Genomic DNA, 57,027 nt, shown 5'->3' with positions numbered 1-57,027 from the left:
ATCATCATCTGCAATAGATTGCCGTTATATGCAAATTAAAATTCAGACAAAAAGCCATAAATTTGTCAGGCGCTCACATGCAGGTTGTGCTATTGATATGCGCTATTATTTGCTCCCTGGTGAGGTCTGCGAGTTCGATGTCGATCGACAAAGTTGCCCTGTTAGCTGGCGTGTCTAAGGCCACGGTATCCCGCGTGCTTAACGCTCACCCAGGTGTGAAGGCGGATACGCGTCAGAAAGTGCTGGATGCCATTTCCACAAGCGGCTATCAACCCAACCTGTTAGCCCGTCAACTGCGTACCTCGCAAAGCCATATGTTGCTGGTACTGATTTCAGATATCACCAATCCCTTTTGCGCCCGGGTGGTGCAAGGCATTGAAGCGGAAGCAGAAATGCACGGCTACCACATCCTGCTGTGTAATTCTGCCTCACAGTTTAAACGTGAGGCTGCTTACCTGACGCTGTTAACGGGCAAAGTGGTTGATGGCGTCATTACGATGGACGCGGCGGCCGGCCTGCAAAGCCTTATTGATATCATCGGCGATTCGCCCTGGATTCAGTGCTGTGAGTTTGATCCACAGATTGCGGCCTCCTCGGTCTCCATTGATCATCTTGAAGCCGCCCGTGACACCATACATTACCTTGCCGCCAGGGGCCGCAAGCGCATCGCGCTGGTGAATGGCGACCTGCGTTATCTGTATTCCCAGTATCGTGAGCAGGGCTATCGCCAGGCCATCGAACAGTCGGATTTGGGCTGGGCAGAGGTGGTGTATACCGAAGGCATTTCCTGTGAGGAAGGCAGCCGGGCGTTACAGGAGATGTTACGCCTGCCAGAACGACCGGACGCCGTCTTTGCCGTTTCCGATGTGCTGGCAGTTGGCGTGGTCCATGCGGCGCTGGAAGCTGGCTTGCGCGTACCGGACGATCTCGCCGTGGTCGGTTTTGACGGTATCCCGTTTACCAGTAGCCTGAATCCGCCGTTGACCACCATAGAGCAACCGATGTATCAGCTGGGTGCACGCAGCGTACAGTTGCTCCTGAAGAAAATTCGCCAGCCGCACGCGCCGGTTGTCAGGGAAGTGTTACCCTGGAAACGCCTGGAGCGTGCGTCCAGTTAGGATCAGTGCCAGATCAGCAGTACGCACGCCGCCGTTAACAGCCCCATGCTGAGGTTAAATATTTTCCACGCGCGCGGACTGCGTAAAATGCGGCCGATCATGGCGCCAAAGCCCATCCAGATAATGCCCGCCACCAGATTGACCATAAACATCCCCCCGCTGATTAACAGTACAGAGTGATGATAACCGGCACCGGCCAGGCTAAAGCTCGCTATCGCCCCCAGGGCCATTAACCAGGCTTTGGGATTGATCAGCTGCAACAATCCTCCCTGCCAGAAAGGCATGGGCGCGACCGGCACCGCATCGGTCTCGAGCTTTTCATAGGCCGCGGTGGCGATTTTCCATGCCAGCCACAGCAAATAGAGGCTACCGGCCACTTTCAGAATCAGGTGCAATGAGGGATAGAGCAGAATCAATCCCCCTACGCCAAACGCCACCATGAGGAGCATCAGCTGCATACCAATCATGATGCCAACCATCAACGGAATGGTGCGAATAAAACCAAAGTTGGCACCTGAGGCGGTGAGTAACATATTATTAGGTCCGGGTGTTATCGCCGCGACCCAGAGAAACCCTAACAGTGATAAAAAAAGACTGAGTTCCATTTAACCGGGTTCTCCCTCCATTATGTAAAAACTTATCGAAGCTAACAGTGTGATATGGAACAGACAAGCCTTTACAACATGAAATTTTCGGGCCCGGATGGCGCGGCGTTTATCCCTGTGCGCGGCCTGGCGAATCCTCATCTGCAAACCCTGCTGCCGCGCCTCCTCCGCCGCACGATAAGAGTCACGCCTCACTGGCAACGGCTTGATTTACCCGATGGTGATTTTGTCGACCTGGCCTGGAGTGAAGATCCGCAGTTTGCACAGCATAAACCGCGCGTAGTGTTGTTTCATGGTCTGGAAGGCAGTTTCCACAGTCCCTATATCCACGGCCTGATGCAGGTTTGCAAGCAACGTGGCTGGCTGGCCGTAGTGATGCATTTTCGCGGCTGCAGCGGCGAGCCGAATCGTCTGAACCGGATTTATCACTCAGGAGAAACCGAGGATGCACGCTTTTTCCTGAACTGGCTGACGACGCGCTGGGGCCGCGTTCCGACCGCCGCGGTGGGGTTTTCGCTGGGCGGGAACATGCTGGGTTGCCTGCTGGGGCAACAGGGAAATGATGCCGTCATTGATGCCGGCGTTATTGTTTCTGCGCCGCTGCTGCTTGAGCCCTGTAGCGCCCGACTGGAACGTGGATTTTCCCAGGTTTATCAGCGTTACCTGCTGAGCCAGCTTAAAAAAAATGCTCAGCGCAAACTGCACGCATGGCCTGACACTTTACCGATAGATCTTAAACAGCTCAGCGCGCTGCGCCGCCTGCGAGACTTTGATGACGCGATCACCGCCCGCGCTCATGGCTTTGCCGATGCCACGGATTATTATCACCGCGCCAGCGCTATGCCGCTGCTTCGCTCGGTGGCAAAACCGTTGCTGATCATCCATGCGAAAGACGACCCGTTTATGAGTGATGAGGTGATCCCGCAGAATGACCAATTATCTGCCACTATTACCTATCAACTGACGCGCCATGGCGGTCATGTTGGCTTTGTTGGTGGCACCTTGCGTCAGCCTCAGTTGTGGCTCGAACAGCGCGTGCCACAGTGGATTTCCCCTTACCTGGATAGCTAACCCTGTGATGATTCCCTGGCAACAGGTTTCCCCCGAAACCCTCGAAAATTTAATTGAAGCCTTTGTCCTGCGAGAAGGCACCGACTACGGTGAACAGGAGCTCAGCCTGACGGAAAAAGTCGCCGATGTGCGACGTCAGCTGCAGCAAGGTGAGGTGGTTCTGGTCTGGTCTGAGCTTCACGAATCGGTAAACATCATGCGCAAAAGCGAGTTTCGCGGCTGATGCACAGAATGAAAAATCGTGCTAACAATGCTCATCGCCCGACTTCACAGGGAGTTTTACTATGTCTGCACGCCATCCGATCATAGCGGTAACGGGTTCCAGTGGCGCGGGAACCACCACCACCAGCCTGGCATTCCGTAAAATTTTTCAGCAACTCAATTTGCACGCGGCCGAGCTGGAAGGTGACAGCTTTCACCGTTTTACCCGGCCAGAAATGGATATGGCGATTCGTAAAGCACGCGATCTGGGTCGCCATATCAGCTATTTTGGCCCGGAAGCGAATGACTTTGGCCTGCTGGAACAAACCTTTATTGAATATGGTGAGCACGGCAAAGGCCAGTCACGGAAATACCTGCACACCTACGACGAAGCCGTGCCCTGGAATCAGGTGCCGGGCACCTTTACGCCGTGGCAGCCGCTGCCTCCGGATACGGACGTGCTTTTTTATGAAGGACTGCACGGCGGGGTGATGACGGCTCAGCATAACGTCGCTGAAAAGGTGGATTTACTGGTCGGCGTGGTGCCGATTGTCAACCTGGAGTGGATTCAGAAGCTGGTCCGCGATACCGGTGAACGCGGTCATTCCCGTGAGGCCGTCATGGATTCAGTTGTGCGCTCGATGGAAGATTACATCAACTTCATAACGCCACAATTCTCACGCACCCATATCAACTTTCAGCGCGTCCCTACCGTGGATACCTCCAACCCGTTTGCGGCCCGCACCATTCCTTCGCTGGATGAGAGTTTTGTCGTCATTCACTTTCAGTGTCTGGAAGATATTGATTTCCCTTATCTGCTGGCCATGCTGCAGGGATCGTTCATTTCCAATATCAATACGCTGGTGGTACCGGGCGGAAAAATGGGACTGGCGATGGAGTTGATTATGGCGCCGTTGGTGAAACGGCTCATGGAAGGCAAACGCATTGAATAAAATCAGAGGCCGCGCGGGCCTCTGAGAGATCACAGCTCGATAACCTCGTAGCTGTGGGTGATCGCGACCCCTTTGCCTAACATAATGGCAACCGAGCAATATTTTTCCGCCGACAGGTCGACCGCACGCGCCACGGCTTTATCTGAAAGTGCTTTTCCACTCACGATAAAATGCAGGTTGATACGGGTAAAGATGCGAGGGGCTTCTTCCCGACGCTCTGATTCGAGTTTTACTTCGCAATCAGCCACATCGTTGCGGCCTTTTTGCAAAATTGAAACCACATCAATTGCGCTGCATCCACCAGCCGCCATCAGCACCATTTCCATAGGACTGGGCGCTTTATCACCGGAATTACCATCCATTAAGACCTGATGGCCGGATGATGATTCGCCGAGGAATGTTAACCCTTCAACCCATTTGACTCTTGCCTGCATAATTTCGCCCCCAGAATACCCTGTTTTTGCGCCAGAGTACGCTTTTGCCTGGTAAACAGCAATCCAGAGAAATCAGCCTCATTGCTGAAGCGAGACAACACAAGACAGTCGGCGAAAGCTGTGCTACAAACAGTGCTGAAAATATTTTTTCGTCATCCGAAGATGAAGCCGGGAAGAATTATGCGCTCTGCGCCGAATGCAGCCCGAATAATTTCCTGAATGGAAACACGCTTAACGCTTTCATCGCCTGGCAGGGAAACAGAGCCCTGTATTTTGGGCACGATTACAATAGAGGATAATAGCGAATGGTTCTCGGCAAACCGCAAACAGACCCTACACTTGAATGGTTCCTGTCCCATTGCCATATTCACAAGTATCCATCCAAAAGTACGCTGATTCATCAAGGTGAAAAAGCCGAAACGCTTTACTACATCGTGAAAGGTTCCGTCGCGGTACTGATTAAGGATGAAGAAGGCAAGGAGATGATTCTTTCTTACCTGAATCAAGGCGATTTTATTGGTGAGCTTGGCCTGTTTGAAGAAGGTCAGGAACGCAGCGCCTGGGTACGTGCGAAAACGGCGTGCGAAGTAGCAGAAATTTCCTACAAGAAATTCCGTCAGCTCATCCAGGTTAACCCGGATATTCTGATGCGTCTTTCTTCACAGATGGCGCGCCGTCTCCAGGTGACGTCAGAAAAAGTGGGAAATCTCGCGTTCCTGGATGTCACCGGACGCATTGCACAGACGTTGCTTAACCTGGCTAAACAGCCTGACGCCATGACGCATCCTGACGGCATGCAAATTAAAATTACTCGTCAGGAAATTGGCCAAATCGTTGGTTGTTCACGTGAAACCGTGGGCCGTATCTTGAAGATGCTGGAAGATCAGAATCTGATCTCCGCACACGGCAAAACCATCGTTGTTTACGGCACCCGCTAAGCCTTATTATTCACGGCGTGATGGCAACATTATGCCGTGAATATCTTGTGTTGAGCCCATGTGGCGAAGAATAATTTATCACCCCGAAGTTAACTATGCGCTGCGCCAGACTCTGGTGTTGTGCCTTCCGGTCGCGCTCGGCTGGCTGTTTGGCGATCTGCAAAAAGGGTTGCTGTTCTCATTAGTTCCCGCCTGCTGCAATATTGCTGGCCTGGATACACCGCACAAACGTTTCTTTAAGCGCCTGATTATTGGCGGCAGCCTGTTTGCCTTTGGCAGTTTGCTGATGCAGTGGCTACTGCTCAAAGACGTCCCTCTGCCGTTGATTCTGTTTGCGATGCCGTTACTCCTTGGCGTCACCGGTGAAATCAGCCCGCTGCACGCCCGACTGCTGCCCGGTACGCTGATTGCCGCGATTTTTACCATCAGCCTGATTGGTCGTATGCCCATTTACGTGCCCCCGCTGCTGTATATCGGCGGTACGCTCTGGTACGGATTATTCAACTGGTTTTGGTTCTGGCTGTGGAAAGAGCAGCCGATGCGCGAAAGCCTGAGTTTAATCTACCGTGAGCTGGCAAATTACTGTGACGCAAAGTACAGCTTGCTGACGCAGCTTACCGATCCTGAAAAAGCCCTGCCGCCCCTGCTGGTGCGTCAGCAAAAAGCGGTCGACCTGATTAACACCTGCTACCAGCAGATGCATATGTTGTCCGCAAGCCGCGATCACAGCCATAAACGTCTGACCCGGGCATTTCAGGTGGCGCTGGATTTACAGGAACATATCTCCGTCAGCCTGCATCAGCCGGAAGAAGTCCAGAAGCTGGTGGAACAAAGCCATGCGGAAGCCGTCATCCGCTGGAATGCCAGGACGATTTCAGCCCGACTGCGCGAGCTGGCCGACGATATTCTGTATCACCAACTCTCCAGCCGTTTTGATATGGACAAGCAGCTGGGTGCGCTGGAAAAAATCGCCCGCCAGCATCCGGACAATCCGGTGGGTAACTTCTGCCTCTATCATTTCAGCCGCATCGCCCGGGTACTTCGTACCCAAAAGCCGCTTTATCAACGTGACCTGATGGCCGATCGCCAGCGTCGTTTGCCGCTGCTGCCCGCGCTGCGAAGCTATCTGTCGTTGCGTTCTTCCGCGCTGCGCACCGCCGGTCGTTTTGCCGTCATGCTGATGCTGGGCAGCGCCCTGGCGGTGTTTTTCTCGATTCCAAAGCCCTACTGGATTTTGATGACAATCATGTTTGTCAGCCAGAGCAACTACAGTGCAACCCGGGTTCGTATCCAGCACCGGGCCCTGGGCACCTTTGCCGGGTTGGTCATTGCGGCAGCCTCGCTGCGCCTGGATGTGCCAGAACCGCTGGTGTTGAGTATCATGCTGGCCATTACCTTTATCAGCTATCGCTTTACCCGACAGTTTTACGGCTGGTCGATGGTAGGATTTACGGTCACGGCCGTTTATACGCTGCAACTGCTCTCCCTTAACGGGGCACAGTTTTTATTGCCCCGCCTGTTGGATACGCTGATGGGTTGCCTGATCGCCTTTGGTGGCATGTTATGGCTGTGGCCGCAGTGGCAGAGCGCGTTGTTGCGTCAGAATGCGCATGATGCACTGGAGGCCTGTCAGGACGCACTGCGGATGTTACTCGGCCCGGAGCAGTCTCCAGATAAGCTGGCTTACCAGCGGATTAAGGTCAACCAGGCCCATAACGCGGTGTTTAATTCCCTGAATCAGGCGATGCAGGAGCCGGGATTTAACTCACGCTACCTGCAGGATATGCGCTTATGGGTCACGCACTGCCAGTTTATTGTTGAACACATCAATGCCATGACAATTCTGGCGCGCGAACACACCATGCTGCCACCCACGCTGGCCGAGCACTATCTGCAATGGTGCGAGATTGCACTGCAACGTTGCCAGCAACGACTGGAATATGATGGGGAAAGTTCGCAGACGGATCTGCTGCAGGGCGTTGAAGATATTAACGAGGGGCCCGTTACGGTGCTGGAGCAGCACGTCCGGCGCATTCTTGATCATCTGAAAGTGATGCACACGATCTCATCTTTGGCCTGGAACCAGCGGCCTCATCATGGCCGCTGGCTGATGCGCAGTCTGCGCCGGAAATAACTCAGGCCGACAGCACCTTCTCTACCGCGTTGGCAAAGCGCGTCATGCCCTCTTCTATATCGGCAGGCTCGATAATCAGCGATGGCGCAAAGCGCATCACATCGGTCCCGGCCACCAGCACCATCACGCCTTCTGCGGCTGACGCATTCAGGATATCGCGCGCCTTGCCCGCATGCTGCGGTTTCAGGGCTGCACCAATCAGTAAACCTTTACCCCGGATATCGCTGAACAGATCGTGACGCGCATCAATCGCCTTAAGGGCCTCCACAAACTGCTGACGACGGATTTCCACGCCATTCAACACCTCTGGTGTATTGATGATATCCAGCGCGGTTTCTGCAATCGCACAGGCCAGCGGGTTTCCGCCATAGGTGGTGCCATGAACGCCAGGTGCCATGGTTGAGGCCACCTCATTCGTGGTCAGCATCGCACTGACCGGAAAACCACCGCCCAGCGCCTTCGCCGAGGTCAGAATGTCTGGCGTCACGCCATAGTGCTCATAGGCAAACAATTTACCGCTACGGCCCATGCCGCTTTGTACTTCATCCAGTACCAGCAGCGCCTGGTGTTTGTCGCACAGTTCACGTAAGCCCTGCAGAAACGCTGGCGTGGCCGGCATCACACCGCCCTCGCCCTGAATCGGCTCCACCACAATCGCGCAGGTATGATCGTCAATGACGGCTTTTACCGCATCCAGGTCGTTGAAAGGCACGTGAACGATATCGGCGGGTTTCGGACCAAAACCATCGGAATACTTTGGCTGTCCGCCCACCGTGACGGTGAACAGCGTCCGGCCGTGAAAGGCATTATGAAAGGCGATAATTTTACTTTTAAACGGGCTGTGGCGTTTGCAGGCATAATAGCGAGCCAGCTTAAAGGCGGCTTCATTGGCTTCCGCACCGGAATTAGCAAAAAAGACGCGCTCCGCAAAGGTCGCGTTGATGAGTTTACTGGCCAGCCGCAGCGCAGGTTCATTGGTGAACACATTGCTGGTATGCCACAAGGTTTCACCCTGTTTCTTCAGGGTTTCAACCAGCGCCGGGTGACAGTGGCCCAGTGCGGTGACGGCAATCCCGCCAGAGAAGTCGATATACTCTTTGCCCTGCTGATCCCAGACCCGGCTCCCTTTGCCTTTTACCGGTACAAACTGTGCAGGTGCATAAACAGGCAAAATAACCTGATCGAACGTCTCCCGCGTTACCGCCATATTTTCCGCTGCCATTGACAACCTCGTTAACTGGTTCGTTGAGTCAAGATGAAATAATAATCATGAAATATGCATAAAAAATCACTTAAAGGCAAACACAACTTCACTGATTCAGGAAATTAGCTAACAGCAGGTGCCCCTGCTCACTGAGGATGCTCTCGGGGTGAAACTGCACGCCTTCCAGCGCCAGGGTTTTATGGCGAATCCCCATAATCTCATCCGGCTGACCATCGCGCAGGCTCCAGGCCGTGACATCAAATTCATCAGGCAGCGTATCCGCTTTAACGATAAGAGAGTGGTAGCGCGTCACGGTCAACGGCTGATTAAGGCCACGGAACACACCACCACCATTGTGCTGTATCGCCGAGGTTTTACCATGCATCACATTGCGGGCACGCACGATCTGCGCACCGAAAACCTGAGCGATGGCCTGATGACCCAGGCAAACACCTAACACCGGAAGACGACCGGCGAAGTGGCGAATGGCCTGCAACGAAATACCGCTCTGATCGGGCGTGCAGGGGCCGGGCGAGATCACCAAATGGCTCAGCGGCAGGGCGCACATCTCATCAAGAGTGATGGCATCATTTCTCACTACCCGTACGTTGGCTCCCAGTTGGCAAAAATACTGGTAGAGGTTCCAGGTAAACGAGTCGTAGTTATCAATAAGCAGCATCATGGTTATGGTTTCAGGCAGACCGGAAGGATGCGCGAATCGCTCGGCATCCAGAGTGATGTCAGAGCGGCATCTTACCATGCTGTTCAGGGTGAGTGTGATGCGGGGAAGCAGGAAAGCCCATGTCGCACAGGGAGGCACACTGCTGGCGTCTCCCTTATGCTGCAACGGTTCAGATAGCTTTGGCTTCACTGACGATGCTGGCGAAAGCCTTTTCAAGCAGTTGCACATCACCGGACGCTCCGGCCTGATTTGCCGCAACCCATGCTTCCGCGCTCAGACTGTCCCATGCCAGCAGGTAGCCGGCATGCAGAGCCAACTGCTCGAAGAAAACACGCTGCGCCCTGCCGTTACCTTCGCGGAAGGGATGCAGCATATTGATTTCACAGTAGTACCAGGCAATCCGCTTCGCGAAATCAGCCAGAGGGAGATCGGCCAGGCCCTTCTCGTCTTCCAGTGCTGCCAGTAGCGCATTCCCCTCTTTTTCGATGTACTCAAAATGGCAGAAAGGGGTTTCGTCGCGCCAGATGTCGAGCGTACGCAGTTCGCCAGCCCAGCTGTAAACGTCCTGAAACAACGTACGGTGAATATGGCAAAGATAGGGTAATCCGGCGTTGCGCGGGCCCAGTTCAAGCGTGGCGAGTCGTGCGGCACTGAAGCTTAACTCGGCTTTACGTAGCTGCGTCGCATCGTGAATACCAAGACGGTTTTTCAACACAGTGTCGTTTTGCCACAGGTAGGGGTCCTGAGTAACGGCAGTATTAGCAGCCATATTGCCTCCTCAGTGAGGCCAGGCGCTCTTCTGCATCTTCACCCTTGATTTCAGGTTCTGTCAGGGTAAAGCCTTCGAGTCGGCAACTTGCCCGATAGCTGGCATGTCGCCGCTGTTGCCAGAGCACTGCTTTTTGTTTATCTGTGAGTGTGTTTGCCATACCGCCTCCTGCTCAGGTTTGCCCTAAGTATAAGAGCAAATTTCCCCTTTGCCGGAGACGAGATGGCATTACACCGAATTAGGGTAAAACTTTAGCCGACAGAATGACCACGGGCTTGATAGGGACATTCTGATAGGGACCCACGTCTTTGGTCGGCACCTGAGAGATTTTGTCCACGACGTCCTGGCCTTTTACAATCTTACCAAACACGGCATAACCGAAATCGCGTTGACCATGATCCAGGAAAGCGTTGTCAGTAACGTTCAGGAAGAACTGGCTGGTTGCGCTGTCTTTATCGGCGGTACGCGCCATAGAGATAGTGCCACGCAGATTGCGTAAACCGTTATCCGCTTCGTTTTTGATCGGCGCGTTGGTCTGCTTTTGCTGCATTTCACTGGTGAAGCCACCACCCTGGATCATAAAGCCAGGAATCACGCGATGAAAAATCGTGTTGTTGTAAAAGCCGTTGTTCACATAGTCCACGAAGTTTTTAACGGAAACCGGCGCTTTTTGATTATTCAGTTCGAGTTCGATATTGCCGGCAGAGGTGTTAAGCAGGACATGCGTATCACCTTTAGCCGCTAAAGCTGAGACGGAAACAGAAGAGAGCGCTAACAGGGCAACTGCCGCTGTCAAAGTACGTTTAAACATGAGTAATTCCTTACTTTGGAGAGCTAGCTCAAAAACGATATTGATTGTAAAGAGCATGTAATACAAGAGCCAGCGTTTTACCTATATTTACGCTAACAATGCGCACTATAGCTGGAATAAAGCGGCTTCCGCTTCGTGACTAAAATCACAGTATTGATGAAATGAATGACATCTGTTTTCACTGTTAGTTTATTAAGATCACGGTTACGTTTACAATTTCTGACGCTTCAGGCCCTCCGGCTTCTCAACAGGTTCAGAACATGACAAATCGTAATCGTATCGGCCTTACCTGGATTAGCTTTCTCTCGTACGCGCTTACCGGCGCACTGGTGATTGTCACCGGCATGGTAATGGGCGATATTGCGAAAGATTTCCAGATTCCTATCGACAGTATGGGTAACACCTTCACCTTCCTGAACAGCGGCATTCTGGCTGCGGTTTTCCTTAATGCCTGGTTGATGGTGATTGTACCGCTCAAACGGCAACTGATTTTTGGCTTTGTACTCATGGTATTAGCCGTTATCGGCTTAATGACCAGCCGTGATCTGTCGGTATTTTCACTGTGCATGTTCGTACTTGGCGTGGTCAGCGGCATTACCATGTCGATTGGGACATTCCTGATTACCCACATGTATGAAGGCCGTCAGCGCGGTTCACGCCTGCTGTTCACGGATTCGTTCTTCAGCATGGCAGGCACCATTTTCCCAGTGCTTGCCGGTATTCTGCTGGCGCGCCATCTGCCGTGGTACTGGGTTTACGTCTGCATTGGTGTGATTTACGTCGGCATTTTCATCATGACGCTGTTTGTTGAGTTTCCCGTGCTGCGTAAGCCAGAGAACAGCCCGACCGTCGAGAAAGAAAAATGGGGCGTTGGCGTGCTGCTGCTGGCTATCGCGGCGCTATGCTACATCCTGGGTCAGTTAGGCTTTATTTCCTGGGTGCCCGAGTACGCGACGAAGGTCATGGGCATGAACATCGACGATGCCGGCCAACTGGTGGGAAGTTTCTGGACTGCCTATATGGTGGGCATGTGGGCGTTCAGCTTCCTGCTGCGCTTCTTCGATCTGCAACGTATTCTGATGGTTCTGGCTGGCCTGGCGACGGTGTTGATGTACTGGTTCGTGAGCAGCCACGACGCGGGCATGCTGAGGTGGATCATCTTAACGCTGGGCTTTAGCTCTAGTGCGATTTACACCACGATTATTACCCTGGGCTCGCTGCAAACCAAAGTCGCCTCACCCAAGCTGGTTAACTTTATCCTGACCTGTGGCACGGTCGGCACCATGCTGACCTTTATTGTCACGTCACCAATTGTGAAAAACAGCGGCGTTCACAGCGCGCTGTTAACCGCAAATGGCCTGTACGCGGTCGTGTTTATTATGTGCGTACTGTTAGGTCTGGTAACTAAACACCGTACCCACGGTCACAACACGCATTAATCCCGTCGGGCGGCGTTACCACGCCGCCCACGTGTTTTAGCGTTTAAAGGTCACGTCTTCCCACTGTTCTAAACAGATGGCGCTGTTGGCAGGCTGTGTCGCGGCGATAACGTTTCCGCGACGAAGCGAATAACGCACCGGCACTTGCCTTCTTACCGCGTCGAAACCATTCTCCGCTGGCAGAATAATCAAGCTGGCATCATGACCGCGCTGAATGCCATATCCTGAAAGATTCATCGTTCTGGCACTGTTGTGGGTGATCAGATCGAGCCCGGCATTGATTTGTTCATAGCCCATCAACTGACACACGTGTAATCCCATATGTAGCACCTGGAGCATATTTCCCGTACCCAGCGGATACCAGGGATCGAACACATCATCGTGACCAAAGCAGACGTTGATGTCGGCCTCCAGCAGCTCTTTGACGCGGGTAATGCCACGGCGTTTGGGATAACTGTCGAAGCGGCCCTGTAAATGAATATTGACCAGCGGATTGGCGACAAAGTTAATGCCGGAGAGCTTCAGTAGCCGAAACAGACGCGATGTGTAAGCCCCGTTATAGGAGTGCATCGCCGTCGTATGGCTCGCGGTCACCCGCGCGCCCATGCCGTCGCGGTGTGCCAGCGCAGCCACGGTTTCGACAAAACGCGACTGCTCATCGTCAATTTCGTCACAGTGCACATCCACCAGCCTGTCGTAACGGTTAGCCAATGCAAAGGTTTTATGCAGGGACTCCACGCCGTATTCCCGGGTGAACTCAAAATGGGGAATGGCCCCAACGACATCGGCACCGAGTCGAAGCGCCTCTTCAAGCAATGCTTCGCCATTGGGATAAGACAGGATGCCTTCCTGTGGAAACGCCACAATTTGAAGAGTAATCCAGGGCGCCATCTCGGCCTTAAGTTCCAGCATCGCCTTGAGTGCCGTTAAGGTAGGATCGGACACATCGACATGGGTGCGAACACACTGTATGCCGTTGGCTATTTGCCACTTCAGCGTCTGCATCGCCCGCCGTTTGACATCTTCATGACTCAGCAAGGCTTTGCGCTCTGCCCAGCGTTCAATGCCCTCAAACAGCGTACCAGACTGATTCCAGGCAGGCTCTCCCGCAGTTTGCGTCGTATCCAGGTGAATATGGGGTTCAATAAAGGGCGCGAGGGCCAGGCCGCCTTCCGCATCCAGCGCTGCGCCGTCGGCGGCTATCTGCTGAGGCTGTGCCGAAATACGGGCGATTTTTCCTTCATCAATTTCTATCTGCCACAGGCCGTCACGCGTGGGCAAACGCAGATTATTGATCCAGCGAAGTGGTGCGGTTGTCATACCTGGCTCCTGATGAGTTAAGCGCTACTGATTAAAGCTAACACGTTAGCGCTGCCCTGCTCCAGATGACTTTGTGAACTGAACGCGCAGGACGCTGAATCGTGACACTCACCCTGAAGAGGTATATCGCATTACGATTGATGTACATCAATAAGCGCCAGACAAGCCGCGCTATTGTAGCCGCAGATATCGCAAATTTGAGGCAAAAATGAGCAATCACAGTGTCGTCATTATCGGTAACGGCATGGTCGGTCACCGCTTCATCGAAGAACTCATGGATAAAGCCGCGCCTGGTCAGTTTTCCTTAACGGTTTTTTGTGAAGAACCCCGTGTCGCCTACGATCGCGTTCACCTCTCCGCTTACTTCGCTCACCATACCGCTGAAAAACTTTCCCTTGTCCGGGAAGGCTACTACGAAAAACATCAGGTCAATCTGCTGCTGGGCGAGCGTGCCATGACCATTAACCGTGATGAAAAGCGGGTTCACTCCAGCACCGGGCGCGCCGTGCATTATGACACGCTGGTCTTTGCGACCGGTTCCGTCCCGTGGATTCCGCCTGTTGCGGGCGCAGAGGGCAGTGGTTGCTTTGTCTACCGTACGATTGAAGATCTGAATGCCATTGAAGCCTGTTCGCGTCGTAGCCAGCGCGGTGCGGTAATCGGTGGTGGCCTGCTTGGCCTTGAAGCGGCAGGCGCGCTGAAAAATCTGGGCGTCGAAACCCACGTGATTGAATTCGCCCCCGTGTTAATGGCTGAGCAAGTAGACCAACAGGGCGGTGAGCTGTTACGTCATAAGATCGAGCAGATGGGCGTGCAGGTTCACACCGGCAAAAATACCCAGCAGATTGTGCATCATGATAACGGCGGCAAGACATTGCTGTTCGCTGATGGCAGCCATCTCGATGTCGACTTTATCGTGTTCTCCACCGGTATCCGCCCACAGGATAAGCTGGCCAAACAGTGTGGTCTGACGCTGGGTACGCGCGGCGGTATCGCCATCAACGACCAGTGCCAGACCAGCGATCCGTCTATCTACGCCATCGGTGAGTGCGCCGCCTGGCACAATCGTGCCTATGGACTGGTGGCGCCAGGTTATAAAATGGCGCAGGTGGCCAGCGATGTACTGTTGGGGCGCACTAATGCGTTTGCCGGTGCCGATATGAGTGCCAAACTGAAACTGCTGGGCGTTGACGTGGGCGGTATTGGTGACACCCGCGCCTGCACGCCGGATGCCCGCAGCATTGTCTGGCTGGACGAGGCGAAATCCATCTACAAACGACTGATTGTGAGTCAGGACCACAAAACGCTGCTGGGCGCGGTGTTAGTGGGCGATACCGCCGATTACGGTAATCTGCTGCAGTTGGTGCTGAATGCCATTCCGCTTCCGGCCAACCCGGAAACGCTGATCTTACCCGCAGGCAGCGGTGAAAAAGCCTCAATTGGAGTGGACGCGCTGCCTGCCAGTGCGCAAATCTGCTCCTGCTTTGATGTCAGTAAAGGCGATATCGTTAACGCCGTGAAAGGCGGTTGTCACACTGTCGCCGCGCTCAAGGCCGAAACCCGAGCCGGCACCGGTTGTGGCGGCTGTATTCCCCTGATCACCCAGGTCCTGAACAGTGAGCTGAGTCATCAGGGCATTGAAGTGAGTAATCATATATGTGAGCACTTCCCCTACTCTCGTCAGGCGTTGTATCACCTGATTAAGGTAGAAGGGATTAAAACCTTTGATGCGCTACTGACGAAGCACGGCCATGGCTATGGCTGTGAAATCTGTAAACCGACTGTTGGCTCGCTGTTGGCGTCCTGCTGGAACGAGTACATTCTGAAACCCGAGCACGCCTCTCTGCAGGACAGCAACGACAACTTCCTGGGCAATATCCAGAAAGATGGCACCTATTCTGTCATTCCACGTTCACCGGGCGGGGAGATAACGCCACAGGGACTTAAGGTCATTGGCGACATCGCACAGCAGTATCACCTCTACACCAAAATCACCGGCTCCCAGCGTATTGGCCTGTTTGGTGCGCAAAAAGATGATTTACCCGCCATCTGGTCGCAGTTAATCGCCGCCGGATTTGAAACCGGTCAGGCCTATGCCAAAGCGCTCCGTATGGCAAAAACCTGTGTAGGCAGCAGCTGGTGTCGCTATGGCGTGGGTGACAGCCTTGGCTTCGGCATCATGCTGGAGAACCGCTATAAAGGCATTCGCACGCCGCATAAAATGAAGTTCGGCGTGTCGGGTTGCACCCGTGAATGCGCCGAAGCCCAGGGCAAAGATGTTGGGGTTATCGCGACGGAAAAAGGCTGGAACCTGTATGTGTGCGGTAATGGCGGCATGAAACCGCGTCATGGCGATCTGCTGGCGGCAGACCTTGATGACGCGACGCTGATTGCTTATCTGGACCGCTTTATGATGTTTTATATCCGCACCGCCGATCGGTTACAGCGGACCTCCCTGTGGCTGGAGAGCCTTGAAGGTGGTATCGACTACCTGCGCAGCGTCATCGTTGATGACAGCTTAGGGCTTAACCCGCAGCTCGAACAGGATCTGAGCATTCTGCGCGCCAGCGCCGAATGTGAGTGGCAAACGGCGCTGCAGGACCCGCAAGGCCTGGTGCGTTTTGCCCATTTCATCAATACACCTCAGCGCGATCCCAACGTTCAGGTCGTTGCCGAACGCCTTCAGCATCGTCCGGCGCGCCCGGATGAGCGTATCGCCGTCACGCTAATCGAGGAGAACACACTATGAGTGAATGGACCCGCGTCTGCCCGTTAGCGCAGATCCTGCCTGCCACCGGCGTCTGTGCTTGGGTCAGTGGTCATCAGATTGCCGTCTTCCGCCCCAGCGCTGACGATCGCGTATTTGCTCTCAGTAACCTTGACCCTTTTGCAGACGCCAGCGTTCTGTCTCGCGGGATTATCGGTGAACATCAGGGCGAACTGTGGGTCGCCAGCCCGTTGAAAAAACAGCGTTTCCGCCTGCGTGATGGATACTGCATGGAGGATGCATCACGCTCTGTGCCGGTGTATCCGGTCCGCGTCAATGCAGGCCAGGTTGAGGTTAAGGCACTGCCCGCGCGGATTTAGCGCCACCTGTTCCCCAAAACGATTATCATCGTTTATCCCTCTCAAGCCAGCCCGTGAATACGGGCTTTTAGCAGGACTGGCTATGGACTATTTTCCCCTTTTTTGTCGCCTGCAAGGCAAACGCTGCCTGTTGGTGGGTGCCGGCGACGTCGCCGAGCGTAAAGCCCGGCTGCTGCTGGCCGCCGGGGCCAGCCTCAGCGTGGGCGCACTGACCTTTTCTTCTGCGTTTCAGCACTGGGCGCAAGCGGGAGAGCTGACCTTGATACACGGTGAATTTCACCCGGACTGGCTGGCGGGCTGTTGGCTGGTCGTCGCGGCCACCAACGATGAGGGGATTAATCAACAGGTCGCCGACGTGGCTGAAACGCAGCAAATCTTTTGTAATCTGGTCGATGCACCCGAGCAGGCCAGTGCCATCATGCCCTCCATTATTGACCGCTCGCCGCTGATGATTGCCGTGTCCTCCGGTGGTCGGGCCCCCGTGCTGGCAAGGCTTCTGCGTGAAAAGCTGGAGGCGATGTTGCCGCAGCACCTGGGAAAACTGGCCCAGCGAGCCGGAACCTTGCGCAGCAGGGTGAAAAAGCAGTTCACCGCGATGGCGCAACGTCGCCACTTCTGGGAACGTTTTTTTAGCAGCGACAGGCTGGCGCAAAGCCTGGCGAATGGCGACAACACACGGGCAGATGAACTAACCGAAACCCTGTTCGCAGAGGATCGGCGAACACAAGGTGAAGTGGTGCTGGTCGGTGCAGGGCCGGGCGATGCGGGGTTACTGACGCTCAAAGGTTTACAGCAGATCCAGCAGGCGGATGTGATCGTTTACGACAGGCTGGTTTCCGATGCCGTTCTCGATCTCGTGCGTCGTGATGCGGAACGCGTCTTTGTGGGTAAACGTGCAGGTCACCACTGCGTGCCCCAGGATGACATCAACCAGCTGTTGCTCCAGCAGGCCCAGCGCGGTAAACGGGTCGTACGTTTGAAAGGTGGCGATCCCTTTATCTTTGGCCGGGGCGGTGAAGAGCTGGAGATTCTGGCACAGCATCAGATCCCCTTTAGCGTGGTGCCCGGCATTACGGCAGCATCGGGCTGTGCCGCCTACAGCGGTATTCCCCTCACCCATCGCGACCATGCGCAAAGCGTACGGCTGGTCACTGGCCATCTGCAAAAGCAGGGCTCACTGGCCTGGCAGACGCTGGCGGCAGAACAGCAAACGTTGGTGTTTTATATGGGCCTCACGCAGGCAGCAGAAATTCAGCAACAGCTTATTCATCACGGCATGCGCGCCGATATGCCCGTAGCCCTGGTGGAGAAAGGCACCAGCACAGACCAACGCGTTATCACCGGTACGCTGCAAGCGCTCAGCGATTTAGCGCAACAGGTTACCAGCCCCAGTCTGATTATCGTGGGTAGCGTGGTCAGCCTGCGCGAAACATTACGTTGGTTTTAAAACAATAACGGCGAGCTTTCGCTCGCCGTTGAGGTTATGCCAGCACTGACTAAGGCTGAGAAACAAAACCCACGGCGGCATACACCTTTTTCAGGGTTTCCTGCGCCTGAGCACGGGCTTTTTGTGCACCCTCACGCATCACCTGCTCCAGCAACGCTTCATCGTTACGGAAGCGATGATAACGTTCCTGCAGATCAGTCAGCATGCCAGATACCGCATCCGCGACCGCGCCTTTCAGGTGCCCGTACATTTTGCCTTCAAATTCTTGCTCCAGCTCCGCTACCGGCTTGCCGGTCACGCCGGACAGGATGTCCAGCAGGTTTGACACGCCCGCCTTCTCTTTAACGTCATAGCGAATGACCGGTGGCTCTTCAGAGTCAGTCATCGCACGCTTGATTTTTTTAACCACGGATTTGGGATCTTCCAGCAGGCCGATAACGTTATTGCGGTTATCGTCCGACTTAGACATCTTTTTCGTCGGTTCCAGCAGGGACATTACGCGTGCGCCAGATTTAGGAATGAACGGCTCAGGCACTTTAAAGACATCGCCATACAGGGCATTAAACCGGCTGGCAATGTCGCGACTCAGTTCAAGATGCTGTTTCTGATCTTCACCCACCGGCACCTGCGTCGTCTGATAAAGCAAAATATCTGCGGCCATCAGCACCGGATAGCTGAACAATCCCGCGTTAATGTTTTCTTCATAGCGCGAGGATTTGTCTTTGAACTGCGTCATACGGTTCAGCTCACCAAAATAGGTGTAGCAGTTCAGAATCCAGCTCAGCTGCGTGTGCTCTGGCACATGAGACTGAACGAAGATAGTGCTTTTCTTTGGATCAATACCGCAGGCCAGGTACAACGCCAGCGTATCTAAGGTGGCTTTACGCAGTGCTGTCGGGTCCTGGCGAACGGTGATCGCGTGCAGGTCGACGATACAGTAAATGCAGTGGAAATCGTCCTGCATCTGCACCCACTGACGCAGCGCACCCATATAGTTGCCAATGGTCAGTTCGCCGGACGGCTGTGCGCCGCTGAAAACGATGGGTTTGCTCATACTTATGTCCTGATAAATTACCGCCCGATAGCGGGCAAAAGGTCGTCAAAAGAGTCAAGGGTGAGATCGGGCTGGCTGGTGGCAATAGGTTCGCCATAGTTATAGCCAAAAGTCATACCGATATTGGGTACACCAGCCGACTGCGCAGCCAGAATATCATTGCGCGAATCGCCAACAAACAGCAGTTGGTCAGGCAACAGGCCAAATTTACCCAGCACCAGAAAAATAGCAGCAGGATGGGGTTTTTTAACCACCACGTCGTCACCGCCAATAATCAGTGAAAACGCGCCATCGATCCCCAGGGAGGCCAGCAAAGGCGCAACGAATGGCGTGGGCTTATTGGTGACAATCGCCATCGGGATGTTCAGCGCCTGAAGTTTTGCCAGCGTTTCTTTAACCTGAGGAAACAGCGTACTGCCGGCGTCCACCGTATTGGCGTAATGTTTGTCAAATAATACCCGGGCATCGCGCTGCTCATCCTGCTGAGGCTCGCGTCCCAGTGCCCAGGTCAGTGCGCGCGACATCATGATATCCGCACCGTTACCAATCCAGGTGGACACGCGCCCGACGCCAGCGGCAGGCAAACGCAGGTCCGCAAGCGTCAGATCGATAGCATCAGCCAGGCCCGGCGCGCTGTCGACCAGCGTGCCATCAAGGTCGAACGCCAGCGCGTGAATATCAGTGAAATGAGCCATTCGCTTTCTCCAGCTCGTTCCGCATGTCGTCGATCACTTTTTTATAGTCCGGATGCCCAAAGATGGCTGAACCGGCCACAAACATATCCGCACCCGCGGCGGCGATTTGGCCAATGTTATCAATCTTCACACCACCATCCACTTCCAGACGAATGCTGTAGCCGCTCTGATCGATACGTTTACGCGCTTCACGAAGTTTATCCAGGGTGCCCGGAATAAATGACTGACCACCGAAACCGGGATTCACCGACATCAGCAGAATGATATCCAGCTTATCCATCACGTAGTCGAGGTAGCTGAGCGGCGTGGCGGGGTTAAACACCAGACCGGCTTTGCAACCGTGCTCTTTAATCAGCTGCAGCGTACGGTCAACATGCTCGCTGGCTTCCGGGTGGAAGGTGATATAGGTGGCGCCGGCTTTGGCAAACTCGGGAATTAACGCGTCCACGGGCTTCACCATTAAATGCACATCGATCGGGGCCGTAATACCGTAGTCACGCAGTGCTTTCAGTACCATCGGTCCCATCGTCAGATTAGGAACATAGTGGTTGTCCATAACGTCGAAGTGAACCACGTCGCCTCCAGCCGCCAGTGCTTTCGCAGTGTCTTCACCCAGGCGGGCAAAGTCTGCCGAAAGGATTGAAGGGGCCAGCAAATATTGTTTCATCCGATTCTCCACTGTTGTGCGCCAGCATCACTGCTGGCGAAATACCCTGGCCGCGGACGAAACAGACTAGCGATAAAGTGCCAGCAGTTCGTCGACCTTGGTGCGGCCGGTTATGCTTCGGCTAATAGAACGCCGGACTTTGACCACATGTAACACGGCATCCTGATACCAGCAACGCGTCAGTTCAGTATCATGGTTAGAAATCAGCACCGGGATTTGACTCTCCGACGCCAGCTTCGCAGCCAGTTGCGCCAGATGTTGCTGCTCATTCAGACTGAAACTATTCGTATGGTAAGCCGTAAAGTTAGCCGTCGCGGACAGTGGCGCGTACGGCGGATCACAATATACCACAGAGCCTTTCTGGGCATTGTTCAGGGTAACATCGTATGATTCGCAGACAAACGTCGCTTTTTGCGCGCGTTCAGCAAACCAGAGCAGCTCGGCTTCCGGAAAGTAAGGTTTGCGGTAGCGACCAAAAGGCACATTGAACTCGCCGCGCAAATTGTAACGACACAGGCCGTTGTAACAATGGCGATTGAGATAGAGGAATAACAGCGCACGCTGATAAGCGTCTTTGCTGAGATTAAATTCAGTACGGAGCTGATAATAGCAGGCTTCGTTATTGCCTTCAGGCGTGAACAGCAAACGCGCATCGCGAATAAAATCCGCCGTACGCGTTTTCACGATGTTGTAGAGATTGATGAGATCGTTGTTGATGTCGGCCAGGTGATAGCGATCAAAATCGGAGTTGAGAAACACTGAGCCAGCGCCGACAAAGGGTTCGATCAGGCAATCACCTTGCGGCAAATAACGGTGGATCTCTTCGACTAAGGGAAATTTTCCCCCCGCCCATTTTAAAAAAGCGCGATTTTTTTTCATGCTGTCGTGGTATTTACATCTTATTGTGAGGCTGTGGTTGAACCGACAGCAGATCTGCGCTTAAAACGGGACCAGCAGCTGCCGGCCCCATATCATTTATTGGCTGGCTTCTTTCCTGACCTGACTAACCGGTTTCACCCATGGATTCTGTGCACGCACTTCAGCAGGCAACGCAGCTACGGCACGTTTCGCGTCTGCCGGTGTTGCATATGCACCACTTACCAGCACATACCAGGGCTGGCCGTTACGCGTTGTTTTATACACGTGATACGCGCTCAGATTTTGTTTCTTCGCCCAGGCATTCAGGCTCTCTGCCTTCGACGCACCGCTCAGCTGCAGCGTATAATTACCGCCAGGCAGGGATTTACTCGCCGTTGCACCGTTTCCAGCGGCTTTAGCAGGCGCATTATTCACTGCGGTGTGCGCTGGCGTGGTGTGGGTTTTATGTTCACTGGCCGTCGGCTTAGCGGCGGTTTTCGCCGGCTGCTCACGCGTATGGCGTGGCGTCAATGCGGCCTGGCCTGCGTTGGTACGGCCTGCTGCGGGCGTATTGGCGGCGGCGGAACCGGCTTTGCCACTAACCGTTGCGGGAGCCGTAGGCAGTGAGCTGCTGTTTTCTGCCCCCTGAGCCGCGCCATCAACCTGCTGCTGTTGATTCGTCAGGGCGGTGCTCAGATCGCCAGGTAAAGTAACACGCTGCTGATTCGCCGGGGTTTCAACAGGCGCGGCCTGCGTCGGCGTAGACGCAACTGGCGGCATGGAAATGTCGCGTGGCGCATTCGTCGCCTCTGGAGAAGATGCCGTGCCAGGTGCATTCGGCGTTGTCGCAGACGGTGATGGCGTCCCGGCGGCATTCTGTCCACCGCTCATGGCGGTTGAGCCACTCAGGTCAATATTTTTTTCGCTGCCAGAACCTGTCGAGCCACTGGCAGGCGCGCTCTTGCTGCCATTGGCCGAAGAAGACTTACTGTCGTCAGAACCATTCAGCGCAGAGCCAATTCCCAGCACTACCAGCAGTAATACCAGAATACCAACGCCCATCATGACATGCTGACGCGATACCGGTGCTTTCGTCGCAGAAGACGATTTACGTGGGCGCGAGGGACGGCGGTCGCTGGCGTCAGGTTTTAACTCATCATCCGGTTTGAATTCATCATCCGGTTTGAACTCATCCATTCTGCCTCCTCCGTAAAGCGGCATCCCGCACTGCGCACCCGCGCGCCGCGTCACCACTTACCTGCTTAATATCAAGATTTCTGGCAATCATTAATTGCAGCCATCACCATATCATGAGCTACGCCACCGCGCACTTCAGCACGTCCAATCGACAGCGGCAGTATCAGACGCAATTCACCAGCCAGAACCTTTTTGTCACGCATCATATGCGGCAAATAGTCTTCTGCCTGCATCTCTACCGGCCCGTTCACCGGTAAACCGGCACGTTGCAGTAAAGCAATGACGCGATCGCAGTCCTGTGCGCTGAACTGGCCCAGACGTTGCGCCGTGCGCGCCGCCATCACCATCCCAGCGGCAATCGCCTCACCGTGTAACCAGTTGCCATAGCCCATATGGGCTTCAATAGCATGACCAAAAGTATGACCAAGATTAAGTAATGCGCGCTGGCCGTGCTCGCGCTCATCTGCGGCGACGACCTCAGCCTTTAACTCACAGCAACGGCGGATACACCAGGCCAGTGCGGATTCATCCAGCGCCAGAAGACGATCAAGATTCTGCTCAAGCCACTGAAAGAATTCACCGTCCAGAATAATGCCGTACTTGATGACCTCCGCCAGACCGGAAGCCAGCTCACGCGGCGGCAGTGAGCGAAGACACTCGGTGTCGATCACGACAGACGCGGGCTGATAAAACGCGCCAATCATGTTTTTGCCAAGAGGATGATTAACGGCCGTTTTGCCGCCAACCGAGGAGTCAACCTGGGACAGCAGCGTTGTCGGCACCTGAATAAAACGCACGCCACGCTGATAGCTTGCCGCCGCAAAACCCGTAAGATCGCCAATAACACCACCGCCAAGCGCCACCAGAGTGGTATCACGACCATGGGGTTTTTGCAGTAGTGCAGTAAAGACCTGATCCATCACGGCAAGCGTTTTAAATTGCTCACCGTCGGGCAAAATCACCTGATCCGTTTTCACCCCCGCCGCCTTCAGCAGAGCCGATACCTTATCAAGGTAGAGCGGTGCCAGCGTCTGGTTAGTCACCAGCATGGCATTATCACCCGCTTTTAACGGCCAAAAAGAAGCCGGATCGTTAAACAGTCCGGCGGCGATAGTGATGGGGTAACTACGTTCCCCCAGTGAAACGGTGATCTTCTCCATGGTGCTCGATACCTGTCAAAGAGCCTTCAAACGTTGGATCAACTTTTTTCCAACATGTTGATAATCTGATTCGCCACCACTTTTGCACTTTGATCGTCAGTGCGGATGGTAACATCGGCGATCTCTTCATAAAGCGGGTTGCGTTCATCTGCCAGCGCTTCAAGCACTTCACGTGGCGGCGACTCTACCTGCAGTAAGGGGCGTTTTTTATCACGCTGTGTACGTGCCAGTTGTTTCTCAATAGTGGTTTCAAGATAAACCACGACGCCGCGGGCGGAGAGACGATTACGTGTTTCCCGGGATTTTACGGAGCCGCCACCGGTCGCCAGGACGATGCCCTGCTTCTCGGTCAGTTCATTGATGATTTTTTCTTCACGATCGCGGAAGCCAGCTTCGCCTTCAACGTCAAAAACCCAGCCCACATCCGCTCCGGTGCGTCGCTCAATTTCCTGATCGGAATCGAAGAACTCCATATTGAGTTGCTGAGCCAACTGACGGCCAATAGTGCTTTTGCCGGCACCCATCGGCCCAACCAGAAAGATATTGCGTTTCTCTGCCATTTTGTCGGTATTACTAAGAATTCGTTAATGATACCCCGCTTTCAGCATTTTGCTGGCGGGACAGGAACTGAGACCTCATGAGCGTTAGCAAGAGTCAGACGAAAAATTATCTCAACACTCAAGGCTGTTTGGCAACCGATTATATTGCTAACAGCACATCCATTTCTGAATTGGCCCGTCGTTCGCGAAACTGTAATGCGTCAGTACAGCGTTGTGACATCACTGCTTACAGAGGAATTCTCTCATCTGTTTGCCTGGTTTTTCCAACACAGACGCTTACAACGTGTTAAAAATCGCTAAACCTTGTAAGCTAATTCCAGCCCTGCGTCAACGCAGTTGGACTTTATGGGCACATTTTCCGTTTTATCGTGCCATAAGCGCTGATTCCCTGACCAATCGCGGCGTCATAAAAATAACCAACTCACGTTTCTTATGTTCTTCGGACTGCTGTCGAAACAGGTTGCCCACAGCGGGAAGATGACCAAGCAGTGGAACCTGGCGCTGCCCGCGCGTGCGCTGCTGATGGAAAATCCCGCCCAATGCCAGGGTTTGCCCGTCGTTGACTGTCACCTGGGTTTCAATTTCCTGCTTATCGATAGACAGGACCTGTGAATCACCGGTCTGAATCGCGCGCCCCGGTACGTTCTGGCTGATACGAATTTTTAGCTGAATGCGGCCATTGCCTAAAACGGTTGGCGTCACTTCCATGCCCAGCACCGCCTCTTTAAACTCGATACTGGTCGCCCCGCTGTTGCCCGCGGAGACTTCATAAGGGATTTCTGTTCCCTGTTTGATGGTGGCGGTTTGTTGATGCGAGGTAAACAGGCGTGGGCTGGCGATAATTTCGACCTGATTCTCCTGCTCCAGGGCGCTGAGTTCTAAATCCAGGAGTTTACCCCCAATTCGCGACAGTGTGACGCCAACCGAGACGGCGGGCGAATTCAGTCCTAACGGGATATCAAGCAGAGGATGACGCAACGCACGGTCAACGACGTCGCCCGCATTGTACAGCCGCCAGTTAACGCCCAGCTCATGCAGGTGATCTTCGCTGATAGTGACGATATGTGCCGCCAGTTCCACCTGCTCCAGCGGTATATCAAGTGCGCGCACCCAGCGCTCGGTTTCTTTCAGGGCCGCCGCGCTGTCGCGCAGCAGCACGCTGTTCGTCCGGCTGTCGACCGTGGCGCTTCCTCTTGCTGTCATCAGCGACTGACGTTCGCCCTGCAGGCTGCGATGAACCTCACTGGCACTGGCATAGTGCAGGCTTATCCTGCGCTGTTGTAGGGGCTGTTGCTGCAACACCTCTGCTTGCTGCGCCTGTTCTGCCTCGCGCCGCTGCTGTTGCCAGTGCTCTGGATAAACCAGCAGAACGTTGTCCTCTTCCAGCAAGGTCAGCCGCGCCATGCGGGCGACCAGCGACAGCGCCTGCTGCCAGGGCACGTTATCCAGCCGCAGTGAGAGCGTCCCCTGAACCTCGGGGGAAATCATCAGGTTGATCTGTTGATAATCGGCCAGTGCCTGTAAAACCCGCTCAATGGGCGCATCGTCAAAGGCCAGGCTCAAGCCCTCATCATGGCTGGCGCGGGCGGACGTCAGGCAGATCAGCAGAAACGTCAGAATCGATATCCTTATCATGCGGGCTTCCTTTGAGATGAAAGGTGAAATATTGAGACGAACAGCTACCGGGCACCAACAGCCTGAGTGTGCGCGACGTAAACTGGTCTGTTTGCCAGGGAAGCAGGGGAAAGGGTTGGTCGCTGAGCACTTTCACGGCGTTACCCTGCGGGGTCAGGAGCCAGCCCTGGAACCTCGGCGCACGACCGATAATTCCCTGTAAGCGCCATTCGCTGAGGGGTTCAACTTCTGCCACACAAGCCACGCCGGTAAGAGGACGAAACGGATCGCGCGCCTGCGCAACGCCGCAGCAGAGCAGGAGCAGCATGACGCTAAAAGGTTTCATCAGCGTCCAGCCAGAGCTGCGCCACCAGGTGCGCCGGGTGTGCGGTGAGTTGAAAACGGCCAGGGAAAGCCGTCGCGGATTGGGACAGCGCTGTAAAAAGGGGCTGAAACTGCGACCATTCCAGGTGGAGCGTCAGCGCCCGCGGCTGTTCATCGCTAAGCCACGCCTCCAGTTGTGCGCCTCGCTCTGCGATAATGGCCTCCAGCGTCAGTTGCGCTGCGGGTTGCCTCGCCGCCGCCTGCGCCAGCGCAGCCTGTAACGCGTCAATGTCAGGATGCCGGGCCAGTTGCACCTGCTGCTGGTGCAGGCGTTGCTGCTGTTGCGCCAGCTGGTGCACGGCAGCGTCTGACGCTTGACGCTGTGGTGCTAACACCGTCCACCAGGCAACAAAGAACAGGCCGGAAGCAGCCGCCAGCAGGCTACCATAGCGAAGCGGCACGGCTAACTGTAGCCAGAACTGAAACCCGTTACTCACTGCTCTCCTCCTTCAGCCTGATGCGCAACGTGAAGTGGTAATCCCCTTCTGACTGGCGCTGCACATTGCCCTGTCTAATCTGTGAAAAAAGCGCCACGCCCGTTAAACGCTGGCGAAAATGGCGGATATCCTGCATCTGCTGCGCCTTGCCCTCCAGAAGCAAATCCGTATTGCGCTTCTCCAGCCGGGTTAACCACAGCCCGTCGGGCAGCAAGCCGGGCAAGTCCAGCCAAAGCTGTTGCCAGACGCTAAACTGCCTGGCCTGCTGACGCAGCCAGCTGCGGCGTTGCTGTACCTCGGCCAGCTGTTGCAGCAGCAGTTTTTGCTGTTCCACGCGCTGCACAAGCGTCTCAAGGGCACGCGTAAGCCGGATATGCTGAAGCTCAACCTGAATGAGCGCCTGATGCCCTTGCCAGAACCGCAGTGCGACCGCTGACACTAAAATCAGTAACGTTATGGCCAGCGCAACAAGGCCCTGGCGTCGTTGGCGTTGCCAGCGCCAGCGACGCCAGGGTAAAAGGTTAACCGCGACCATTAGCGATCCTCTTGTCGCAGCGCCAGGCCGGTCGCCAGTACAAATGCAGCGGGGTTGTCAGGCAAAGGCGGCGAGGGACAGCGCAACAGCTGCAAAGGTGAAAAAGGAACCGTACCGGCGGGGGATGAAACGCTATCAGCATCACAATAAAAAACGCGGCTTGCCTGAGGAAAAGCCTGCTTATGCAGCGCCGCCAGCCCGCCCTCATCGGCAAAAGATGCGGCGTTGATGCCGTCACTCCACAGGTAGCGTGCATCCTGTCGTAAAACCACTACACTTCCCGCAGTTAATTGCGCCTGTTCAGTAACGATATTGAGCGCCTGGGTGGCAAGTTCAAATACGCTGGGTTTCAGTCCTGCCTGTGCCAGCGGAGCGTGCCACTGTTTAACCACATCCAGCCGGGCGGCCGTGACACACAGTTGCCCATGCGCGGGATCGAGACGGTAATCCAGCGCCAGTTCGCGCGGATCAACGGGAAAAAGACGTTGGGCAGCCGCCCGGACAAAACGGCTTAATGCCGGTTCTTTTAACGGCGGTTCGGGAAGCGAAAGCGGCTGCTGCAGTACCAACTGGGCAGGAAGCCCTACACGCAGTGAGTAGCGCTGGGGTAAGCACTTTCGCCAGCGGTCTAACACTGACAGCAATTCAGGGGAAGATTGCAGCACGCCGTTTCTTAACGTATCTTGCGCCAGCCGCTGCTGCCACCAGTGGCATAATTGCCAACCCTGGCGGCGACGCAGGATGGCAAGGGCACAGCACTGCCTGTTCTGGATATCCAGCCCAATTTGCCAGGTGTGAAAAGCCATGCGCGCGATCTCCTTATCGTCCGGAAAAATGGACATATCAAAGCGTCTGGCTTGCCTTTATACTACTGCGCGGTTGCTTATAAACTGCCCAAACGACAACAGATGGGAAATCTCAGGTGAAGTTCGTAAAGTATTTATTAATCCTTGCAGTGTGTTGCATCTTGCTGGGAGCTGGCTCGATTTATGGTTTGTACAAATATATTGAGCCACAGTTACCCGACGTTAACACGCTGAAAGATGTGCGTTTGCAAACCCCTATGCAGGTTTACAGCGCTGAGGGCGACCTTATCGCCCAGTACGGTGAAATGCGCCGTATACCGCTTAGCCTGCAACAGGTTCCGCCTGAGATGGTTAAAGCATTTATTGCAACGGAAGACAGCCGCTTTTATGAGCATCACGGTGTAGATCCCATCGGGATTTTCCGTGCTGCCAGTGTTGCGCTGGTGTCAGGCCATGCTTCGCAGGGGGCCAGTACGATTACCCAGCAGCTGGCACGTAACTTCTTTCTTAGCCCAGAACGCTCCCTGATGCGAAAAATCAAGGAAGCCTTTCTGGCGATTCGCATCGAGCAGTTGCTGAATAAAGACGAGATTCTTGAGCTTTACCTGAACAAAATCTACCTCGGCTACCGGGCTTACGGTGTGGGTGCCGCCTCACAGGTTTATTTTGGTAAGCCCGTTAATGAGCTGTCATTGAGCGAAATGGCGACCATCGCCGGTCTGCCTAAAGCCCCGTCGACCTTTAACCCGCTTTATTCACACAGCCGCGCCGTCGCACGTCGCAATGTCGTCCTGGCCCGTATGCTGGATCAGCATTACATCACCCAGCAACAGTACGATGAGGCGCGTAACACACCGTTAGTCGCCACCTATCATGGCCCTAAAATCGTCTTCTCTGCGCCTTATCTCAGTGAGATGGCACGCCAGGAGATGGTAAAACGCTATGGTAATAATGCTTACACCGATGGCTACAAGGTTTACACCACCGTCACGCGACGTCTGCAGCAGTCTGCGCAGGAAGCCGTGCAGAACAACGTAATGGCTTATGATATGCGTCATGGCTACCGTGGCCCGACCAGCGTGCTGTGGAAAGTCGGTGAACCTGCATGGGGACAGGCGCAGATTGTTAAAGCGTTAAAAAATCTTCCTCTGTACGGTCCCCTTCATCCGGCCGTTGTTACCCATGCGCAGAGCGATGAAGCCACCGTCATGATGAAAGATGGTAGCAACGTGTCACTGACCATGGCTGGTGTTCGCTGGGCGCGTGCCTTTAAGTCTGACACGGTGCAAGGGCCAACCCCTAAAAGCCTGACTCAGGTTCTGCAGCCAGGCCAGCAGGTTTGGGTACGCCAGGTCGGCGATACATGGTGGCTGGGCCAGGTCCCGGACGTGAACTCGGCACTGGTTTCGTTAGATCCGACCAACGGTGCCGTGCGCGCACTGGTGGGCGGTTTTGACTTTAACCAAAGCATGTTCAACCGCGCTACTCAGGCACTGCGCCAGGTGGGCTCGAACATTAAGCCGTTCCTGTACACGGCCGCGATGGATCGGGGTTTAACGCTGGCATCCATTCTTAACGACGTGCCTATTTCCCGCTGGGATGCAGGTGCCGGTGCGGACTGGCGTCCGAAGAACTCACCGCCTACCTACGATGGCCCGATTCGTCTGCGCCAGGGGCTGGGTCAGTCGAAAAACGTTGTGATGGTTCGCGCGATGCGTGCGATGGGCGTGGATTACGCGGCCGAGTACTTACAGCGCTTTGGCTTCCCGGCGCAGAACATTGTGCATACTGAATCACTGGCCCTTGGGGCAGCCTCGTTTACCCCTCTGCAGGTGGTGCGCGGTTATTCCGTCATGGCGAATGGCGGCTTCCTGATTGATCCTTACTTCATTAGCAAGATTGAAAATGAACAGGGACAAACCGTTTTTGAAGAAAAACCGAGAATTGCCTGCCCTCAGTGCAACTTACCGGTGATTTACGGTGAAACCAAAAAAGCGCTGGCGCTGAACGCCGAGAGCGTTGAGAACGTTGCGCCTTCGGCTCAGCAGCAAAACCAGACGGTGCCGCAGCCTGAGCTGGAGCAGGTACCGGCACAGCCGCAGCCGGGTGGTGAACAGCAGTATGCGCCGCACGTGATTAATACGCCGCTGTCATTCCTGATCAAAAGTGCGCTGAACAGTAATATTTTTGGTGAACCGGGCTGGATGGGCACGGGCTGGCGGGCCGGGCGCGACCTGAAGCGTAACGATATTGGTGGAAAAACGGGCACAACCAACAGTTCCAAAGATGCCTGGTTCTCGGGCTACGGCCCCGGCGTCGTCACCTCGGTGTGGATCGGCTTTGACGATGCGCGTCGCGATCTGGGTCGCAGTACCCTTTCTGGCGCAATCCCCGATCAAATATCGGGTTATGAAGGCGGCGCGAAGAGTGCACAGCCTGCCTGGGATGACTTTATGAAGGTCGCTCTGGATGGCGTGCCGGTTCAGCCGCTCACGCCACCGGATGGCATCGTGACCGTCACCATCGATCGGAGTACGGGCAAACTGGCAAACGGCAGTGGTAATACGCGCCAGGAGTACTTTATCAACGGGACGCAGCCAACCGAGTATTCGGTGCATGATGCCGGCACCACCATCATGGACAATGGCGAGAGCCACGAACTGTTCTGATAATCCTCAGGGGCGGCGCGAGTCGCCCCTGGTTATCCGGCCTGTCTTGCGCGGATGTTAATAGCTGATACGTCCTTGCTTAACCAGCCACTCACGTACCATAAACAGTGCACTGACGTTGCGCGCTTCGCGAAAATCAGGCTCCTGCAATAATGCCAGCATGTTGCTTAACGGCCAGTGATGCACCACCAGCGGCTCAGGCTCATCGCCTTCCAGCTTCTCCTGATAAAGCCCTTCTGCCACGACAATATTCATCTTGCTGGAAAAGTACGACGGCGCCATGGTCAGCTTGCCCAGGGTAGTCAGCTGGCCCGCACCGAATCCCGCCTCCTCTTTGAGTTCACGGTCCGCAGCCTGGTTTACGGTTTCACCCGGATCGATCAAGCCTTTAGGGAAGCCCAGTTCGTAGGTCTCCAGACCCACCGCGTACTCTTCAATCAGCACCAGGTGATCATCGATAATCGGCACGATCATCACTGCTTCACGTTCCGAGGGCTTCATGCGCTCGTAAATACGCCGTGCGCCATTACTGAAGGCCAGGTCTACCGCTTCAACAGTAAACAATCGTGACCTTGCCACGGTTTCTACATTGAGGATGTCAGGTTTTTTTAACGACTTTTTCATATCAGCCTCAAACTTGCTGCGCCAGCACTCAGGAGCGAATTAGCATACCTAACGATCCGCCTTTGTGCGACTCTCCAACCGCACGCAGCGCGTATGCCGCTTTTTTCTACGATAACACTGGTTTCCTGAGTACAAAAAATTTGTGTTAGTCAATATCTCGCTTCAAAATTCAGATAATGCCGATACAATAACGGGTGCACTGTCGTTACTATTCTGGCAGTGTGTGATGTCATAACGCCTAATTAAATGATTTACAGAACTATTTCGTTTATTGTTAAACGTGTAAGAGTTGTTTAACCTCCCATAAATCGTCTTGCATCGTGGGCGAATCTGGGGATGTAAGTTTAAAGTGAAGGCAGTATTTTGGCTGAATTGAGCAAAGCATGAGCACAATAATTATTATATTGGCCGTAGTGCTAACCTGTTCAATTCTGGCAGGTATTGGATTTTGGTACGCTATGCGGCGCAGGCCCCCGTTGGCGAAACCGCTGCCATTCATTAGCCCGCCCTGCCGTAAGCTGTCTGAACGGGAGCGCAAGGCGGTTGAACAGTACCTTGCTGCCCTTGAAAAACAGCCCCGTATCCTCAGTCCCGGTGAATCCCGCCGTCAACATGACAAGCTGGTGCTGACTGCGCAAAGCAATAATGTTTATCCTGTCACGCGGGCGATTACCCGTTATGGCCTCTCCACCGACGATCCCCATAAGTGGCGCTACTATCTGGATGAAGTCGAAGTCCATTTGCCGCCGCTGTGGGAACAGTACATCACGGATGAAAACTACGTTGAGCTCATCCGCACCCAGTCCGTTCCATTAATCATCTCTTTGAATGGACACTCGCTGGTGGATTACGCTGTTGATCAGCAGTCGCTACCCAGCCTGATACGTCCGGCTTCCACCAACGCATCGATCCGCAAAGCGGAAAGTGAAAACGTGGAATTAGTGCGGGTGCGCAAAGAAACGCTGGAAGAGTACCGGCTGTCTCGCCCTGACGGCACGCGGGAAGCGGTCATTATTTCTTTTGCCTTGATGTTGTTTTTTATCGGCTTGCTGTTGCCAGCCAGCCTGATGATCTGGCTGTCGGTGATTGCCGGCGTCATGATCGTCGCCAGTCTGTGGCTGATGTATCGTGTGCCTGGTGAGAATGGCCTGCGTGAAATTCACTGTCTGCGCGGCGCGCCCAAGCGCTGGGGCTTATTTGGTGAATCAAATCAGGAACAGAGCAACATTACGCTGGGGATTATCGATCTGGCTTATCCCGCGCACTGGCAGCCCTACGTTGCTCACGATCTGGGTCAGGTGACGGACGTCGATATTTATCTGAATCGCCAGGTGGTGCGCCAGGGGCGCTTTCTTTCACTGCAGGATGAGGTCAGAAATTTTCCGCTGCAACGCTGGCGTAAAAATGTCGTGCTGGCTTGCGGCTCGCTGATTGTTCTGGCTTTATTAATCACCTGGATTCCGCTCAGCATGCCCATCAAGCTGAGTCTGGCCTGGGCTAAAGGCACCGACAGCCTGGATGTCAGCAGCGTTAACCAACTGAGTAGCGTGGATCTTAAAGTCGGCGACAGCCTGAAGGTCACAGGGACCGGCATGTGTGCGGTGCCGGACAACTACCAAAGCAATCGCACCTATACCTATATGCCGTTCGATTGCTCACAAATTTACTGGAATAACGCAACGCCCCTGCCGCTGCCCCACTCAGATATTATTGAGAAAGCCTCGGCGTTGCTGGATACCACGACGAAACAGCTGCATCCCGAAACCAACACCGATCCCAAACTGAATCCTCAGTTAGCCTCGGCAATCCAGAAATCGGGCATGATTCTGCTGGATGACTTTTCAGACCTGGTGCTGAAAACGCAGGCGCTCTGCAGCCAGGCACAGGACTGTATGCGCCTTAAAAATGCCCTGGTGAACCTGGGTAATGCCAAAGACTGGGACACCTTAGTCAGCCGCGCCGATTCCGGTCAGCTTAACGGGATGAATGTCCTGCTGCGTCCGGTCAGTGCTGAAGCGCTGGAAAACCTGGTGCACACCGCGACCTCCACCTTCTTCTTCCGTGAAACGCGTCGCGCCGCTGAGAACCTTAACAGCCCACCGCCGGGCGGATTCGTTATCGCCAGCGATGAAGGGCACCAGCTCGTCAATCAGCCCCAGCCTGCTGTTCCGCTGTTTGATCTGGAGGCGTCGTCACAGTGGCAAGAGCTGCAACGTCTGTCCTCACTGTTGCTGCATACGCCGTTCAGCGCCACCGGCATCATTACCAATATCTATACCGATGCAAACGGCACACGCCACATCGCCCTGCACAATGAGCCTGATGCCATGGCAAAATGGCGCTATCTGGGTGCCGCGCTGTTGCTAATGGTGCTGCTGGCCTGCGGCATCGTGAACGGCCTGCTGGCATTGCGGCGCATTCATCTGAATCGTCAGCGTATGCATGCTATCCAGCAATATTACGATAAATGCTTTAATCCTACGCTGAGCACTATACAGGGCGTGCGCTCCATATTTTGAGCCCCCTGCAACTGTGCTACCCTGTTGCGCTAACTGGCAACGGGTAAATTCACCATGATGTTCAACCGGTCTGACTTTGACACCGTGCTGCTCGATATGGACGGCACGTTGCTCGATCTGGCGTTTGACCGCTTTTTCTGGCTGGAGCTTGTCCCTGACACCCTGCGTACCCAACGCGGTATTTCTGCTGCTCAGGCGCGTCAGATTATTGAAGAAAAATATCAGGCCGTGGCGCATACGCTAAACTGGTATTGTCTGGATTACTGGTCGCAGGCGCTGCAGTTAGACATTCATGCCATGACCTGGGAACAGCGCCATCGCGTCAGCTTGCGTGTTGATACGCTGCCTTTTTTACAGGCTTTACGTCAGGCGGGTAAACGCACCATCCTGCTCACCAATGCGCATCCCTGGAATCTGGACGTTAAACTGAAACAAACAGGTTTAGCATCACACCTTGATTTATTACTTTCCACCCATACCTTTGGCTATCCGAAAGAAGATCAACGTTTGTGGCAGGCGGTTGAGCAGCACACTGGCTTTGATGCATCACGGACAGTTTTCATCGATGACAACGAAACCATTCTTGATGCCGCCAAATCATGGGGAATCGGCTGGTGCCTGGGCGTCAGTAATCCTGACTCCGGTCGTCCTGAACAACACTTTCAGCGTCACGGTGCAATAAGCGACTACCGCACACTGATTCAGGCCTGGGAGCAGAAATGAAAGAAAAACCAAGCGAAGGCGTTCGTCTTGATAAATGGCTTTGGGCGGCGCGTTTCTACAAAACCCGTTCTATCGCACGCGAGATGATTGAAGGTGGCAAGGTTCATTACAACGGCCAGCGCAGTAAACCCAGCAAGCTTGTCGAGCGGGATGCTGAGTTAACCCTACGTCAGGGTAATGATGAGCGCACCGTAGTGATCGCCGACATCAGCGAGCAGCGCCGTTCTGCCAGTGAAGCACAGCTGCTTTACCGCGAGACGGAAGCCAGTATTGAAAAACGTGAAAAAGTAGCCCTGGCGCGCAAGATGAATGCGCTGACCATGCCCCATCCCGATCGTCGGCCCGACAAGAAAGAACGCCGCGATTTGATGAAATTTAAGTTATCGGGTGATGAATAAGCAGGTTACTGAACCTATCACCGCCCGCCAAAAGAGAGAAAATTATGTCTGAGCACGATCAACTGCGTCGTTATCTGTTTGAAAATGCGTCCGTTCGCGGCGAACTGGTCAATGTTTCAAACACCTGGCAAGCCATCCTGAAAAATCACGACTATCCGCCTGCGGTACAAACCCTGCTGGGCGAATTGCTGGTGGCGACCAGCCTGCTTACCGCAACGCTAAAATTTGATGGTGAAATTACCGTTCAGCTCCAGGGCGATGGTCCCCTGACGTTAGCCGTGATTAATGGCAACAATCAGCAGGAGTTACGCGGTATCGCACGGATGAAAGGTGACATTCCTGACGACAGCACACTGAAGAGCATGGTGGGCAATGGCTATTTGGTCATTACCATCACGCCTGAAAAAGGCGAGCGCTATCAGGGCGTGGTCGGTCTGGAAGGCGACACGCTAAGTGAATGTCTGGAAGACTATTTTATGCGCTCCGAACAGTTGCCGACTCGTCTGTTTATTCGCACCAGCAACGCAGGCGCAGCCGGGATTCTGTTGCAGGTTTTACCGGCTCAGGACACCGATAAAGAAGACTTTGCGCATCTGGCTACGCTGACCGAGACGATTAAAACGGAAGAGCTGATCGATTTGCCCGCGACCGATGTGCTGTGGCGTCTTTACCATCAGGAAGAAGTGACCGTTTACGACCCGCAGCCGGTTGTCTACAAATGCACCTGTTCGCGCGAACGTTGCAGCGAGGTACTGAGAACGCTGCCGCAGGAAGAAGTCGACGAGATTATTGCTGAAGATGGCAAAATCGATATGAACTGCGACTACTGCGGATCACATTACGTGTTCGATGCGGTAGACATTGCCGGGATTCGTAGCCACTCCCTTGAGAACAGCAATCGCCTTCACTGATCGGACCAGGGCGGTCAGGCCGCCCTGCCTGCCCCATCGCTATGCCCTTAATTTACTTAGCAAATTATCTTTTTTTACTTTCTTAACATCTTAAAAACGTTCGAAACATACCCTTAACGCGCCCTGAGTCTCATTTTTAACGAACAAGCCTTTCTCGCCTGACACAGTAGCGTAAACTGCGCGCGATCGTGTTTCCGCACCTGGCCGTGCGGCATGTTACAGACGCGATCCCACACTCTCTTTGCCCTACAGAACAGACACCGATTTAAGGAGCAGTAAAATGCGCGTTAACGGCCTGACCTCGAAAGCCCTTGCCGATCTGGGCATCACCGATACCACTGACGTGGTTCATAACCCTGATTACGATACGTTGTTTCAGGAAGAGATGCGCCCGGAGCTCGAAGGTTTTGAGCGCGGCACCCTGACGCAAAGCGGCGCCATCGCAGTGGATACCGGGATTTTTACCGGGCGCTCGCCTAAGGATAAATATATTGTTCGTGATGACACCACGCGCGATACGCTGTGGTGGAACGATCAAGGCACCGGCAAGAACGATAACCAACCGCTGTCCCAGGAAACCTGGCAGGCGCTGAAAAAATGCGTCACCCAGCAGCTCTCCGGGAAACGCCTGTTTGTTATTGATGCCTTCTGCGGTGCCAACCCGGATTCACGTCTGAGCGTACGCTTTGTGACTGAAGTTGCCTGGCAGGCGCATTTCGTTAAAAACATGTTCATTCAGCCGAGCGCAGCCGAACTGGATAACTTCACGCCTGATTTTGTGGTGATGAATGGCGCAAAATGCACCAATCCTGACTGGCAGGCCCAGGGGCTGCATTCTGAGAACTTCGTCGCCTTTAATCTGACCGAACGTATGCAGTTGATTGGTGGCACGTGGTACGGCGGAGAAATGAAAAAAGGGCTGTTCGCGGTGATGAACTACCTGTTGCCGCTGAAGGGCATTGCCTCCATGCACTGCTCCGCTAACGTGGGTAAAGCAGGCGACGTCGCGGTGTTTTTTGGGCTTTCCGGTACGGGTAAAACCACGCTGTCTACCGATCCGGATCGCCAGTTAATCGGCGATGATGAACACGGCTGGGATGACGATGGCGTGTTTAACTTCGAAGGCGGCTGCTACGCCAAGACGATTAACCTCTCCGAACAGGCTGAGCCAGAAATCTATCGTGCTATTCGTCGTAATGCCCTGCTGGAAAACGTGGTGGTGCGTGAAGACGGGAGCATTGATTTTGCGGATGGCAGCAAAACCGAAAATACCCGCGTATCTTATCCGATTAACCACATCGACAATATCGTGCAGCCGGTTTCCAAAGCAGGCCATGCGAAGAAAGTCATTTTCCTGACTGCCGATGCCTTTGGCGTGCTACCGCCGGTCTCCAGGCTGACGCCAGAGCAGACCCAGTATCATTTCCTGTCTGGATTTACCGCGAAGCTGGCCGGCACGGAACGAGGTGTGACCGCACCAACCCCGACCTTCTCAGCCTGTTTTGGCGCAGCCTTCCTGACGCTGCATCCCACACAGTATGCAGAAGTGTTGGTGAAACGCATGGAAGCGGCGGGCGCGCAGGCTTATCTGGTTAATACGGGCTGGAACGGCAGTGGCAAGCGTATCTCATTGAAGAATACCCGCGCTATCATCAACGCCATTCTCGCAGGTGAACTGGACGATGCGCCAACGGAGACCCTGCCGGTGTTCAACCTGCAGGTGCCAAAAACCCTGGGCGATTTGGATGCCGAAACGCTCGACCCGCGTCGTACATGGGAAAGCGAAGAGAAGTGGCACGCTGCCGCAGATGATTTAGCACAGCGTTTTATCACCAACTTTGAAAAGTATACCGATAATGCGGCCGGTGCCGCGTTGGTAAAAGCAGGTCCACAGCGCTAATAACAACGGCGCGGCTTAACCGGCCGCGCCGTTGTTGCTCAACTCAGCGTCAGGTTGCCGCTATGTGGAACCACTTCGGGATTTTCCGCTAAGGGTAACCAGGCACGGATACGTAATCCGCCTCGTTCACTGTCACCTATCTCCAGCGACCCTTGATGCGCATCGATGATGCGTTGCACTATCGCCAGCCCCAGGCCCGTGCCGCTGGTGCTTCGTGCGCTGTCACCGCGTACAAAAGGCTGAAACAGATGGGCCAGCTGGTCAGGCTTAATGCCGGGACCGTCATCTTCAACCTGGAACCAGGCCCGGTGCAGTTCCCGTCCACTGCTGACCTTAATCCAGCCGTTGCCGTAGCGCGCGGCGTTCACCACCAGGTTAGCCAGGGCACGCTTGATCGAGAGCGGATTGATCTCCAGCATAAGCTCTTCCGCCATGACCGCATTTTCAATTTCCCGTTCGTAACCGCTTTCTGCTGCCACCACCTCACCCAGCACGCTATTAAGATCGGCCAGCTCAGTCTGCATCTCCTGCCCGGTGCGCAGGTAATCAATAAATTGCTCAATGATGGCGTTACACTCTTCGATGTCTTTGTTAATCGACTCGGCCAGGTAGCCATCCTGCTCATTCATCATTTCGGTCGCAAGGCGAATACGGGTTAACGGCGTACGTAAATCATGACTGACGCCCGCCATCAGCAGCGTTCTGTCATCGGCAAGCTGCTTGACGCCCGCCGCCATTTGGTTAAAGGCTCGCGTGACCGATCGCACTTCCGACGCGCCGTATTCACGTAACGGTGGCGGAATGATGCCTTTACCCACCTGAAGTGCGGCATGCTCTAAATCGACCAGCGGGCGGTTTTGAATTCGGATAAAAAGCCAGGCACCGCCTATCGCCAGCAACATAATCGCCAGGGTATAGCGGAACAGCGGGGAGAAGTCACCCTGATGGATTTCGGTTAACGGCACCCGTACCCAGATATCAGGCGATAGCCAGGTCTTTAACCAGACAACGGGGGAGTTTTTGTTTACCTCGACGCGAACGTCCGTGGGGCCGCCAAGCTGCTGGCCCATCTGATCGCTAAGAAACTTATAGTGCTGCGCCCAGCGCAGTCCGCTCTCCTCTGCTGCCGCATTGGTATAGAGCGAAATACCCAGTTCACGATAAATTTCGCGGCGAAAAGCGGGCGGCACTTCAAGCTGCGTGCCATCTTCCAGCTGTAAACGGTCTGTCATCAGCATACGCACTTCGTACGCGAGGACTTTATTAAACTGTTGCAGGCTGGGAAGAATGGCAAAGTTCAGCACCACCAGGTAGGTCGTTACCAGGCTGACAAACAGCAAGGTAACGATCAACAACAGGGTGCGGGCAAACGAACTTCGTGGCGAGAAGCGCAGCCGCCTCATGCTTTACTGCCGTCCGGAACAAACACATAACCCAGGCCCCAAACGGTCTGGATATAGCGTGGGTGAGCAGGATCTTCTTCCACCATACGGCGCAGACGAGAAATCTGAACGTCGATAGAACGTTCCATGGCGCTGTATTCACGACCACGGGCCAGGTTCATCAGTTTGTCGCGCGACAGCGGCTCACGTGGGTGGCTGACCAGCGCCTTGAGCACGGCGAATTCACCGCTGGTCAATGGCATAGGTTCATCTTCACGGAACATCTCGCGCGTGCCCAGGTTGAGTTTGAACTTACCAAAGGCAATGACCGCTTCTTCCTGAGAAGGCGCGCCTGGCAGTTCGTTGGCCTGACGGCGCAGCACGGCACGAATACGCGCCAGCAGCTCACGCGGGTTGAACGGTTTTGGAATATAGTCGTCAGCACCGATCTCCAGTCCGACAATACGGTCCACTTCTTCACCCTTGGCTGTCACCATGATGATAGGCATCGGGTTGCTCTGACTACGCAGACGGCGGCAGATGGAAAGGCCATCTTCGCCCGGCAGCATCAGGTCAAGCACCATTAAATGGAAGGATTCGCGGGTTAACAGACGATCCATTTGCTCGGCGTTGGCGACACTGCGCACCTGAAAGCCCTGCTCGGTAAGATAGCGCTCCAGTAGTGCACGCAAACGCATATCGTCATCGACGACCAGAATCTTGTAGTTTTCTTGCATTTTTAACTCCCAAAGGCGCGATTGCCTGAGCCGATATTGTTAAAAAAAGATGCGGCACAGTGACAGTGTTTAATGGTTTATATTCTAGTCAAAATTGTTACAAAGCATATTAAACAGCAGCTTATATTTAAATTTCGGTCTGACTGCCTGAGAAGCTGTGTCATCACCACCTGCGTTGAACAGAATACGGCAAATCTGAAATATTAGGTAAAATTCCGCTATTGCCTGGTTTAAACAGGATGCACTGGCTGACAGAGCTTGTAAATTCAACTGCTTGCCAGAAAATTTGCCTTAAATTAAATCAGTGACTGATGACATATCTGGCATCTGGCGGTTTTCCCCTCTGATAACAGCATAATATCCCGCAAAAAAACAGGTTAATACGCGACCTCTCTCGGATTAGTTTGAGATCCACCCCCAATAAGGCCAGTTACAGGTAAAGAGAGATAAATCAATCAGTAAAGCCCGCTTTGCGCCCGGATAAATATCACCCAGACTGTAGCAACACCAATTTGCCGTTTTACGGGGAAACCATAATGAAAAAAACGATTTTACTGCTGAGCGCGCTGGCTTTATTCAGTGTGGGTCAGACTTATGCCGCAACCGCAACCGGTGAAGCTGCGGGTGCACAGGCCACCACCACAGCCCAGGGTAACTCAAATGCTATCGGTATTGGCGCAGTCGGCGCACTGTTAGGCGTAGCACTGGCGACAGCAGGCGGCGGCGGCGGTGACGGCAACGGAAGCAGCACCTCGACCACGACATCGACCAAGGCCGGTAAGTAAGACTTGCCCCTCAGGGGCGCGCATTGGTCTGACTAAGGCCGTGCCGTCCCCTGCAAAAGCCGTACAAGGGTTTTTTGATCCGTAAAAAACCCTTTTCCCACCTCTTTTTCGCCACGCCTGATTTGCTTTACACTGAAGCACTTTCGATTTTACCGGCTGCTGTACCATGAGAACCCGACTGATTACGCGTGAAGGTTTCAATACCTTAAAAGCAGAACTCGATCACCTGTGGCGTGAAGAGCGACCTGAAGTCACCAAAAAAGTGACCTGGGCTGCCAGCCTTGGCGACCGCAGTGAAAATGCGGATTATCAATACAACAAGAAGCGCCTGCGTGAAATTGACCGCCGTGTCCGTTATCTCAGCAAAAGCATTGAGCAACTGCGCATTGTGGATTACTCGCCGCAGCAGGACGGCAAAGTGTTTTTTGGTGCCTGGGTTGAAGTCGAAAACGACGACGGCGACATCAAGCGCTTTCGAATCGTGGGTTACGATGAGATTTTTGGCCGCAAGGATTACATCTCCATTGACTCGCCCATGGCCCGCGCACTGTTAAAAAAAGCGGTCGGCGACGCGGCGGTGGTCGAGACGCCAGCCGGCCCGGCATGCTGGTATGTTAATGAAATTAGTTATATTGAAGCCTGATTCAGAATATCGCTGAAAGCGGGCCGCTTCTCTGGCAATTTCAGCCATCAATCCGTATAACTATCGGCTATTTCTCAACCCAGAAAGCAAAATAGTCCGATGATGAATGTTCTTAGCCAGCTAATTGCAAGTGAGCTACAGGCGCGCCCCGAGCAAGTTGATGCGGCCGTCCGCCTGTTGGATGAAGGGAATACCGTGCCGTTTATTGCACGTTATCGTAAAGAGGTGACGGGCGGCCTGGATGACACACAGCTCCGCCAGCTCGAAACCCGCCTCAGCTACCTGCGTGAATTAACCGAGCGCCGGCAGGCCATCCTGAAATCCATTGAGGAACAAGGAAAACTCACCGACGAACTGGCGAATGCCATCAATACCACCCTCAGCAAAACCGAACTCGAAGATCTCTACCTGCCCTATAAACCTAAACGCCGTACACGTGGACAGATTGCGATTGAAGCCGGGCTGGAACCGCTGGCCGACACGTTATGGCAGGACCCGTCACAAGATCCTGAGCAGGTGGCGGCAGGCTATATCAATGCGGATAACGGCGTCGCTGATGTCCGCGCCGCGCTGGATGGCGCGCGTTACATTCTGATGGAACGCTTCGCTGAAGATGCCGCGCTGTTGGCTAAAGTCCGTCACTATCTGTGGAAAAACGCCCACCTGGTTTCAAAAGTGGTGGAAGGTAAAGAGGAAGAAGGCGCTAAATTCCGCGACTATTTCGATCACCATGAGCCGCTGCACAGCGTTCCATCACATCGCGCGCTGGCCATGCTGCGCGGTCGCAATGAAGGTGTGTTACAGCTGTCGCTGAATGCCGATCCCCAGTTTGATGAGCCGCCGCGCGAAAGCCACGGCGAAACCTTGATTACAGAGCACCTGAATCTGCGACTGAATAATGCACCGGCCGACAGCTGGCGCAAAGCCGTGGTCAGTTGGACATGGCGCATCAAGGTTATGCTGCATCTGGAAACCGAGCTGATGGGCACCGTACGTGAGCGCGCTGAAGATGAGGCCATCAACGTCTTTGCCCGTAACCTGCACGACCTGTTAATGGCGGCACCTGCGGGCATGAGAGCCACGATGGGCCTGGACCCCGGCCTGCGTACCGGTGTGAAAGTTGCCGTGGTTGACGCGACCGGCAAGGTGGTTGCTACCGACACGGTCTATCCGCATACCGGGCAGACCGCTAAAGCAGCCGCTGCGGTCGCGGCGCTGTGCGTGAAACATCAGGTCGAACTGGTGGCCATCGGCAATGGTACGGGCTCACGTGAAACCGAGCGTTTCTTCCTGGATCTGCAAAAGCAGTTCCCGCAGGTCACGGCACAGAAAGTTATCGTCAGCGAAGCCGGCGCTTCGGTTTACTCTGCGTCTGAATTAGCCGCGCTGGAATTCCCGGATCTTGATGTCTCACTGCGTGGCGCGGTCTCGATCGCCCGTCGTCTGCAAGATCCCCTGGCCGAGCTGGTGAAAATCGATCCGAAATCGATCGGCGTAGGTCAGTATCAGCATGACGTCAGCCAGAGCCAGTTAGCGAAAAAACTGGATGCGGTAGTAGAAGACTGTGTGAACGCCGTCGGTGTCGATCTGAATACAGCCTCGGTTCCGCTGTTGACGCGCGTGGCCGGGTTAACCCGTATGATGGCGCAAAATATTGTGGGCTGGCGTGATGAGAATGGCCGTTTCCAGAACCGCCAGCAGCTACTCAAGGTCAGCCGTTTAGGGCCTAAAGCGTTTGAGCAGTGCGCGGGCTTTCTGCGTATCAACCACGGCGACAATCCACTGGATGCTTCAACGGTGCACCCGGAAGCCTATCCGGTAGTCGAGCGTATTCTGGCGGCGACCGAGCAGGCGCTGAATGAGCTGATGGGCAATCCCACCAGCCTGCGTAACCTGAAAGCGGTGGACTTTACCGACGACCGCTTTGGCTTACCGACCGTTACCGACATCATGAAAGAGCTGGAAAAGCCGGGCCGCGATCCTCGTCCTGAATTTAAAACGGCGCAGTTTGCCGAGGGCGTGGAAACCATGAACGATCTGATGCCAGGCATGGTACTGGAAGGTGCCGTCACTAACGTCACGAACTTTGGTGCGTTCGTCGATATTGGCGTGCATCAGGATGGCCTGGTGCATATCTCTTCGCTGTCAGACAAGTTTGTGGAAGATCCTCATCAGGTCGTCAAAGCGGGCGACATCGTTAAAGTCAAAGTGATGGAAGTGGATCTGCAACGTAAGCGCATTGCCTTGACCATGCGCCTTGACGAGCAGCCGGGTGAAGGAAATGCCCGCGGTGGTAAGAGCAATACGGCACGTGAAGAAAAACGTCCGGCCGCCAATAAGGGCCGGCCACGTCCCGTCAGCCAGCCCGCAGGCAATAGCGCCATGGGTGACGCTCTCGCGGCGGCACTGGGTAAAAAACGCTAGTTAAAAACCACGTAGTCACCTCTTACCCCTGCTGTCGGGGTGGAGGTGACTGTCATTCCTGCACCCACCGTCATTATCCCCTGTCCCGCGGCTGATTCGGTTTACCTGAACGCGCTAAACCCTGTGACCATTCATTGTTTACCGCGCGATGCCTGCGGGTATTGGTGATGGATGCAGAGCATCCCGTCCGCTTCACGCTGACGGCTTTTCAGCGGTTTTTCAGACCGACCTTGCACGATTAAGTTGAAAATCCCCACCCTGACGCTACGCTAAAAAGACGCCCGTCATAATAACGACACCTGCTGTGGCACCCTTTTACATGGAAAAGATCACTGCTTTAATCGATAAGATTTATGACGATGCCTTTCCTGAGGCCATGCGTGAACGCCTGCTCGCCGCGATCGTCGAGGCCCGCGACACGAACAAGCTGCCAAGAAAGGCGCACTGGGATGAGCAGGACGTGGTGCTGATTACCTATGCCGATCAGTTTCGCGAGCCGGGTAAACCCACACTCAACACCTTTTCGCGTTTTTATCAGCAGCATCTGCAATCCACCTTTCCGCTGGTGCATCTCCTGCCGTTTTATCCCTACTCATCCGACGACGGTTTTTCGGTCATTGATTACCATCAGGTCGATCCGCTGTGTGGCGACTGGCACGACATTGCCTTGCTGCATCAGGAAACACGCCTGATGTTTGATTTTGTCTGTAACCATATGTCGGCACACAGCGCGTGGTTTAAACATTATCTGGCTCAGGATGAGGGCTGGGATGATTTTTTTATTAGTCTGCCGCCCAGCACCGATCTCAGTGCGGTCACGCGACCCCGTACGTCGCCGCTGCTGACGCCGTTCACGCTGGCGAACGGTGAAATCCGGTTTATCTGGACCACGTTCAGCGCCGATCAGATTGACCTGAACTTTGCCAGTCCCAGAGTGCTCATGCGCATGGTTGAGGTCTTACTCGACTATCTGAAGCGTGGGGCGGACTATGTGCGGCTGGATGCAGTGGGCTACATGTGGAAAACGCCGGGCACCCGCTGTATTCATCTGGAAAAAACCCATCTGCTGGTCAAACTGTTTCGCGCCATTGCCGATGTCGTCGCACCAGGCACTGTTATCATCACGGAAACCAACGTGCCGCATAAAGACAACATCAGCTACTTTGGTAACGGGCAAGACGAAGCCCAGATGGTCTATCAGTTTTCCCTGCCGCCGCTGGTGCTGCACGCCATTCACACCGGCTCGGCTCGTGCACTGCGTCAATGGGCCAGCACCCTGGAAGTGGGCAAGGGCAACACAACCTTTTTTAATTTTCTGGCCTCGCACGATGGCATAGGCCTGAATCCGGCTCGCGGAATTTTATCTGAAGTGGAGATTACGGCCCTGGTACGCGATCTGGCGCTGGAAGGCGCACTGATTTCCTATAAAAATAACCCCGACGGCACCACCAGCCCCTATGAAATCAACGTCACCTATTTCGACGCGCTTAACCGTGAAGATGATGACGATGAAACGCGCCTCAGACGCTTCATGCTGGCACATGCTATTTTACTGGCCTTCCCCGGTGTGCCGGCGATCTATATCCAAAGCATACTGGGTTCACGTAATGATTATGACGGCGTGCGTGAGGCAGGGCATAACCGCGCGATCAACCGGCAAAAGTACCCGCTCTCCGTGATCGAAGACGCGCTGGTAAACAGCAGCGGCTTACGCCATCAGGTTTATACACAGCTAAGCAAACTGATTCAGCAGCGTCGGCGTTTGTCGGCCTTTCACCCAGATAATCCAGTGATGATATTTCAGAGCGACAATGCGTTACTGATGATGAAACGCTATCATCCAGACAGTGGTGAGGGATTGCTCTGTGTTTTCAATCTCAGTGGCAGGCAGGTCAAGGCGCAGTTACCGGAGGCGCACCTTTTTCAGGATGTGATAAGGGGTGAGAAGATTGATGGCACCCAGCCAGTAACGCTGGATGCCTGGCAATTCATGTGGCTACGATAATTACTTGTAAACTTCCGCTGTCGCACTGAACTTACCGTGCTCACGACCGGCGATCACCAGGAAATACTTGCCGCCCTTCTCGTCAGCTGCTTCGGACAGCTTCTTCTTGGCATCCATCGGCGAGGTGGTTTCTGCCGTGGTATTCACGGTGCCGATTTTGGTCAGGTTCATCTTCTGCACTTCTTCTTTGGTGACTTCTTTCGCCGCAAAAGCAGAGAATGACACTGCGCCCATCATCATTGATGCAACGACCCATTTCATAACCTTCATTTGTCTACCCTCATTCATGATCCATTGTTGAGATGTAAGCAGCCGCAAATCGCTTAAGGCTATATCGAACGGCATAGTCATCTCCCTGACTAATCGCATAGAAGTGCAGCGGCCTTGCTCACTCATGAAGTATTGTCGCTGTGCAGAAATTTGCCAGTTACGGCAGCGGTTATCTGTCTAATTGGCTGATAAAAGACACAATCTGCTGGCAGAACGCATCAGGATGCGAAATAAAGGGCGCGTGGGCGGCTTTGTCCATCACGACAGAAGGCGACATCGGCAGCAACGCGTCCAGTTGCTGCGCGATACGGCGCGGTACCAGGCCATCCAGCGCGCCATATATCCGCAGAAAGGGCAGCCTAATGGCGGTAAGCCTGTCCCGTAAGTCGTCGTCGCTCAGTATTGTCAGCCCGGCGTTGAGTACCGCCACATCAGGCACAGGCTGCGACAAAACAATGTCTTTGAGTTTGCGCGCATCGGCACGTGCGGTTTCTGTTCCCATCGTCTGCAGCGCCAGAAAACGCTCCACGGTGCGCTGAAAGTCGTGGCTGAGCTGCTGCTGGAAGTTATGCAAGGTTAAGGGAGCAATACCCGGCCAGTCATCACGGGCGGTAAAACAGGGCGAAGAGGCCACCGTGATCAGCGCACGCAACCGTTCTGGCTCGCTCAACGCCAACTGCGTGGCGACCAGCCCGCCAAGCGACCAACCCAGGATAACGGCGCGCGGCGGCAGACGGGGCAACAATGCCTGCGCCATCTGTTCCAGCGACAGGGCGCTGAAGCCCTGGCTGCGGCCATAGCCTGGCAGATCGACCAGGTGCAGGCGATATTGTGCGCTGAGTCGCGGCACGATGTTTTGCCACACTTCCGCATTCAGTCCCCAGCCGTGCAGCAGCACAAGATCGTCATCGCCTTCGCCACAGGTATGCCAGTAAAGTGAGCTCATCCGTTACTATTCCATGATTGATAAGGAGGTCACTATGCTACCAATGCCTGCCCTGTGTTGGCTATGTCAGTTGCCGCTGCGCATCGCGCTGCATGGCCTGTGCTGCATCTGTATGCGTCAGTTACCTCGCCTACCGTCACGCTGTCCACGCTGCGGCCTGCCAGCCGCATCCGGCAGCCTGTCCTGTGGCCGCTGTTTGCGTAAACCGCCGCCCTGGCAGGCGTTAGTCTGCGTCAGCCATTATCAGCCACCGCTCAGTTCCTGGGTGAATCAATTAAAATTCTCGGGCATTACCGCACTTAGGGTGATGCTGGCCCGGCTGCTTTTGCTAAGCTGGTTGGATGCGTATCGCAGAGGACAGGCCATTCGTCCCGACTTACTGATGTGTGTTCCGCTGCATTCACAACGCTGCTGGTGGCGCGGTTACAATCAAACAGCCCTGCTGGCAACACCGCTGTCACGCTGGCTGGGCTGCGAATTCAGCCAGGCGTTATCCCGTCAGCGTGCAGCCGCCATTCAGCATCAGTTAAGTGCCCGTCAGCGTCGCCGCAATTTACGCGGCGCGTTTTGCCTTGAAACGGATGTGACCGGCCGCCATATTGCCTTAATCGATGATGTGGTCACGACCGGCAGCACGGTAAGAGAAATTAGCCGCCTGCTACACAGGCGAGGCGCAGCCAGCGTGCAAGTCTGGTGCCTGTGCCGTACCTTGTAGAGCCTGGATGATGGGCGTATTATAACCAACTAAATTAGTCAACTATTGAGCAAATGACATGATCCGAATTACTGATTCTGCCCAAGAGCATTTTTCAAAACTGCTATCCAAACAAGAAGATGGCACCCAGATTCGCGTATTCGTGATTAACCCGGGTACGCCAACTGCCGAATGCGGTGTGTCCTACTGCCCACCTGATGCGGTGGAAGCGACTGATACTGAACTGAAGTTTGAAAAGCTGTCAGCCTATGTTGATGAGCTGAGCGCGCCTTATCTGGAAGACGCTGAAATCGACTTCGTGACGGATAACCTGGGTTCGCAACTGACGCTTAAGGCGCCTAACGCTAAAATGCGCAAGGTGTCCGATGATGCGCCCATGGTCGAGCGCGTTGAATACCTGTTACAGGCTCAGATTAACCCGCAACTGGCCGGTCATGGCGGTCGCGTTTCGCTGATGGAAATCACCGAAGACGGTTTTGCGATTCTGCAATTCGGTGGCGGCTGTAACGGCTGTTCGATGATTGACGTCACCCTGAAGGATGGCATTGAGAAAGAACTGCTGGCGGCCTTCCCACAGCTGAAAGGCGTGCGCGATATCACCGAACACCAGCGCGGCGAGCACTCCTTCTACTGATGTATCCGCGCGACAGCCCCGCTGTCGCGCGTCCTGACACTATCCCGCCTTACGTCGTTTGGTCACGGTTTTCAGCAGTTTATTCACCTCTTCATCGGCAAAGATGCTTTCCAGCGGTTGGGCCAGCTTACGCCGCCAGTTGGGATATTGCTCCACCGTTCCCGGCACATTCACCGGCGTGGTCATCCCCAGCCAGTCCTCTGGCTGCAGCCCGAGCAGTGCACTGTTTGTGTCCGCCAGGAAACGGTGAACGGACTCATTCAGTTCAGCCGTCATCGCCAGAGAATCCGCCCGTTTTGCGCTACGCGCCGGCACGGCTCCCGCTTTATGCAGCGCGTCGAGTAACGCCTGTTTCTGTTTCATCCGCTGCTGCTGCAAATTGAGTACCGTTTGCGCGTCAGGATACAGCCCGATTTTCTCACCAAGCTGCAAATCACCTGCACTCCAGAAGCCGTTCAGCGTAGGGAGATCGTGCGTACTGGCACTGGCGATGGACTGGCGTGGATAATGCTGTGGCGCGCGATAATCGCCCTGTTTTTCCTGCTCAAACCACAACACTTTCCAGGAAAACACGCCGCTGTCGCGGAGCAGACTGACGATCTCTTTGGGTACGGTGCCTAAGTCCTCGCCAATCACCATGCAGCGCTGGCGCTGGCTTTCCAGAGCCAGAATGCCAAGCAGGTCGTGCACCGGGTAAGCGACGTACGCGCCTTTATCCGCCGTTTCCCCTGCCGGGACCCACCAGAGACGTAGCAGAGCCATCACGTGATCGATACGTAATGCACCGCAGTCACGCATATTGGCGCGCAATATATCGATAAAAGGCTGATAGCCCCTGGCCTGCAATACGTGAGGGTCCATTGGCGGCAGTCCCCAGTTTTGTCCCAACGGGCCAAGTCTGTCAGGCGGCGCGCCGATGGACGCCTTGAGGCGATATAGCTCGGGATCGTGCCAGGTTTCGGCACTGCCCTCTGCCACGCCGACGGCCAGATCGCGATACAGCCCCACGCTCATTCCCAGCGCCTGACTCCGCGCCCAGCACTGAGAAAACTGTTGCTGAGCCAGCCACTGCAACCACTGCCAGAAGGCAATCTCATCCGCGTGCTGTGCGCACCAATCCTGAACGTCAGAAGACTGGCTGTTACGCCAGCCCTCAGGCCATGCTGGCCAGCCGGCGTGCGCGGCACCTTTGCCTTGCATTTCAACCTGCAGGCCATCATAGGCAGCCTGATAGCGCAGGCTGTCACCGCCCTGCTGGATAAACGCTGTAAACTGCCGCTTCTGCTCATCGTCTGCACCCCGGGCCTGAAACTGTGCCCAGCCGTGACGTAATGCCGTAATTTTCAGTGCCATGACGGCGTCGTAATCCACCCACTCGGTTTCGCGGGCCTGATTTAACGCCTTTTGGGTTTTGGCACTTTTCCACCACTTCTGACCTGCGCTGCTTTGTTGAAAATCGGCAACCTGTGACACATCGATGTAGATGATATTCAGCCAGCGACGCGATGAGGGGCTGTAAGGACTGGCAAAAGCGGGGCTGGCCGGATAGAGCGCATGCAAGGGGTTGAGTCCGACAAAGTCGCCGCCGCGAGCGGCAAGCTGCTCCAGCAGGGTTTCCAGATCGCCAAAATCACCGATGCCCCAGTTTTTACCGGAACGCACGGTGTAAAGCTGAACCAGCGCGCCCCAGCGTTTCTCTCCGGCGCGCAAGGCCGGAGGCAGATAGCAACGGCGCGGTGTAATGATCACGCGCGTGTGCCACTGACGTTTCCCCTTGCTCAGGGTAAGTTGGTGATAGCCCTGTCCCAAAGGGGAAGGCAATGTAAAGGCTTCACCGCCCGTCAGCGATCCGCTAAAAGTCTTTCCTTTTTCCGTCTGTAACTGCCAGTTTATGCTGCCGTCGAGCTCAGGCGTGAGCACGCGTTGACGATTGCCACTGAAGACAACGACGGGCGGCAGCGGGGATTTACCGGCTTTCTGCGGGTTCTCCATCACGGCCAGTAAGGCGCGCTTGGTGTCATCACTGATGGCTTCGGGTTCACCGTTCGCATCGAAATACGTGAGCGCGATTCCCGCCGCCAGTGCGGCTTTATCAAGTGACGTAGATTTCATCGCAATTCCTTAGCGTTGCGCCTGCCAGATGCGCTGTTGGTAGTCCCGAATCGATCGATCCGAGCTAAAAATACCGGTTCGCGCCGTATTGAGAATCGCCGCGCGCGTCCAGGCTTCCTGATCACGCCACAAGGCCTCAACCCGTTTTTGCGCATCGATATAAGCCTGATAATCCGCCAGCACCAGCCAGGGATCGCCATTTTTTGTCAGGCTATCCAACATTAGGTCGAATGCATGCTTATCGCCATGACTGAACTTCCCTTTTTTCAGTGATGTCAGCAGCGCATCCAGTTCTTTGTTGTGCTTACGGACTTTTTGCGGCTTATAACCTCCGGCTTTCAGGGCTTTAACGTCATCCACGGTATTGCCGAAAATAAAAATATTTTCTGCGCCGACCTGCTCCGCAATTTCCACGTTTGCGCCATCCAGCGTGCCAATCGTCAGCGCGCCATTTAGCGCCAGCTTCATGTTGCCGGTGCCGGACGCTTCATAGCCCGCCGTTGAAATTTGCTCTGACAAATCGGCGGCGGGAATCAGATATTCGGCTGCCGTGATGCGGTAATCAGGAATGAAAACCACCTTGAGTTTGTCGCCGACAAGCGGGTCGTTATTCACCACCTCAGCCACCTTGTTGATGGCATAGATAATGTTTTTTGCCAGGTAATAGCCCGGTGCAGCTTTAGCGCCAAACAGAAACACGCGGGGGATAATACTGGCATCGTGGGGGTTGTCGCGGACGTTTTTATAGCAGTGCAGGATATGCAACAGGCCGAGATGCTGGCGTTTGTATTCGTGCAGACGTTTGATCTGCACGTCAAAAATCGCATTCGGGTTAACCACAATGCCGGTGCGCTGCGCAATGTAAGTGGCCAGACGCGCCTTGTTATGTTGCTTAACGGCACGAAAGCGCTGACGGAAAGCGGGATCGTCGGCGAAAGGCTCCAGCCCCTGCAACGCGGTCAGGTTATTGACCCATTCACGCTTCAGGGTTTCATCAATCAGCCCCGCTAACGCGGGATTACACTGCTTGATCCAGCGGCGTGGCGTAATGCCGTTGGTGACATTATGAAACTTCTGTGGCCAGAGCTGATGGTACTCGGGGAAAAGATCCGTCACGACCAGCCCGGAATGCAGTGCAGCCACGCCATTCACCGCAAAACCACTGACGACGCAGAGGTTGGCCATTCTGACCTGACCGTCGGCGACCACCGCCAGCTTGTTCCAAAGTGCTTTGTCATCAGGCCAGCGCTGCTTTATCTGCTGCTTCAGGCGACGATTAATCTCTTTGATAATCATCATGTGGCGCGGCAGCAGGCTGCGCATCAGCTTCTCATCCCAGCGCTCCAGGGCTTCGGGCATTAAGGTGTGATTGGTGTAAGCAAACACGCGGCTGGTGATATGCCAGGCTTCATCCCAACTTAACTGGTGCTCATCCAGCAGCAGGCGCAGCATCTCCGGAATGGCGATAGTGGGATGCGTATCGTTAAGCTGAATCACTTCAAAATCCGGCAGGGCATGAATGCTTCTGCCCGCCTGATGATGGCGACGCAGAATATCGGCAACCGCACAGGCACACTGAAAATATTGCTGCATCAAACGCAGGCGTTTGCCCTGTGGATGATTGTCATTGGGATAGAGCACTTTGGTCAGGCTGGCGGCATCAATCCCCTGCTTCTCAGCCTGTAAAAACTTACCGTCATTGAACAGGGTCAGGTCAAAGGGATGCTCACTGGTGGCTTTCCACAGCCGCAACGGCAGGGTGACGCCATTGCGATAACCCGTTACCGGTAAATCCCAGGCTTCTCCACGAAGATAAATGGCGGGCTCCCACACTTTACGCCCGTCATCCTGCTTTATGATTTTTCCGCCCATCGCGACGCGGACATCCAGTGCGGCGTTATGACGAAACCAGGGATAGGTCTCGCGCTCCCAGTCATCGGGTGCCTCAACCTGTTTCCCCTCTTCAAAGCGCTGACGAAACAAACCGTACTGGTAGTTAAGCCCATGCCCAGTGGCGGGCTGCCCAACCGTCGCCATCGAGTCCATGTAACAGGCCGCCAGCCTGCCGAGGCCGCCATTGCCCAATGCCGGATCGACCTCTTCTTCCAGTAATTCGCTTAATTCAACCTGATATTCAGCCAGCAGGGATTTGACCTCATCATACCAACCTAAATTCAGCAGGTTATTTCCCGTAAGACGTCCCAGCAGAAACTCCATGGAAAGATAGTTCACGTGGCGCTGTGGTGTCGCGCCCCGGACGGTCGGTTGCGCATTGAGCAGTTCACTTACTGTGGCACTGATAGCCTGCCACCACTGGTGGGATGTCATTTGCCTTGCGGAGGAGAAACCAAGATGCTGCCAGTGACGGGTTAACGCAGCCTGAAAACGGGATTTGTTGAATTTCTGCTGTGGCATATCACTCCCTTCTGTATCCATATGGGTGAAGCAAAAATGGAATGCACATGGGCCAGCAATATTGCCAGCGACCCTATTCATTAAATACGTGAGTGGAGAAAAAAGCGACAGGCAGGTTTGAAAAACGCCAGTTGTCTAACTGGCGTAGAGGGGTCAGCAAAGCTCGAGATGAACCTCATGCTGTTCAATAACTTTCATAATGCTGTCAGGCGGCATTTTATCGGTGTAGAGATAATCAAGCTGGCTCATGTTGCCCAGATTGACCATCGCATTACGGCCAAATTTAGAGTGGTCGACGACCAGCATGACGCAGCGCGAGTTTTCAATAATGGCGCGTTTGGTGCGGACTTCGTGATAGTCGAACTCCAGCAATGAGCCGTCCATATCGATACCGCTGATGCCAAGGATGCCGTAATCGAGGCGAAACTGTGAAATAAAATCGAGCGTCGCTTCCCCCATGACCGCACCATCACGGGTACGCACTTCTCCGCCGGCGATAATGACCCTGAAGTCTGGCTTGCCCATCAACAGCATTGCCACGTTCAGGTTATTGGTCACCACGCGTAAATCACTGTGATTTAGCAACGCATGAGCCACGGCTTCTGGCGTGGTACCAATATCGATAAACAGCGTTGCGCCGTCCGGTATCTGGCTGGCAACCCGCTGCGCAATACGCGCTTTTTCTGCTGACCACATCATCTTGCGATCCTGCCAGGCGGTATTCTCTGAACTGGAAGGCAAGGCCGCGCCGCCGTGATGGCGCTGAATTTTATTTTGATCGGCAAGGTCGTTTAAATCACGACGAATCGTTTGTGGGCTGACCTCAAAATGATCGACCAGCTCCTCAGTACTGACATATCCCTGACGCCGAACCAGATCAATAATGGCGTCATGACGTTGCGTCTGCTTCACATTCCTCTCCTGTTTCGGGCTTATTCTTATTCGTTGTGACTACCGTTTACGCTTGCGTGTGTCGACAAACGCCATTGCCAGTCCGACAAGCAGTCCACCAACGTGTGCTGCGTTAGCGATAGCCAGACCAAATGCACCAAACCAGCCCACTACCAGCCAGACAAGTGCAAAACCGATTAACCCACGCTCCAGATAAATACCGCTGTCCGGATCGCGTTCGCCGCGCAGCCAGCAGTAACCCATCAGGGCATAGACCACGCCGGACAAGCCGCCAAACCAGATGCCGCTAAATTTCGACTGCAGCCAGCCGCTGAGCAACGCTGAAATGATAAAAATGACAAAAAGCTTACCACTGCCCAGCCGTTTTTCTACCGCACCACCGAGATACCACCACCACATCAGATTAAACAGGATGTGAAGCAGAGAGAAGTGAAGCAGCACATGGCTGAACCAGCGCCAGACTTCAAAATGCTGATCGCTATCTGGCCATGCCAGCCAGTACATTACGGTGCGATCGCCCAGGACCTGCATCAGCACAAACACCGCAATACAGGCGAACATCACTACCATGGTCAGTGGCCCGGCACGTTCACGGATATTTGCCCAAATATTGCCTCGCTCATAGCGCAAGCCGCTGTCGGTTTTGCCACTGTGCCAGCTTGCAGCCTGATAGCGAGGATGGTTGGGATCGCGCACAAACTGCTGAAGTTCGTTTTCGACCATCGAAAGCTGACTTTCATCATCCAGCATAATGACGTACTGACTTTCACGCTCTATACGCAATTTCACGCCGCGCGTTGCCATGTAGTCAACAAAAGCCTGCGCCATGCGCGGCTGATTAAATTGGGTAATGCGCATTGCTCACTCTCCGTGTTACGCCTGACCAGTCACTCAGCGCCACTGATCACCTGTTGGGGGAAGGCGGCGCGCCAGGCATCAAACCCGCCATCAATACTGTAAGCCGTCGTAAATCCCTGGCTGTGCAAATAATCTGCTGCACTTTTACTGCTGTTGCCGTGATAGCACATCACCAGCACCGGCAGGCTCGTGTCGGTTGAGCTGATAAAATCATTGAGGTTGGCGTTCGACAAATGCAAGGCGCCGCTGGCATGACCAAGAGCAAAACTTTGCGCATCGCGGATATCCACCATCACTGCGCCTTGTGCCAGACGCTGCTCAGCCTGATGAACATCAATACATTGGTAGGTTTCCATGGTGTCTCTCATCACATCGTCAAAATGACGTCTAGTGTAACCCGATAATCCTCGCCAATAACCTGACAATGACTACGGCTATTCACCTTTACGCCGACATAATGTTATCCATATCACGCAAAATTGTTTTTAGGTGGTTAAATACTGGCGTCAATGTTGGTTTGCGATTATGATTATGCTCGAAAACGAACATAAGTGAACTATTCCGAACATCGGAGGAGACAACGTGGAAACCAAAGACCTGATCGTTATCGGCGGCGGCATCAACGGTGCTGGCATCGCAGCAGACGCTGCAGGACGCGGACTGTCGGTGTTAATGCTAGAGGCGCGGGACCTGGCTTGCGCGACCTCTTCCGCCAGTTCAAAACTGATTCATGGTGGCCTGCGCTACCTTGAACATTATGAATTCCGTCTGGTGAGTGAAGCCCTGGCAGAACGCGAAGTGCTGTTAAAGATGGCGCCTCATATCGCGTTCCCTATGCGCTTTCGCTTACCGCATCGCCCGCATCTGCGTCCGGCATGGATGATCCGCACCGGGTTGTTTATGTACGACCATCTGGGCAAACGTACCAGCCTGCCGAGCAGTAAGAGCCTGAGCTTCGGTGCAGAGTCAGCACTCAAGCCCGAAATTAAGCGCGGTTTTGAGTATTCCGACTGCTGGGTGGACGATGCCCGCATGGTGGTACTGAACGCGCAGGAAGTGGTTAAGCATGGTGGTGAAGTGCGTACCCGCACGCGTGTGACCCGCGCCTGGCGTGAAAAGGGTTTGTGGATGGTGGAAGCTGAGGATATCGACAGCGGCAAAACCTTCACCTGGCAGGCTAAAGGCCTGGTCAACGCCGCAGGCCCGTGGGTTAAGCAGTTCTTTGATGATGGCCTGGAACTGAAATCACCTTATGGTATTCGTCTGATCAAAGGCAGCCATATCGTGGTGCCGCGCGTACACAATGAGAAGCAGGCTTATATTCTGCAAAACGAAGACAACCGCATTGTGTTTGTTATTCCGTGGATGGACGAGTTTTCCATCATCGGTACCACCGACGTGGAATACAAAGGCGATCCGAAAAACGTTGCCATTGACGATAGCGAAATCGACTACATCCTGAAGGTGTACAACGGCCATTTCAAAAAGCAGTTAACGCCTGATGATATCGTCTGGACCTATTCCGGCGTGCGCCCACTGTGTGACGATGAGTCAGATTCGCCGCAGGCTATTACGCGCGATTACACACTGGATGTGCGTGATGACAACGGTGAAACGCCGCTGCTGTCCGTTTTCGGCGGTAAATTAACGACCTATCGTAAGCTGGCCGAGCATGCGATGGAGAAGTTGTCGAAGTATTATCCTGACGCAGGTGCGGCCTGGACTAAAAACTGCGTGCTGCCCGGTGGTAATATTTCCGGCAGCAGCGACGATTACGCGGCCAGCCTGCGCCGTCGTTACCCGTTCATTACTGAAAACATGGCACGTCACTACGCCCGCACTTACGGTAGCAGCACCGAAGTGTTGCTTAAAGATGCGACATCGCTGGAAGATCTGGGTGAAAACTTCGGTCATGAGTTTTATGAAGCTGAGTTGCGTTACCTGGTGCAGCACGAGTGGGTGCGTGAAGTGGATGACGCGATCTGGCGTCGTACCAAACAGGGTATGTGGCTGAACGAAGCCCAGCAGGCACGTATTGCCGAATGGCTGGCGGTCAAGGCGAAACCAACGCTTTCACTGGCATCGTAATAGCGCGTCAGCGCTGAGAAAGCGGTACAACGGGTTATGGCCTGTTGTGCCGTTTTTTTTTTGCCTGAGCGGCATCCAGTTATGTAACTCTGAGAAGGTTTCGCTCGCCAGGCGGCGGGCAGTTTCAGTCCGCCCCGTGCGGGCGACCGACAAGGGGCCGCCAGTCGCCGCGGCCCC

General features: G+C 54.4%; 55 protein-coding genes. 24 read left to right on the top strand and 31 right to left on the bottom strand.

Features of this window, described 5'->3' with window-relative positions:
* Positions 1-137: 137 nt before the first annotated feature.
* The gene (locus tag CMR03_RS06035) at positions 138-1,118 is read left to right on the top strand and encodes a LacI family DNA-binding transcriptional regulator (RefSeq protein WP_096011076.1); all 981 of its coding nucleotides are present in this window, start codon (positions 138-140) and stop codon (positions 1,116-1,118) included.
* 2 nt (positions 1,119-1,120) lie between these two features.
* On the opposite strand, the gene CMR03_RS06030 is transcribed toward CMR03_RS06035, so the two are convergent.
* Positions 1,121-1,723: a LysE family translocator gene (locus tag CMR03_RS06030; RefSeq protein ID WP_063877486.1), complete on the bottom strand. Its 603-nt coding sequence runs from the start codon at positions 1,721-1,723 to the stop codon at positions 1,121-1,123.
* Between the two features lie 54 nt (positions 1,724-1,777).
* Here CMR03_RS06030 and CMR03_RS06025 point away from each other — a divergent pair, with 54 nt between their 5' ends.
* The 3 genes from CMR03_RS06025 to CMR03_RS06015 all read left to right on the top strand — a co-directional run bounded on the left by CMR03_RS06025 (position 1,778) and on the right by CMR03_RS06015 (position 3,948).
* Positions 1,778-2,794 (top strand): hydrolase, encoded by a 1,017-nt coding sequence (locus CMR03_RS06025; RefSeq protein ID WP_096011075.1) that lies wholly within the window; start codon positions 1,778-1,780, stop codon positions 2,792-2,794.
* A 4-nt stretch (positions 2,795-2,798) separates the two neighbouring features.
* A complete protein-coding gene (locus CMR03_RS06020) occupies positions 2,799-3,017 on the top strand; it encodes a YheU family protein (protein ID WP_063877488.1) in 219 nt (72 codons plus the stop codon).
* Positions 3,018-3,078: 61 nt separating this feature from the next.
* On the top strand, positions 3,079-3,948 hold the full coding sequence (locus CMR03_RS06015) for a phosphoribulokinase (RefSeq protein ID WP_063877489.1): 870 nt from the start codon (positions 3,079-3,081) through the stop codon (positions 3,946-3,948).
* Positions 3,949-3,977: 29 nt separating this feature from the next.
* Here CMR03_RS06015 and CMR03_RS06010 read toward each other — a convergent pair whose 3' ends face one another.
* Complete coding sequence (locus tag CMR03_RS06010; protein ID WP_063877490.1) at positions 3,978-4,382, bottom strand: OsmC family protein; 405 nt, start codon at positions 4,380-4,382, stop codon at positions 3,978-3,980.
* A gap of 26 nt (positions 4,383-4,408) precedes the next feature.
* On the opposite strand from CMR03_RS06010, the gene CMR03_RS24950 reads away from it, so the two are divergent.
* The 3 genes from CMR03_RS24950 to CMR03_RS06000 are packed head-to-tail and all read left to right on the top strand — an operon-like array spanning position 4,409 to position 7,454.
* The gene (locus CMR03_RS24950; RefSeq protein WP_141248552.1) at positions 4,409-4,681 is read left to right on the top strand and encodes a hypothetical protein; all 273 of its coding nucleotides are present in this window, start codon (positions 4,409-4,411) and stop codon (positions 4,679-4,681) included.
* A gap of 6 nt (positions 4,682-4,687) precedes the next feature.
* Positions 4,688-5,320, top strand: coding sequence for a cAMP-activated global transcriptional regulator CRP (crp, locus tag CMR03_RS06005; RefSeq protein WP_000242758.1), 633 nt, complete (start codon positions 4,688-4,690; stop codon positions 5,318-5,320).
* A gap of 58 nt (positions 5,321-5,378) precedes the next feature.
* Positions 5,379-7,454, top strand: a complete 2,076-nt coding sequence (locus tag CMR03_RS06000) for a YccS/YhfK family putative transporter (protein WP_063877491.1) — start codon at positions 5,379-5,381, stop codon at positions 7,452-7,454.
* Between the two features lies 1 nt (position 7,455).
* On the opposite strand, the gene argD is transcribed toward CMR03_RS06000, so the two are convergent.
* From argD to ppiA, 5 genes are all read right to left on the bottom strand, one after another.
* Positions 7,456-8,676 carry a bifunctional acetylornithine/succinyldiaminopimelate transaminase gene (gene argD, locus CMR03_RS05995; RefSeq protein ID WP_063877492.1) on the bottom strand — a complete coding sequence of 407 codons (1,221 nt, stop codon included), beginning with the start codon at positions 8,674-8,676 and terminating at the stop codon, positions 7,456-7,458.
* Positions 8,677-8,764: 88 nt separating this feature from the next.
* Positions 8,765-9,340: an aminodeoxychorismate synthase component II gene (locus CMR03_RS05990; protein WP_096011074.1), complete on the bottom strand. Its 576-nt coding sequence runs from the start codon at positions 9,338-9,340 to the stop codon at positions 8,765-8,767.
* Positions 9,341-9,509: 169 nt separating this feature from the next.
* Positions 9,510-10,109: a putative adenosine monophosphate-protein transferase Fic gene (locus CMR03_RS05985; RefSeq protein ID WP_096011073.1), complete on the bottom strand. Its 600-nt coding sequence runs from the start codon at positions 10,107-10,109 to the stop codon at positions 9,510-9,512.
* Positions 10,099-10,269, bottom strand: coding sequence for a YhfG family protein (locus CMR03_RS05980; protein WP_074180980.1), 171 nt, complete (start codon positions 10,267-10,269; stop codon positions 10,099-10,101). Before CMR03_RS05980 ends, CMR03_RS05985 begins: the two co-directional genes overlap by 11 nt.
* A gap of 78 nt (positions 10,270-10,347) precedes the next feature.
* Positions 10,348-10,920 carry a peptidylprolyl isomerase A gene (gene ppiA, locus CMR03_RS05975; protein ID WP_063877495.1) on the bottom strand — a complete coding sequence of 191 codons (573 nt, stop codon included), beginning with the start codon at positions 10,918-10,920 and terminating at the stop codon, positions 10,348-10,350.
* A gap of 260 nt (positions 10,921-11,180) precedes the next feature.
* Between ppiA and tsgA the strand changes: the two genes are divergently transcribed.
* Positions 11,181-12,359: an MFS transporter TsgA gene (gene tsgA / locus CMR03_RS05970; RefSeq protein WP_063877496.1), complete on the top strand. Its 1,179-nt coding sequence runs from the start codon at positions 11,181-11,183 to the stop codon at positions 12,357-12,359.
* 36 nt (positions 12,360-12,395) lie between these two features.
* Here tsgA and CMR03_RS05965 read toward each other — a convergent pair whose 3' ends face one another.
* A complete protein-coding gene (locus CMR03_RS05965; protein ID WP_063877497.1) occupies positions 12,396-13,679 on the bottom strand; it encodes a cytosine deaminase in 1,284 nt (427 codons plus the stop codon).
* Positions 13,680-13,887: 208 nt separating this feature from the next.
* Here CMR03_RS05965 and nirB point away from each other — a divergent pair, with 208 nt between their 5' ends.
* The 3 genes from nirB to cysG all read left to right on the top strand — a co-directional run bounded on the left by nirB (position 13,888) and on the right by cysG (position 18,213).
* Complete coding sequence (gene nirB / locus CMR03_RS05960) at positions 13,888-16,428, top strand: nitrite reductase large subunit NirB (protein WP_096011072.1); 2,541 nt, start codon at positions 13,888-13,890, stop codon at positions 16,426-16,428.
* The gene (gene nirD, locus CMR03_RS05955) at positions 16,425-16,766 is read left to right on the top strand and encodes a nitrite reductase small subunit NirD (RefSeq protein WP_063877499.1); all 342 of its coding nucleotides are present in this window, start codon (positions 16,425-16,427) and stop codon (positions 16,764-16,766) included. The genes nirB and nirD overlap by 4 nt, the downstream gene beginning before the upstream one ends.
* Before the next feature lie 82 nt (positions 16,767-16,848).
* Entirely contained in the window at positions 16,849-18,213 is a 1,365-nt protein-coding gene (gene cysG, locus CMR03_RS05950) for a siroheme synthase CysG (RefSeq protein WP_096011071.1), read from the top strand.
* A 49-nt stretch (positions 18,214-18,262) separates the two neighbouring features.
* Here cysG and trpS read toward each other — a convergent pair whose 3' ends face one another.
* From trpS to pilM, 12 genes are all read right to left on the bottom strand, one after another.
* Positions 18,263-19,267: a tryptophan--tRNA ligase gene (gene trpS / locus CMR03_RS05945; RefSeq protein ID WP_096011070.1), complete on the bottom strand. Its 1,005-nt coding sequence runs from the start codon at positions 19,265-19,267 to the stop codon at positions 18,263-18,265.
* A 17-nt stretch (positions 19,268-19,284) separates the two neighbouring features.
* A complete protein-coding gene (locus tag CMR03_RS05940; protein WP_096011069.1) occupies positions 19,285-19,962 on the bottom strand; it encodes a phosphoglycolate phosphatase in 678 nt (225 codons plus the stop codon).
* Positions 19,946-20,629, bottom strand: a complete 684-nt coding sequence (rpe, locus tag CMR03_RS05935; protein ID WP_014594778.1) for a ribulose-phosphate 3-epimerase — start codon at positions 20,627-20,629, stop codon at positions 19,946-19,948. Before rpe ends, CMR03_RS05940 begins: the two co-directional genes overlap by 17 nt.
* A 66-nt stretch (positions 20,630-20,695) precedes the next feature.
* Positions 20,696-21,508, bottom strand: coding sequence for an adenine-specific DNA-methyltransferase (gene dam, locus CMR03_RS05930; protein ID WP_096011068.1), 813 nt, complete (start codon positions 21,506-21,508; stop codon positions 20,696-20,698).
* 96 nt (positions 21,509-21,604) lie between these two features.
* Positions 21,605-22,708: an SPOR domain-containing protein gene (locus tag CMR03_RS05925; RefSeq protein WP_096011067.1), complete on the bottom strand. Its 1,104-nt coding sequence runs from the start codon at positions 22,706-22,708 to the stop codon at positions 21,605-21,607.
* A 47-nt stretch (positions 22,709-22,755) separates the two neighbouring features.
* Entirely contained in the window at positions 22,756-23,844 is a 1,089-nt protein-coding gene (gene aroB / locus CMR03_RS05920; RefSeq protein WP_063877504.1) for a 3-dehydroquinate synthase, read from the bottom strand.
* A gap of 38 nt (positions 23,845-23,882) precedes the next feature.
* Positions 23,883-24,404, bottom strand: coding sequence for a shikimate kinase AroK (gene aroK, locus CMR03_RS05915; protein ID WP_063877505.1), 522 nt, complete (start codon positions 24,402-24,404; stop codon positions 23,883-23,885).
* Between the two features lie 363 nt (positions 24,405-24,767).
* Positions 24,768-26,039: a DNA uptake porin HofQ gene (hofQ, locus tag CMR03_RS05905; RefSeq protein ID WP_096011066.1), complete on the bottom strand. Its 1,272-nt coding sequence runs from the start codon at positions 26,037-26,039 to the stop codon at positions 24,768-24,770.
* Positions 25,975-26,364, bottom strand: coding sequence for a HofP DNA utilization family protein (locus CMR03_RS05900; RefSeq protein WP_096011065.1), 390 nt, complete (start codon positions 26,362-26,364; stop codon positions 25,975-25,977). The genes hofQ and CMR03_RS05900 overlap by 65 nt, the downstream gene beginning before the upstream one ends.
* On the bottom strand, positions 26,351-26,839 hold the full coding sequence (locus tag CMR03_RS05895) for a HofO family protein (RefSeq protein ID WP_096011064.1): 489 nt from the start codon (positions 26,837-26,839) through the stop codon (positions 26,351-26,353). Before CMR03_RS05895 ends, CMR03_RS05900 begins: the two co-directional genes overlap by 14 nt.
* On the bottom strand, positions 26,832-27,374 hold the full coding sequence (locus tag CMR03_RS05890; RefSeq protein ID WP_096011063.1) for a PilN domain-containing protein: 543 nt from the start codon (positions 27,372-27,374) through the stop codon (positions 26,832-26,834). Before CMR03_RS05890 ends, CMR03_RS05895 begins: the two co-directional genes overlap by 8 nt.
* Positions 27,374-28,180 carry a pilus assembly protein PilM gene (gene pilM / locus CMR03_RS05885; RefSeq protein WP_141248551.1) on the bottom strand — a complete coding sequence of 269 codons (807 nt, stop codon included), beginning with the start codon at positions 28,178-28,180 and terminating at the stop codon, positions 27,374-27,376. Before pilM ends, CMR03_RS05890 begins: the two co-directional genes overlap by 1 nt.
* Positions 28,181-28,296: 116 nt before the next feature.
* Between pilM and mrcA the strand changes: the two genes are divergently transcribed.
* Positions 28,297-30,849, top strand: a complete 2,553-nt coding sequence (gene mrcA / locus CMR03_RS05880; RefSeq protein WP_096011061.1) for a peptidoglycan glycosyltransferase/peptidoglycan DD-transpeptidase MrcA — start codon at positions 28,297-28,299, stop codon at positions 30,847-30,849.
* Between the two features lie 57 nt (positions 30,850-30,906).
* Here mrcA and nudE read toward each other — a convergent pair whose 3' ends face one another.
* Positions 30,907-31,473 (bottom strand): ADP compounds hydrolase NudE, encoded by a 567-nt coding sequence (gene nudE, locus CMR03_RS05875; protein ID WP_063877511.1) that lies wholly within the window; start codon positions 31,471-31,473, stop codon positions 30,907-30,909.
* 383 nt (positions 31,474-31,856) lie between these two features.
* Here nudE and CMR03_RS05870 point away from each other — a divergent pair, with 383 nt between their 5' ends.
* From CMR03_RS05870 to pckA, 5 genes are all read left to right on the top strand, one after another.
* Positions 31,857-33,992, top strand: coding sequence for an intracellular growth attenuator family protein (locus tag CMR03_RS05870; RefSeq protein ID WP_096011060.1), 2,136 nt, complete (start codon positions 31,857-31,859; stop codon positions 33,990-33,992).
* A gap of 57 nt (positions 33,993-34,049) precedes the next feature.
* On the top strand, positions 34,050-34,715 hold the full coding sequence (gene yrfG, locus CMR03_RS05865; protein ID WP_371873646.1) for a GMP/IMP nucleotidase: 666 nt from the start codon (positions 34,050-34,052) through the stop codon (positions 34,713-34,715).
* Complete coding sequence (hslR, locus tag CMR03_RS05860) at positions 34,712-35,113, top strand: ribosome-associated heat shock protein Hsp15 (protein WP_063877514.1); 402 nt, start codon at positions 34,712-34,714, stop codon at positions 35,111-35,113. Before yrfG ends, hslR begins: the two co-directional genes overlap by 4 nt.
* 44 nt (positions 35,114-35,157) lie before the next feature.
* A complete protein-coding gene (gene hslO / locus CMR03_RS05855; RefSeq protein WP_096011058.1) occupies positions 35,158-36,024 on the top strand; it encodes an Hsp33 family molecular chaperone HslO in 867 nt (288 codons plus the stop codon).
* A gap of 280 nt (positions 36,025-36,304) precedes the next feature.
* Complete coding sequence (gene pckA, locus CMR03_RS05850) at positions 36,305-37,924, top strand: phosphoenolpyruvate carboxykinase (ATP) (protein ID WP_063877516.1); 1,620 nt, start codon at positions 36,305-36,307, stop codon at positions 37,922-37,924.
* A 38-nt stretch (positions 37,925-37,962) separates the two neighbouring features.
* On the opposite strand, the gene envZ is transcribed toward pckA, so the two are convergent.
* Together envZ and ompR are read right to left on the bottom strand one after the other, a co-directional pair.
* A complete protein-coding gene (gene envZ, locus CMR03_RS05845; RefSeq protein ID WP_063877517.1) occupies positions 37,963-39,327 on the bottom strand; it encodes a two-component system sensor histidine kinase EnvZ in 1,365 nt (454 codons plus the stop codon).
* On the bottom strand, positions 39,324-40,043 hold the full coding sequence (gene ompR / locus CMR03_RS05840) for an osmolarity response regulator transcription factor OmpR (RefSeq protein ID WP_001157751.1): 720 nt from the start codon (positions 40,041-40,043) through the stop codon (positions 39,324-39,326). Before ompR ends, envZ begins: the two co-directional genes overlap by 4 nt.
* Before the next feature lie 536 nt (positions 40,044-40,579).
* Here ompR and yjbE point away from each other — a divergent pair.
* From yjbE to CMR03_RS05820, 4 genes are all read left to right on the top strand, one after another.
* Positions 40,580-40,828, top strand: a complete 249-nt coding sequence (gene yjbE, locus CMR03_RS05835; protein WP_063877518.1) for an exopolysaccharide production protein YjbE — start codon at positions 40,580-40,582, stop codon at positions 40,826-40,828.
* A 166-nt stretch (positions 40,829-40,994) separates the two neighbouring features.
* On the top strand, positions 40,995-41,471 hold the full coding sequence (greB, locus tag CMR03_RS05830; protein WP_096011057.1) for a transcription elongation factor GreB: 477 nt from the start codon (positions 40,995-40,997) through the stop codon (positions 41,469-41,471).
* A gap of 99 nt (positions 41,472-41,570) precedes the next feature.
* Entirely contained in the window at positions 41,571-43,895 is a 2,325-nt protein-coding gene (locus tag CMR03_RS05825; RefSeq protein WP_096011056.1) for a Tex family protein, read from the top strand.
* Positions 43,896-44,214: 319 nt separating this feature from the next.
* Positions 44,215-45,900, top strand: coding sequence for an alpha-amylase family glycosyl hydrolase (locus CMR03_RS05820; protein ID WP_063877521.1), 1,686 nt, complete (start codon positions 44,215-44,217; stop codon positions 45,898-45,900).
* Here CMR03_RS05820 and CMR03_RS05815 read toward each other — a convergent pair whose 3' ends face one another.
* Positions 45,901-46,170 (bottom strand): YdgH/BhsA/McbA-like domain containing protein, encoded by a 270-nt coding sequence (locus CMR03_RS05815; protein ID WP_063881049.1) that lies wholly within the window; start codon positions 46,168-46,170, stop codon positions 45,901-45,903.
* 169 nt (positions 46,171-46,339) lie between these two features.
* Complete coding sequence (gene bioH, locus CMR03_RS05810; RefSeq protein WP_096011055.1) at positions 46,340-47,116, bottom strand: pimeloyl-ACP methyl ester esterase BioH; 777 nt, start codon at positions 47,114-47,116, stop codon at positions 46,340-46,342.
* Positions 47,117-47,150: 34 nt separating this feature from the next.
* Between bioH and gntX the strand changes: the two genes are divergently transcribed.
* Together gntX and nfuA are read left to right on the top strand one after the other, a co-directional pair.
* On the top strand, positions 47,151-47,831 hold the full coding sequence (gene gntX / locus CMR03_RS05805; protein WP_096011054.1) for a DNA utilization protein GntX: 681 nt from the start codon (positions 47,151-47,153) through the stop codon (positions 47,829-47,831).
* A gap of 58 nt (positions 47,832-47,889) precedes the next feature.
* Entirely contained in the window at positions 47,890-48,465 is a 576-nt protein-coding gene (nfuA, locus tag CMR03_RS05800; RefSeq protein WP_063877524.1) for a Fe-S biogenesis protein NfuA, read from the top strand.
* 39 nt (positions 48,466-48,504) lie between these two features.
* Here nfuA and malQ read toward each other — a convergent pair whose 3' ends face one another.
* From malQ to glpE, 5 genes are all read right to left on the bottom strand, one after another.
* Positions 48,505-50,577 carry a 4-alpha-glucanotransferase gene (gene malQ / locus CMR03_RS05795; RefSeq protein WP_096011053.1) on the bottom strand — a complete coding sequence of 691 codons (2,073 nt, stop codon included), beginning with the start codon at positions 50,575-50,577 and terminating at the stop codon, positions 48,505-48,507.
* Positions 50,578-50,586: 9 nt separating this feature from the next.
* The gene (malP, locus tag CMR03_RS05790; protein ID WP_096011052.1) at positions 50,587-52,992 is read right to left on the bottom strand and encodes a maltodextrin phosphorylase; all 2,406 of its coding nucleotides are present in this window, start codon (positions 52,990-52,992) and stop codon (positions 50,587-50,589) included.
* 153 nt (positions 52,993-53,145) lie between these two features.
* Positions 53,146-53,904 (bottom strand): DeoR/GlpR family transcriptional regulator, encoded by a 759-nt coding sequence (locus tag CMR03_RS05785; RefSeq protein WP_063877527.1) that lies wholly within the window; start codon positions 53,902-53,904, stop codon positions 53,146-53,148.
* 39 nt (positions 53,905-53,943) lie between these two features.
* Entirely contained in the window at positions 53,944-54,762 is an 819-nt protein-coding gene (gene glpG, locus CMR03_RS05780) for a rhomboid family intramembrane serine protease GlpG (RefSeq protein WP_063877528.1), read from the bottom strand.
* A 29-nt stretch (positions 54,763-54,791) separates the two neighbouring features.
* On the bottom strand, positions 54,792-55,118 hold the full coding sequence (glpE, locus tag CMR03_RS05775; RefSeq protein WP_063877529.1) for a thiosulfate sulfurtransferase GlpE: 327 nt from the start codon (positions 55,116-55,118) through the stop codon (positions 54,792-54,794).
* 226 nt (positions 55,119-55,344) lie between these two features.
* On the opposite strand from glpE, the gene glpD reads away from it, so the two are divergent.
* Positions 55,345-56,850 (top strand): glycerol-3-phosphate dehydrogenase, encoded by a 1,506-nt coding sequence (gene glpD, locus CMR03_RS05765; RefSeq protein ID WP_063877530.1) that lies wholly within the window; start codon positions 55,345-55,347, stop codon positions 56,848-56,850.
* On the opposite strand, the gene CMR03_RS25355 is transcribed toward glpD, so the two are convergent.
* Positions 56,836-57,027, bottom strand: a 192-nt coding sequence (locus tag CMR03_RS25355) for a hypothetical protein (protein WP_208625008.1), incomplete at its 5' end; no start/stop codon positions are given. The genes glpD and CMR03_RS25355 overlap by 15 nt on opposite strands.

It is taken from the genome of Pantoea allii (assembly GCF_002307475.1).
In the GTDB taxonomy this organism is placed as follows: Bacteria; Pseudomonadota; Gammaproteobacteria; order Enterobacterales; family Enterobacteriaceae; genus Pantoea; species Pantoea allii.
This window is presented reverse-complemented; position numbering and strand designations above follow the sequence as displayed.

What these genes read in the sequence shown, in the direction of transcription:
- CMR03_RS05925 (WP_096011067.1), bottom strand. Translation starts at nt 22,708, where the DNA reads ATGCCGCTTTACGGAGGAGGCAGAATGGATGAGTTCAAACCGGATGAT.
- crp (WP_000242758.1), top strand. Translation starts at nt 4,688, where the DNA reads ATGGTTCTCGGCAAACCGCAAACAGACCCTACACTTGAATGGTTCCTG.
- CMR03_RS05890 (WP_096011063.1), bottom strand. Translation starts at nt 27,374, where the DNA reads ATGGTCGCGGTTAACCTTTTACCCTGGCGTCGCTGGCGCTGGCAACGC.
- CMR03_RS06000 (WP_063877491.1), top strand. Translation starts at nt 5,379, where the DNA reads ATGTGGCGAAGAATAATTTATCACCCCGAAGTTAACTATGCGCTGCGC.
- CMR03_RS06035 (WP_096011076.1), top strand. Translation starts at nt 138, where the DNA reads ATGTCGATCGACAAAGTTGCCCTGTTAGCTGGCGTGTCTAAGGCCACG.
- pilM (WP_141248551.1), bottom strand. Translation starts at nt 28,180, where the DNA reads ATGGCTTTTCACACCTGGCAAATTGGGCTGGATATCCAGAACAGGCAG.
- greB (WP_096011057.1), top strand. Translation starts at nt 40,995, where the DNA reads ATGAGAACCCGACTGATTACGCGTGAAGGTTTCAATACCTTAAAAGCA.
- nudE (WP_063877511.1), bottom strand. Translation starts at nt 31,473, where the DNA reads ATGAAAAAGTCGTTAAAAAAACCTGACATCCTCAATGTAGAAACCGTG.
- CMR03_RS05870 (WP_096011060.1), top strand. Translation starts at nt 31,857, where the DNA reads ATGAGCACAATAATTATTATATTGGCCGTAGTGCTAACCTGTTCAATT.
- yrfG (WP_371873646.1), top strand. Translation starts at nt 34,050, where the DNA reads ATGTTCAACCGGTCTGACTTTGACACCGTGCTGCTCGATATGGACGGC.
- bioH (WP_096011055.1), bottom strand. Translation starts at nt 47,116, where the DNA reads ATGAGCTCACTTTACTGGCATACCTGTGGCGAAGGCGATGACGATCTT.
- hslO (WP_096011058.1), top strand. Translation starts at nt 35,158, where the DNA reads ATGTCTGAGCACGATCAACTGCGTCGTTATCTGTTTGAAAATGCGTCC.
- hslR (WP_063877514.1), top strand. Translation starts at nt 34,712, where the DNA reads ATGAAAGAAAAACCAAGCGAAGGCGTTCGTCTTGATAAATGGCTTTGG.
- CMR03_RS05985 (WP_096011073.1), bottom strand. Translation starts at nt 10,109, where the DNA reads ATGGCTGCTAATACTGCCGTTACTCAGGACCCCTACCTGTGGCAAAAC.
- malQ (WP_096011053.1), bottom strand. Translation starts at nt 50,577, where the DNA reads ATGAAATCTACGTCACTTGATAAAGCCGCACTGGCGGCGGGAATCGCG.
- CMR03_RS05900 (WP_096011065.1), bottom strand. Translation starts at nt 26,364, where the DNA reads ATGAAACCTTTTAGCGTCATGCTGCTCCTGCTCTGCTGCGGCGTTGCG.
- CMR03_RS05815 (WP_063881049.1), bottom strand. Translation starts at nt 46,170, where the DNA reads ATGAAGGTTATGAAATGGGTCGTTGCATCAATGATGATGGGCGCAGTG.
- CMR03_RS05820 (WP_063877521.1), top strand. Translation starts at nt 44,215, where the DNA reads ATGGAAAAGATCACTGCTTTAATCGATAAGATTTATGACGATGCCTTT.
- yjbE (WP_063877518.1), top strand. Translation starts at nt 40,580, where the DNA reads ATGAAAAAAACGATTTTACTGCTGAGCGCGCTGGCTTTATTCAGTGTG.
- nirD (WP_063877499.1), top strand. Translation starts at nt 16,425, where the DNA reads ATGAGTGAATGGACCCGCGTCTGCCCGTTAGCGCAGATCCTGCCTGCC.
- ompR (WP_001157751.1), bottom strand. Translation starts at nt 40,043, where the DNA reads ATGCAAGAAAACTACAAGATTCTGGTCGTCGATGACGATATGCGTTTG.
- glpG (WP_063877528.1), bottom strand. Translation starts at nt 54,762, where the DNA reads ATGCGCATTACCCAATTTAATCAGCCGCGCATGGCGCAGGCTTTTGTT.
- gntX (WP_096011054.1), top strand. Translation starts at nt 47,151, where the DNA reads ATGCTACCAATGCCTGCCCTGTGTTGGCTATGTCAGTTGCCGCTGCGC.
- envZ (WP_063877517.1), bottom strand. Translation starts at nt 39,327, where the DNA reads ATGAGGCGGCTGCGCTTCTCGCCACGAAGTTCGTTTGCCCGCACCCTG.
- malP (WP_096011052.1), bottom strand. Translation starts at nt 52,992, where the DNA reads ATGCCACAGCAGAAATTCAACAAATCCCGTTTTCAGGCTGCGTTAACC.
- glpE (WP_063877529.1), bottom strand. Translation starts at nt 55,118, where the DNA reads ATGGAAACCTACCAATGTATTGATGTTCATCAGGCTGAGCAGCGTCTG.
- CMR03_RS05940 (WP_096011069.1), bottom strand. Translation starts at nt 19,962, where the DNA reads ATGGCTCATTTCACTGATATTCACGCGCTGGCGTTCGACCTTGATGGC.
- nfuA (WP_063877524.1), top strand. Translation starts at nt 47,890, where the DNA reads ATGATCCGAATTACTGATTCTGCCCAAGAGCATTTTTCAAAACTGCTA.
- nirB (WP_096011072.1), top strand. Translation starts at nt 13,888, where the DNA reads ATGAGCAATCACAGTGTCGTCATTATCGGTAACGGCATGGTCGGTCAC.
- hofQ (WP_096011066.1), bottom strand. Translation starts at nt 26,039, where the DNA reads ATGATAAGGATATCGATTCTGACGTTTCTGCTGATCTGCCTGACGTCC.
- CMR03_RS06025 (WP_096011075.1), top strand. Translation starts at nt 1,778, where the DNA reads ATGGAACAGACAAGCCTTTACAACATGAAATTTTCGGGCCCGGATGGC.
- CMR03_RS06010 (WP_063877490.1), bottom strand. Translation starts at nt 4,382, where the DNA reads ATGCAGGCAAGAGTCAAATGGGTTGAAGGGTTAACATTCCTCGGCGAA.
- ppiA (WP_063877495.1), bottom strand. Translation starts at nt 10,920, where the DNA reads ATGTTTAAACGTACTTTGACAGCGGCAGTTGCCCTGTTAGCGCTCTCT.
- cysG (WP_096011071.1), top strand. Translation starts at nt 16,849, where the DNA reads ATGGACTATTTTCCCCTTTTTTGTCGCCTGCAAGGCAAACGCTGCCTG.
- rpe (WP_014594778.1), bottom strand. Translation starts at nt 20,629, where the DNA reads ATGAAACAATATTTGCTGGCCCCTTCAATCCTTTCGGCAGACTTTGCC.
- aroK (WP_063877505.1), bottom strand. Translation starts at nt 24,404, where the DNA reads ATGGCAGAGAAACGCAATATCTTTCTGGTTGGGCCGATGGGTGCCGGC.
- CMR03_RS05825 (WP_096011056.1), top strand. Translation starts at nt 41,571, where the DNA reads ATGATGAATGTTCTTAGCCAGCTAATTGCAAGTGAGCTACAGGCGCGC.
- trpS (WP_096011070.1), bottom strand. Translation starts at nt 19,267, where the DNA reads ATGAGCAAACCCATCGTTTTCAGCGGCGCACAGCCGTCCGGCGAACTG.
- CMR03_RS06015 (WP_063877489.1), top strand. Translation starts at nt 3,079, where the DNA reads ATGTCTGCACGCCATCCGATCATAGCGGTAACGGGTTCCAGTGGCGCG.
- argD (WP_063877492.1), bottom strand. Translation starts at nt 8,676, where the DNA reads ATGGCAGCGGAAAATATGGCGGTAACGCGGGAGACGTTCGATCAGGTT.
- tsgA (WP_063877496.1), top strand. Translation starts at nt 11,181, where the DNA reads ATGACAAATCGTAATCGTATCGGCCTTACCTGGATTAGCTTTCTCTCG.
- aroB (WP_063877504.1), bottom strand. Translation starts at nt 23,844, where the DNA reads ATGGAGAAGATCACCGTTTCACTGGGGGAACGTAGTTACCCCATCACT.
- CMR03_RS05980 (WP_074180980.1), bottom strand. Translation starts at nt 10,269, where the DNA reads ATGGCAAACACACTCACAGATAAACAAAAAGCAGTGCTCTGGCAACAG.
- pckA (WP_063877516.1), top strand. Translation starts at nt 36,305, where the DNA reads ATGCGCGTTAACGGCCTGACCTCGAAAGCCCTTGCCGATCTGGGCATC.
- CMR03_RS06030 (WP_063877486.1), bottom strand. Translation starts at nt 1,723, where the DNA reads ATGGAACTCAGTCTTTTTTTATCACTGTTAGGGTTTCTCTGGGTCGCG.
- CMR03_RS05965 (WP_063877497.1), bottom strand. Translation starts at nt 13,679, where the DNA reads ATGACAACCGCACCACTTCGCTGGATCAATAATCTGCGTTTGCCCACG.
- dam (WP_096011068.1), bottom strand. Translation starts at nt 21,508, where the DNA reads ATGAAAAAAAATCGCGCTTTTTTAAAATGGGCGGGGGGAAAATTTCCC.
- CMR03_RS05990 (WP_096011074.1), bottom strand. Translation starts at nt 9,340, where the DNA reads ATGATGCTGCTTATTGATAACTACGACTCGTTTACCTGGAACCTCTAC.